This window comes from Streptomyces sp. NPDC057486, assembly GCF_042802415.1.
Lineage (GTDB): Bacteria > Actinomycetota > Actinomycetes > Streptomycetales > Streptomycetaceae > Streptomyces > Streptomyces yanii.
Genome location: NZ_JBHVEE010000026.1, coordinates 1 through 55,121, shown reverse-complemented (window position 1 = coordinate 55,121; position 55,121 = coordinate 1). Strand labels below are relative to the sequence as shown.

Here is a 55,121-nt window from a genome sequence, read left to right as displayed (position 1 = left end):
GTTTGCTCTTCACAGCACCCACGTCCGACTTCCTCCCGCCCCCACTGTCCTACTCCTCGGTAAGAGTACGGCGCGGCCCCCTGGCCCGTCGTACGAAGAGGACTTCCGCGGCCGCCGAGTGGCCGGTTATACCCCCGACGAAAGTAAGGTCTTCCGGAGCCCGGGATCACCCTGTGGTGGGACGGCGGTTCCCCCCTGCGCGCGATGTTCCGGCACGGCCGGATCCGTAGCGTCTTCACCATGATCAGTCCTCGCAGCCGGGCCACGGCCACGGCGATCGCCCTGGCCGTCCTGCTCGCCGCACCCTCGACCGCCTCAGCCGCCCCGGGTCCCGGAACCCGTCCCGATGCGACCCCCGCGGCACACGCCGCCACCGGATCTTCGCTGGAAGTTCCCCGGCCGACCGGGCCCTACGCGACAGGCCGGGACACCCTGCATCTGACCGACCGGAGCCGTCCGGACCCCTGGGTCCCCGCCGCGGGCGCCCGGCAGTTGATGGTGTCGGTCCACTACCCGGCCCTTCCCGGCAGCGGCACGACGACCGCGCCGTACATGACCACGGACGAAGCCCGGCTGATGCTGGCGTCCCGAGGTCTGGAGGACGTGATCCCCGCGACCACGGTCAGCTCCACCCTCACCCACGCCCGCCTGGCCGCCCGCCCGGCACACGGCCGATTCCCGCTGGTGGTGCTCTCCCCCGGCTTCGGCACTCCGCGGACGACACTCACCGGTCTGGCCGAGGACCTGGCCAGCCGTGGATACGTCGTCGCGACGGTCGACCACGCCTACGAGTCGACCGGCACCGCCTTCCCCGGCGGGCGCCTGCTCACCTGCGCCGCCTGCGAACAGACCGCGACGACGGGCATGGCAGCCGTGGCCACGGGGCGGGCCAAGGACCTCTCCTTCGTGCTGGACCGGCTGACCGGCCGTCACCCTGCCTGGCGTCATGCCCACATGATCGACCCGCACCGGATCGGCATGGCCGGTCATTCCATCGGCGGCAACGCGACCGCCTCGACCATGGCCGCCGACCACCGCGTGCGCGCCGGGGTCGACATGGACGGCACCTTCTTCGACCCGGTCCCTGCCGGCGGGCTCGACGGCAGACCGTTCCTGATGCTCGGCACCGCCTCCGACCACCACCCCGGCGGTGAGGACGGGAGCTGGGACGAGGGCTGGGCGCAGCTGGACGGCTGGAAGCGCTGGCTGACCGTCGCCGACTCCGGCCACTTCACCTTCACCGATGTCCCCGCGCTGGGAGGCCAGTTGGGCATAGTCGACCCCGAAGCGCCGCTCTCCGGCGAACGCTCGATACGGATCACCCGGGACTATGTCGCGGCCTTCTTCGATCTCCATCTGCGGGGCACGCCCCAACCGCTCCTGGACGGCCCGACACCGGACAACCCCGAGGTCGGGTTCCAGCAGCCCTGACCCGCCCCGGACGGGACACGTCACGTCGCACGCGCACGTGGCGCTCAGAGCCCGAGTGCCACGTGCGTGCGGTAGTGGGGGCACCGGGTGAAGTCGTCGTGCTCGCAGTCCAGCGCGCACTCGACCAGGTCCAGCGAGGCCTGTACGGCGGCGATACGGGTGCGCAGCCGCGCCGCCTCACCGACGAGCACCGCCCGACGCTCGGCGGGGTCCGCGGCGGAGACCAGAACCCGGATCGCGTCCAGGCCGAGACCCGCCCGCTTGGCCCGGACGACGACCGCGACCCGGGTGAGGTCCTCCGCACCGTAACGCCGTCTTCCCGCACCGTCCCGCGCGGGCGTCACGAGCCCCACCGCTTCCCAGTGCCGCAGCACATGTGTGGGCAGCCCGAAGCGCGCCGCCGCGTCCCCGATGCTCAGCAGAGTCCCCGCCTCGCTTGACTTCATGCCGACATTAAGTCGCAGCCTGGCGGCCATGGACAAGCCCCGGACCACACCCCCGGCCGCACCCGTGCCGGCCCCCCTGGCCACAGCTCCCACCACCGCGTCCGCCATGCCTCTCGTCGCGCTCCTCGATGCGGCCGAGCGGATCCCGGGCGCCGCCGCGCTCCGGCACCACAGCTACGAACTGCTCCGGGCAGGAGCGGACACCACCGTCGTCGACATCGGCTGCGGGACCGGAACCGCGGTCGCCGAGCTGTCCGCGCGCGGCGCCCGGGCCATCGGTGCGGACCTCGACGCGCGGATGGTCGCCGTCGCCCGGGAGCGGCTCCCCGGCGCGGACATCCGGAGGGCGGACGCGTACGCCCTCCCCTTCCCCGATCACTCCCTGCACGGCTACCGCGCCGACAAGGTGCTCCACGCCCTCACCGACCCCGCTGCCGCACTGCGCGAGGCGCGGCGCGTACTGATCCCCGGCGGGCGGGCCGTCCTCATCGGACAGGACTGGGACACGTTCGTCATCGACTCCGACGACCCCGCACTCACCCGTGCCGTCGTGCACGCGCGGGCCGGCACCGTACCGAGCCCCCGGGCCGCCCGCCGTCAGCGGAATCTGCTGCTGGACGCAGGGTTCGAGGACGTCGTGGCGGAGGTGCGTACGGCAGTCCTCACCGACGCCGCGGCGCTGCCGATGCTCACCGGACTGGCAGAGGCGGCCAGGGACACGGGCGCCCTCACCGCCGCGGAGGCCTCGGCCTGGACCGCGGACCAGCGCGCACGCGCCCGAACCGGGCGGCTGTTCCTCGCCCTCCCCCTCTTCGTCGCGGCGGGCACCGCTCCCTGAGGTGCCGGTCCACGCGCGCACAACGGCGAGCGCCCCCGGTCCGTCGACGGACGGACCGGGGGCGCTTCGCGGAATCTGTGGTCGTACTACGCGGCGACCGGCACGCTCACCTGCTGCTCCGCGTCGCGCACCTCGATGTCGTCGATCGGGGAGGACGAGGCCGAGTGGTACGCGTCGAGGTCGAGGATCTTCTCGCGGGCCGACACGATCACCGGCACCAGGGCCTGGCCGGCCACGTTGGTGGCCGTACGCATCATGTCCAGGATCGGGTCGATGGCCATCAGCAGACCCACACCCTCCAGCGGCAGACCCAGCGTCGACAGCGTGAGAGTCAGCATGACCGTCGCACCGGTGAGACCGGCGGTGGCCGCCGAGCCGATCACCGAGACGAACGCGATCAGGATGTAGTCACCGACACCCAGCTGCACGTCGAAGATCTGGGCGATGAAGATCGCCGCCAGCGCCGGGTAGATCGCGGCGCAGCCGTCCATCTTCGTGGTCGCCCCGAACGGGACGCTGAAGCTCGCGTACTCCTTCGGGACGCCGAGACGCTCGGTGACCTTCTGGGTGACCGGCATCGTGCCGACCGAGGAGCGGGAGACGAAGGCCAGCTGGATCGCGGGCCAGGCGCCCTTGAAGAACTGAACCGGGTTGACCTTGGCGACGGTGGCGAGCAGCAGCGGGTACACGCCGAACAGCACCAGGGCGCAGCCGATGTAGACATCGGCGGTGAACGTCGCGTACTTGCCGATCAGGTCCCAGCCGTAGTCGGCGATCGCATAGCCGATGAGGCCGATGGTGCCGATGGGAGCCAGGCGGATGACCCACCACAGGGCCTTCTGGAGGAGCTCCAGGATCGACTCGCTCAGCGTGAGGATCGGCTGGGCCTTCTCGCCGAGCTGGAGCGCGGCGATACCGGCGACGGCGGCCATGAAGACGATCTGCAGGACGTTCAGCTCGGTGAACGGGGTGATCACGTTCTCCGGGATGATGCCGGTCAGGAAGTCGAGCCAGGAGCCCGCACCCTCCGGCAGCTTGCCGTCCTTCGGGGTCAGACCGGTGCCCGAACCCGGGTTGGTGATCAGACCGATCGCAAGGCCGATGGCGACCGCGATCAGCGAGGTGATCATGAACCAGAGCAGCGTGCGGGTGGCCAGCCGGGCGGCGTTGTTGACCTTGCGCAGGTTGGTGATCGACACCAGGATCGCGAAGAAGACGAGGGGCGCGACGGCCAGCTTCAGCAGCTGGACGAAGATGTGGCCGACCTTGTCGAGCGTGGTGTAGAGCCAGTTGATGTCCTGGCTGCGGGCGAGCCACCCGAGCAGCACGCCGAGGACGAGACCGGCGATGATCTGGGCCCAGAACGGGACCTTGGGTATGCGGAAACCGGAGCCGGACGGCTTGCCGGTGCCGGCGGTGGCGGACGCGGGATTCGCGGACACGGACACACTCCTGACGTGACGCATCGGGGCGCACGGGAACGAGACGGGGGACGGGGATGCGGCGCCCGCGTCAGGGGCGGCGCCGCTGCATGGTGCCGGTTCGACGTAGCGGCTAACAGACCGCGGACATACAGCGGCAGAGATCGACATGCAGGCGCGCCACGAGCGGAATGCTCGTAGAACGGCGGGGGCGCACAGCTGTCTTCATGTCGAACACGTTAACACTTGAACTTTGAGAGCCTCAAAGGTCTTCTTTGGGGAAACCATGACCCGCCCGGCCCCGGGGAACGGCGAAACCCCAGTACATGAGCGGGAAGCTCGGTACTGGGGTTCCGAAGAAAATCTTTACAGGTGTGAGGAACCTTACGTATCCCTTACCTGGCCCTCACATCGCCCTCACGGGCTCCACGCGCCTCGCTATGCGACGCCGTCCTCCTGGTCCTGGTTCGCCGCCAGCCGCGCCTTGGCACGGTCGATCCTGGGGGCGATCTGCGCGGACATCTCGTCGCGCTGCTTGCGCAGCAGGACGTAGCTGAGGGGCGCGGAGAGAAGCAGGGCCAGCAGGATGATCCAGATGGCGTTGGACCCGCCGAGCCCGGAGGGCAGCAGACCGTAGGTGACAGCCACGGCAACGACGGCGAGGCAGCCGACGAAGATGCTGAGGCGCATCAAGGTGTACCGGATCGTTGCGCTCGGCTTGGCAGCGGACACGGCTGGCCTTCTCTCTGGGTACGACAATCCTGCCCGACCAGTGAAGCATGCCCCGAAATCGATCGCTTCGGCGGGCAGGAACAGCCGACGGATCCCTGTGGTCAGTCCAGCGGGAGCAGCATGATGATGTCGTCGCGGTCGTCCCCGTCGGCGACCCGGATCGCGCCCGGCACCCGTCCGACCTCCTTGTAACCGCACGACATGTAGAAACGGTCGGCGCCGGTGCCGCCCCGGCAGGTCAGCCGGATCGCCTCGATGCCCTCGAACCCGCGGGCCGCCTCCGCCACGGCGGACATCAGACCGCGACCGTAGCCCTTGCCCTGGTGCCGGGGGTGGACCATCACCGTGTAGATCCAGAGCCAGTGGGTCATCAGCCGGTGCGTGTTGTGGGTGAGGAAGGCGGTGGCGGCGACGGCACCCTCCTCGTCGTACCCGACCAGCAGCCGGGTGCGCCCCTCGGCCATCGAGACGAGATGCTTGACCAGTTCGGGCCGGATCTCCTCGGTGGTGACGGGCGGTATGAAGCCGACGGCTCCGCCCGCGTTGGAGACATCGACCCAGAGCGCGATGATGCCGTCCCGCAGCGTGCCGTCGAACTTGGGGTCGAGCTCAAAAGTAAGTGCCATGACGGCAGATTACCTATTACCGAATGGGTGGCCCAAGAACCGTCCAGTACGCGAGAAAGCCCCGGCCGGGGACGGCGGCCGGGGCTTTCGTACGGAGCGGTACGCAGGGACGTGCCGGGCGTCAGACGCGCATCGGCTGCGGCGCCTCGCGACGGTCCGCGTCCGGCCCCGGGTACTCGCGGATGATCTCGTACCGGGTGTTGCGCTCGACGGGGCGGAAGCCCGCGTCCCGGATCAGGTCCAGCAGGTCTTCACGGCCGAGCTTGTTCGGCGTGCCGTAGTTGTCCGCGTCGTGCGTGATCTTGTACTCGACGACCGAGCCGTCCATGTCGTCCGCGCCGTGCTGCAGCGCGAGCTGGGCGGTCTGCACGCCGTGCATCACCCAGAAGACCTTGACGTGCGGGACGTTGTCGAAGAGCAGACGCGAGACCGCGAAGGTCTTCAGTGCCTCGGCGCCGGTCGCCATCGTCGTCCGCGCCTGGAGCTTGTTGCGGACCTTGCCGTCCTTCATGTCCACGAAGTCGTGCTGGTAGCGGAGCGGGATGAAGACCTGGAAGCCACCGGTCTCGTCCTGCAGCTCGCGCAGTCGCAGCACATGGTCGACGCGGTGACGCGGCTCCTCGATGTGCCCGTACAGCATCGTCGCCGGGGTCTTCAGACCCTTCTCGTGCGCGAGGCGGTGGATGCGCGACCAGTCTTCCCAGTGGGTGTCGTGGTCCACGATGTGCTGGCGGACCTCCCAGTCGAAGATCTCCGCGCCGCCACCGGTCAGCGACTCCAGACCGGCCTCGATCAGCTCGTCGAGGATCTCGGAGGCGGAGAGCCCGGAGATCGTCTCGAAGTGGTGGATCTCGGTGGCGGTGAACGCCTTGAGGGAGACCTGCGGCAGGGCTTCCTTCAGCGCGCTGAGGGAGCGCGGGTAGTAGCGCCACGGGAGAGTGGGATGCAGCCCGTTGACGATGTGCAGCTCGGTGAGATTCTCGCCCTCCATCGCCTTCGCGAGGCGGACGGCCTCCTCGATGCGCATCGTGTACGCGTCCTTCTCGCCCGGCTTGCGCTGGAACGAGCAGTACGCGCACGAGGCGGTGCACACGTTCGTCATGTTGAGGTGCCGGTTGACGTTGAAGTGCACGACGTCACCGTTCTTGCGCGTGCGCACCTCGTGGGCAAGGCCGCCGAGCCAGGCCAGGTCGTCCGACTCGTAGAGGGCGATGCCGTCCTCACGGGTCAGCCGCTCCCCCGCGCGGACCTTCTCCTCCAGCTCGCGCTTGAGCCCAACATCCATGCGGCTGCCTCCCAGGTGTCTCTGACGTGCTGTGCGTTCCACCGGATTCCACCGTGACACCGGCAGAAACCCCCGGTCACCCGGGGGCTCCACCACGTTACGCCTACGACTCCTCGGGGAGTTCCCCGACCCGGTTCTCCCACTTGGTGGAGAGCACGATCGTCGTACGGGTCCGGGAGACGCCCTTCGTGCCGCTGAGCCGGCGGATGGTCCTTTCCAGGCCGTCGACATCACCGACCCGCACCTTGAGCATGAACGAGTCGTCGCCCGCGATGAACCAGCAGTCCTCGATCTCCGCGAGGTCCTTGAGCCGGCGCGCGACGTCCTCGTGGTCGGCAGCGTCGGAGAGCGAGATGCCGATCAGGGCCGTGACCCCGAGCCCGAGGGAGGCGGCGTCGACGGTGGCGCGGTACCCGGTGATGACACCGGCGGTTTCCAGCCGGTTGATGCGGTCGGTGACGCTGGGCCCGGAGAGCCCGACGAGCCGTCCCAGCTCGGCGTACGAGGCCCTGCCGTTCTCCCTCAGGGCCTGGATGAGCTGCCTGTCCACCGCGTCCATATGACTGAAACCTTCCATTGTTCAGCAGTACCGCGAGTCTACGTGTAGAATCTAAGGCATACAGAGCTCAGGCCCTGTAAATCTTTCAGATATTCCAAGAAGTGCTTTCGAATCCTCAGGAGTGACAACACCGTGTACACGATCGAGATGGCCTACGCCCGGATGCGCGAGCTGCAGGACCTGGCCAACCGCTCGCGTGCCCACCAGCCCGCCGCCGCGCACCGGATCGACAAGACCCGCACCCCGCGCGCCCCGAAGAAGCGCTGAGTCCCGCCGGGGCGAACCCGGCCTCAGTCGCGGGAGCCACCGAGCTTCCCCTCCCACCGGCGGTAGAGCTGGTGCGGCACCCCTGCCGCGTCCAGCACCCGCCCCGCGACGAAGTCCACCAGATCCTGGATGTGCGTCGCGCCCGCATAGAACGCCGGAGAGGCGGGCAGCACCACGGCGCCCGCCTCGTCCAGGGTCACCAGATGCTTCAGGGTCTGACCGTTCAGCGGAGTCTCGCGCACCGCGACGACCAGCTTCCGCCGCTCCTTGAGCGTCACGCTCGCGGCCCGCTGCAGCAGATCCTTCGAGAGCCCGAGCGCCACTCCGGCCACACAGGCCGTCGAGGCGGGAACGATCAGCATCCCCTTCGCCGGGTACGACCCCGAGGACGGCCCGGCCGCGAGATCGCCGGCCGCCCAGTGCTGTACGCCGTCGAGCTCCGCATCGCCCACCTCGAAGGTGTGCGGCTTCCCGTCCGCGCCGCGGGCCAGCCAGCTCCGCAGGTCCTCCTGCCAGCGTGCGTCGCGGAAGGCGATGCCGGTCTCGTCCAGCAGCGTCAGCCGCGAGGCCCGGCTCACCACCAGGTCGACGCTCTCGCCCGCGGCCAGCAGACCACGCAGCACGGCGGCGGCGAATGGTGTACCTGAAGCGCCTGAAACCCCGACAATCCAAGGCTGCCGCTGCTGCTGACTCACTGAAGTCCCGGATTCCACGCCCCCGAGCCTATCCGGCGCAGAAGTCGCGGAACCGAGCGAGGGGCTCCGTGCGTTCCGACAGATGAAGGACAGGCCGTCGACGGCCAAGGACAGGGGGCGGCCATGACCGGTACCCGTACAGGCACCTCCGCGCGGGCGATGACGGCCGGCGCGCTGATGCTGGGCTGGATCACACTGCTGTGGGTGCTCGAAGGCATCGACACGGCGACCGGCCAAGCGCTCGACACCTACGGCATCACTCCGCGCGAGCCGGCCGAACTCCTCGACATCGTGCCCGCCGCGTTCCTGCACAGCGGGTGGGACCATCTCGCCTCCAACACCGTCCCGCTGCTTGTCCTCGGCTTCATCGCCGCCCTCGGCGGGATACGCCGGTTCGCCGCCGTCGTCCTGACCGTGATCGTCGTCAGCGGCCTCGGCGTCTGGCTGACCGCGCCACCGCACACCGTCACGCTCGGCGCGTCCGGCGTGGTCTTCGGCCTCTTCGGCTATCTGCTGGTCCGCGGCTTCGTCGACCGGAGGCCGCTCGACATCGTGGTGGGCGTCGTGATCGCCGCGGTCTACGGCTCACTGCTGTGGGGGGTCCTGCCGACCGACTCCGGGATCAGCTGGCAGGGGCATCTGTTCGGGCTGGCCGGAGGGGTGGGCGCGGCGTTCGCGTTCCGCCGCCCACGCCGTACCACCCGCCCCGTACCCCCCGCCTTCACGGTGTGAGGCCGCGCACCAGCAGGTCCAGCAGGGCGCATGCGAACAGCGCGATCCCGATGAATCCGTTGACGGAGAAGAACGCCCGGTTCAGCCGGGACAGATCGTGCGGCCGCACCACGCGGTGCTCGTACACGAACGCCACGGCGACGATCACCATGCCGGCCCAGTAGAACAGCGCCGCATCCGTCGCCAGACCGAACCAGACCAGCAGCCCGGTCGTCACCGCATGGCAGACCCGTGCCCCCCACAGCGCGGCCGGGATCCCGAAGCGGGCCGGGACCGAGAACACACCGTGCGCGCGGTCCGCCTGGACGTCCTGGCAGGCGAAGATCAGATCGAAGCCACCGATCCAGACGCCGACCGCGAGACCGAGTATCACCGCGTCCCACGACCAGCTGCCGGTGACCGCCAGCCAGGCACCGATGGGCCCTATGGCCTGCGCGATGCCGAGGATGGCGTGCGGGTAGTGGGTGAACCGCTTGCCGTACGGATAGACGACCATCGGCACGACGGCGATCGGCGCGAGCGCCAGGCACAGCGGGTTCAGCAGCGCGGCGGCGCCGAGAAAGACGACGACCGCGACGAGCGCGCCGGTCCACGCCGACTTCACGGAGACGGCACCGGTGACCAGCTCACGGCCGGCGGTACGCGGATTACGGGCGTCGATCTCGCGGTCGATGATCCGGTTCGCGGCCATGGCGAATGTCCGCAGCCCGACCATCGCGACGGTGACGAGCAGCAGGCGCACCCAGTGGATGTTCTCGTCGAGGTGGAACATCGCGGTCAGCGAGGCGATGTAGGCGAAGGGCAGCGCGAAGACCGAGTGCTCGATCATCACGAGCCGCAAGAACGCCTTGACCCTGCCGGTCGGTTGCGCGGGCCCGGGGCCCAGCGTCGCTTCGGCCGCACTCACAGCCCGTACTCCTTCCACCGGCGGTCGACCTTCGCCGCCGTCTCCGGGTCGGACTCGACCATGTCCGGCCAGCCCCCGTCCCGGGTGTAGCCCTCCTCGGGCCACTTCTTCGTCGCGTCGATGCCCGCCTTGCCGCCCCAGAACTGCTGGTAGGAGGCGTGGTCGAGATGATCGACCGGGCCTTCGGTGACGGTGAGGTCCCGGGCGTAGTCGGTGTTGCCGAGCGCCCGCCAGGCGACCTCGTGCAGATCGTGGACGTCGCAGTCGGAGTCCACGACGACGATCAGTTTGGTCAGCGACATCATGTGCGCGCCCCAGATGGCACTCATCACCTTCTGGGCGTGCTTCGGATACTTCTTGTCGATCGAGACGATCGCACAGTTGTGGAAGCCGCCCGCCTCCGGGAGGTGGTAGTCCACGATGTCCGGCACGATGATCTTGAGCAGGGGCAGGAAGAACCGCTCGGTGGCCCGCCCCAGCGGCCCGTCCTCGGTCGGCGGCCGGCCCACCACGATCGACTGGAGCAGCGGACGCTTCCGCATGGTCACGCAGTCGATGGTCAGCGCGGGGAACGGTTCCTGCGGCGTGTAGAACCCGGTGTGGTCGCCGAACGGCCCCTCGGGAAGCATCTTCCCGGGCTCCAGCCACCCCTCGATGACGACCTCCGCCTGCGCCGGGACCTGCAACGGCACGGTCCTGCAGTCGACCATCTCGATCCGCTTGCCCTGGATGAACCCGGCGAACAGGTACTCGTCGATGTCCCCGGGCAGCGGGGCGGTGGACGCGTACGTCACCGCGGGCGGCGCCCCGAAGGCGATCGCGACGGGCAGCCGCTCCCCGCGCTTGGCGGCGACCTGGTAGTGGTTGCGGCTGTCCTTGTGGATCTGCCAGTGCATCCCGATGGTGCGCCGGTCGTGGCGCTGGAGCCGGTAGAGCCCCAGGTTCCGTACGCCGGTCTCCGGGTGCTTGGTGTGGGTGAGCCCCAGGTTGAAGAAGGAGCCGCCGTCCTCGGGCCAGGTGAAGAGTGCGGGCAGCCGGTCCAGGTCCACGTCGTCGCCGGTGAGGACGACCTCCTGCACGGGGGCGCTGTCCGACTTCACCTTCTTCGGCGGCACGTGCACCATCGAGCCGAGCTTGCCGAACGCCTCGCGCACTCCGACGAAGCCGTGCGGCAGCTCCGGCTTCAGCAGGCCGCCGATCTTGTCGCTGATATCGGCGTACGACTTCAGCCCGAGCGCCTTCAGCAGCCGCCGGTCGGTCCCGAAGACATTCATGGCCAGGGGCATCGAGGAGCCCTTGACGTTCTCGAAGAGCAGCGCGGGCCCGCCCGCCTTGTTCACCCGGTCGACGATCTCGCCGACCTCCAGGTAGGGGTCGACCTCGGCCTTGATGCGCTTGAGCTCGCCCTCGCGCTCCAGCGCCCGGAGGAGGGAACGAAGATCGTCGTAAGCCATGCGGTCCAGTATCGGCCACGGGCTACCCTGGGCCCGTCACCGGGGCGGGACAGTGCCCCGCCATCTCTCCGTGGGGGGACCCTTCCACCATGTTCCGGGCCTTGATCTATCTCCTGCCTCTGGCGCTGACGATCTACGCGTTCATCGACTGTCTGAACACCCCGGAGGACGAGGCCAAGCACCTGCCGAAGATCGCCTGGGTCTTCATCATCCTGCTCTTCTGGATCGTCGGCCCGATCGTGTGGCTGGCCGCCGGCAAGCTGCGCCAGGTGCCCGCCGGAGGCCGTACACCCTCCGAATGGCACCGCAATCACCGCCACGAGTGGGTGGCGCCGGACGACAATCCGGATTTCCTGAAGGCGCTGAAGGAAGAGAACAAGAAGGACGAGTCGCTCCTCAAGGACTGGGAGGCCGATCTGCGCCGCCGCGAGGAGGAGCTCAAGCGCCGGGAGAGCGGAGCCGGTCCCGAGGAGTCCGCTCCGCCCGCCTCGTAGCGCAAAGGCTCACGGATGCAACAGCCGGCCCGGCAGGGGCAGCCGGGCCGGCCGCTCCTGCGGGGCCGGGCGCTTCGAGGGCCGCGTGCACCACGCGGATGAGCGGCGGTCCGGGAACAGCGGCCATCCGGGGGCGCCGCCCCCGCGCACCGACCACCAGGACAGGACGCGCATGAACGACCGGACCATGCTCGCCACCGCCCTCGCGGAGGCCCGCGCCGGCCTCGCCGAGGGCGGCATCCCCATCGGCGCGGCCCTCTACGCCGCGGACGGCACGCTCCTCGGCCGGGGCCACAACCGCCGTGTGCAGGACGGAGATCCGTCCACGCACGCGGAGACCGCCGCCTTCCGCGCTGCCGGCCGGCAGCGTTCGTACCGCGGCACGACCATGGTCACCACGCTCTCGCCCTGCTGGTACTGCAGCGGCCTGGTCCGCCAGTTCGGCATCTCCCGGGTGGTCATCGGCGAGGCCGCAACCTTCCACGGCGGCCACGACTGGCTGGCCGAGCACGGCGTCCAGGTCGTGCTGCTCGACGACCCCGAATGCATCACCCTGATGCGGGAGTTCATCCGCGACCATCCCGACCTCTGGAACGAGGACATCGGTACCGAATAGCGTTCGAAAATCCTCGCCCCCCTCCAACACCAGCCCGATATCCTGAAGTTGACGGTGTGGCAGTTCGGTCAGGCGTCGGCACTGGGGGTGCTGTGGACAGAGAACTGTACGGACGCGAAGCGATCTTCGGCAACGACGGACTTGCGGCGCGTCTGACAGGTCTCACCCCCTACGGTTCCGCCAGGGCCGCGTACGAGCACCGCGACGATCCACCCGTCGTCGTGCTGACCGGCGGGCGCGGCATGGGCAAGACCGCGGTGCTCAAACAGTTACGACATGTGTACCGGGAGATCACGCCGGTCGCCCTGGCCGACTGCGAGGCCGTCACCCCGCCCGAGGATCCCGGTCCCGGCTGGACGCCCGTCATCGGTGCGCTGCCCGATCTCGTCGCCCAGTTCGCGGCCCGGGTGCGGGCCGCACCCTCGGTGCAGTTCCCGCGGCTGAGCCTCGGTCTGGTCGCGGTCGCCTCCATCTCGTGGACCCGGGAGGACGAGAGCCGGGCGCAGCGCGATCTCCAGTCGCTCGGCCCGGTGCTGGCCACCGTGCACTCCAAGGGGGAGGCGGCGACCGGCTGGGTCACCAAGGTGCTGACGAAGCTGGCCGCCACCACGCTCGACTCCATGGTCCCCATGGCCGGGCTGCTGGCGGAGGCGACCGTGGAGACGGTGCTGGAGGAGACGTTCAGCCGCATCCAGCGGCGTTCGGCCGACTGGTACGGGACCTATCCGCAGGCGGGCGGCAACGGCCGGATCGGGCTGCGGCAGCTGGCCGTGGACTTCGAGCGCGGTGGCGATCTGCGTCGCCGCGCCGAGGACCATCTGGTGCTGGCGCTGGTCGAGGACCTGGTCCGGGCTTACCGGGGTACGGCGCGGGGCACCCGCCGGGGACGCCCGGTGCTGCTGCTCGACAATGCGCACACGGTGCTGGGACGGCAGCTGGTCGAGCCGGTGCTGCGGCGGCGCGCCGCCGGGGGCCGCGATCAGATCGCCGTGTTCGCCTCGTCCCGGGTCCGGGACCACGAGGGGCTGAGCCATGCGGTGCGGCGCCGGCTGCCGGAGGTGGCGCACGGCAGCCACTGGGCACGGTCCACGGAGGTGACGTCCGGGATCCTCGCGGTGGGCCTCACCCCGCTGAATACCTCGCATGTGCAGGCGGCGTTCGATCGGTTCGACCCGGCGGGCCGCACCCCGGCCGGGCTGGCCCGCGGGGTGCACCGGCTGACGGGGGGGCGGCCGCTGGGGGTGGCGCTGTTCGCGCAGGCGGCGGGCGAGGCACGCGAACCGGCGACGTTGGTGCCGGGCGCCCTGCTCGACTGCACGGTGGAGCTGCGCGAGGACCGGCCGCCGGTGCGGGTGGCGGACGAACTGCTGAGGCAGCTGCTGCCGGGGCAGCGTCCGGACGTACTGAGTGTGCTGGCGGCCGCGCACGGCGAGGAGTCGGCGCGGCTGCTGGCCAGGACCCGGCTGCGCGGCGTCCCGATGGACGGCGACGTGGCGTTGCTCGTACGGGATCTGCTGCGGGCGGAGGACTGGCAGGTCGGCCCCGACCATTTCGTCGCCGATCCGCTGCTGCGTTCGCTGCTGCTGCACCGGCTGCGGTTCCAGGACGGCGACCATCCGCATTACGCAGTGTGGCGGGCGGTGCACGAGTCGCTGCGCGGGGCGTATGTGCCCGGCGGCAGCTTCCCGAGCGTCCCGCACCGGCTGCACCAGGAGCTGGTGCTGGGCGGGGCGGGGGCGTGCGTGACACATCTGCGGGTGCAGTTCGAGCTGGGGGACGTGGCGCGCTGGTTGGATGCGCTGCGGTTCATCGCCTCGGCGCCGTATCCGCGCCCCCCGGGCGGCGGCGGTCCCGATCCGCGGCGGGCGGTCGCCCTGGGCCGGGAGGCGGCGGGCTTGCTGCCGGACGAGGAAACGGGGCTTGCCGGGCTCGACGAGCAGGCGGCCCGGCTGCAGTTGCAGCTTCGCCGGCTGCTCCATGCGGTGTGGCTGCTCTCCGATCCGCTGGCGCTGCCGGACGACGAGGTGACCGAGAAGATGGCGTTCGAGCTGCGGCAACTGTCCGGAAGGCACCCGACGGGCAACAGCGTGCTGTGGGACGCGGCGACGCACTGGCCGCAGGACATCAGGGCGTGGCGGCCGCTGTCCATGCCGCCGGGGCCGCCGGCGCCCGTGCACGGACCAGGACGGACCCAGGGGGACGGTGGCTCGTATGCGTAATCCGTTGCGTTATCGCGTCTGGTACACGGCCCGGCAGAAGACCGTCACGACGGTGGTGACCGGGGCGCTGGTGATCACGTCCGGGTGGTACGGCATCAGCCGGCTGACCGCCCCGGAGAACCGGCAGTGCGTGCCGGGTGTGGAGCGCCCGCAGGGCAGTGACGAGTGCATCGGTGTCTCCGGCTCCGGTTACGACTTCGGGAGGGCGAAGCTGACCGAAGTCGCGGCGGCGATCGGGCGGGAGAACGCCGGGCTGAAGCCGGGCAAGTACGTGACGGTCGCGCTGCTGCTGCCGCTGACGGCGACGGACGACTCGACGAGTACGAAGATGCGGCGGGAGTTGCAGGGCGCCTTCGCCGCGCAGTACCGGGCCAATCGTCTGTCGAACGACCAGGTGCCGAAGATCCGCCTGGTGCTCGCCAATACCGGGAAGAACAACCTGTTCTGGCGCCCGGCGGTGGACCGTCTGAAGACGATGACGGGTGCCCCGGAGCGACTGCGGGCCGTCTCGGGGGTCGCCACCAGCAGTGCGGAGGTGAAGTCGGCGGTCAAGGAGTTGACCGCGGCGCACATCGCGGTCGTCGGCACCACGATCACCGCGGACGACATCGCGAACGGCCCGAAGGGCGACCCGTTCCCCGGGCTTGCCCGGGTCTCCCCCACCAACCGGGACGAGGCGCGCGCGCTGGCCCGGTTCGGCAAGGTGGAGGCCGACAGGGCGCTGCTGGTGCAGGACACCCGTACCGGCGACAACTACACCGACACACTGAGGGCCGCATTCGCCACACTGGTGAGGGGCACCCGGTACGAGCCGCAGCTGTTCACCTCGCCGAAGGACCCGACCGACGAGGGGACCACGGCCAACACGTTCCAGCAGATCACGCATCTGATCTGCGACACGGACGCGGAGACGGTGTTCTTCGCCGGGCGCCACACCCAGCTGCGGCAGTTCATCAACGCGCTCGGGGACCGCGGCTGCCAGAACCGGGCGTTCACCGTGCTCACCGGCGACGAGGGTTCGTATCTCGGCGGCGACAGGAAACTCGACCGGACTGCACTGCGCCGCAAGGTGACGGTGCGGTACGCGTCGCTCGCGCACCCGGACGCCTGGGCGGCGGGGAAGGGCGGGTCGACGGTGCGGACGGGCGGCTCCGCGGAGGACTACCGGAGCTTCCTGGAGCTGCTGGAGCTGGTCGGGAAGAAACCGGTGGGTCCGATCGGCCCGACCGGCTACGCCGATCTGACCGACGGCCAGGTGATCACCGCGCACGACGCGATGGCGACGGCCGTGCACGCCATCCGGCAGGCCACTCCGGACCGCGAACGGCTGCCGCAGCCGGCGGACGTGGGTGAACAGTGGCCGCGGGTGAAGGCGTCGCTGCGGGTGTCGGGGGCCGGCGGCTGGATCTGTCTGGACAACCACGGCAACCCGTACAACAAGGCGGTGCCGGTGGTGGAACTGGTCCCCTCCGGACAGGCGACCGTCTCCCAGCGGTTCGTGGCGATCGCCTGGCCGGAGGGGAAGCCCCCGGCTCAGAACTGCTTGCCGCCGTCCTCCGCACCGTAGCTCTCACGCAGCTCCCGCCACCGGGCCGGCGTCCACCGTGACCAGTCGGCCCGATGCCCGTCCAGGGCGTCCACCAGGTACTCGAAGTGGTTGTGCCAGCCCGCCAGACAGTCCAGCCGCAGCGCGTCGTCGCCATGGAACTCGTTACTGAAGCGCAGGAGCACGTGTTCGCCGCGCGGCGGCTCCAGGTGGAAGCGGATCCGGCCGTGCACCCCTTCGAGGGTGTATTCGGCGACGCGCTCGACGTCCCAGGCGGTGACGGTGCCGGAGGCGACCGTGGCGTTCCCCTCCGCGTCGGTATTCAGCCAGCGCAGTGTGATCGCCCCGCCGATGCGCGGTTCGAACGGGTCGGCGGCGGCGAGCCAGCCCCGCAGCCCCTCGGAACTGGCAACGGCTGCCCACACCCGTGGGACGGGGTGGGGCAGCCGGAGCGTGAACCGCATGAGGTGGCGGTCACCGTGGGTCTCGGCGGTACCACGTTCGATCACGGGGAGTGCATCGGTCATGGTTCCAGCGTGGCCCGGTGGGGCGCGTTCCGCACCCGTACGCGGGAACGGTTCAGACGCCGGCGTACGAGTGCTTGCCGGTGACGAAGATGTTCACGCCGTAGTAGTTGAAGAGCCAGCAGCCGAACGCGATCAGCGCCAGGTAGGCGGCCTTGCGGCCCTTCCAGCCTGCGGTGGCGCGGGCGTGCAGGTAGCAGGCGTACGCGACCCAGGTGATGAAGGACCAGACCTCCTTGGGGTCCCAGCCCCAGTAGCGGCCCCAGGCGTCGCCCGCCCAGATCGCGCCGGCGATGATCGTGAACGTCCAGAGCGGGAAGACGGCGGCGTTGATGCGGTACGAGAACTTGTCGAGGGTCGCCGCGGCGGGCAGCCGGGACAGCACGGACTGGGCGAAGGAGCCGGGCTCGGTGCCGTTCGCCAGCTTGTTCTCGTAGCTGTCGCGGAACAGGTAGAGCAGCGTGGCGACCGCGCCGATGTAGAAGACGGCACCGCAGATGATGGCGGTGGAGACGTGGATCCACAGCCAGTACGAGTGCAGGGCGGGCACCAGCTGGTCGCTGGAGGTGTACAGCACCGTGGTCGCGATGCCGAGATCCAGCAGGACGGTGGTGACCAGCAGCAGGCCCATCCAGCGGACGTTCTTCTTCAGCGCCATCAGGATCAGGTACGCGGCGACGGCCACCGTGGAGAAGGTGATCGAGAACTCGTACATGTTGCCCCAGGGGGCACGCTGCACGGACATCGCGCGGGCGACGACACCGCCGGCCTGGACGAGGAAGGCGACGACGGTCATGGAGACCGCGATCCGCCCGTACAGGTCGCCCTTGAACGTGCCACCGGCGGCGCCGGGGCCGTCCGGGACGTCCCGCGAGCCGGCGGCGGACCTCGTGATGATCTTCGGCCGGTCCAGTACGGCGGTGGCGCCACCCTTCTGCGCGACCTGGACCTTGATCTTTGCCGAGGAGGCGGCGGCCCCGTCCCCGGTCAGCGCTGCGGCGGTGCGGCCGACCTTGCTGCGGCTGCCGAACACCCACTCCGCAATGTGCGCGAAGAAGGCCAGGGTGTAGACGGCCATCGACGAATAGATCAGCACATTGCTGGTGTGTGCCAGATTCTCGTTGGTTGCGGCGGCGAGATTCACTTCTCAGCCCCTTCGGCAGGTTCTTCGGAAAGTGCTTCGGCAGATGCGTCGTCGGGCGCGGTGGGCGCCATGTCATGGAGTGCGACCGCGAGGTCGGCCAGCTCCTCGGGAAGCTTCGCGGACTCGCTGCGGCCCAGCCCCGCCATCTCCACGACGGTGACGCCGTCCGCTCCCCGTACGGCCCGGACCCAGACCCGGCGCCGCTGGATGAACAGCGAACCGGCCAGACCGGCGATGGCCGCGATGGCTCCGGTGAGCGCCCAGCCGCTGGCGGGCTGCTGCGAGATCTGGAAGCTGGCCCACTGCTCGATGCCTTCGAAGGTGATCGAGCCGGCGCCGTCCGGCAGCTTCATCGTCTCGCCGGGCAGCAGCCGCTGCTTCAGCTTGTCGCCCTTGCTGTCCTTGAACGCCTTCATCTTCGAGGTGTTCAGCTGGTACACGTTCTGCGGCAGTCCGGAGTCGACACCGAGGCTGCCGTGGTACCCGTTGAGGGCCAGTACCGGGAAGTCCGCGGCCGGGAACTGGGAGAACATCGTCCCCTTGCCGTTGCCCGCGAACGTCGGCACGAAGAACGCCTGGAAGCCCAGCTGGTCCCTCTTGCCGTTCCCGTCCTTGTAGCCGTCCATCACCTTGATCGCACCAGTCGAGGTGACATTCGAGTCGATCGGCAGCAGCGGCACGGCGGCCTTGTAGACCTCCTTGCCCCTGCCGTCCTTGACGGAGACGACCGGGGCGTAGCCGTGCCCGATCAGATAGACCTTGGAGCCGTCGACCACCAGCGGCTCGTTGACCTTGATGACCGCCTTCTTCGGCTTGCCGTACGCACCCTCGGCGTACGTGATGTGGGCCTCGTACTTGCGGGGCGTACCGATCTGCGGGCCCTTGCGCTCGTACGTGCCGACGAATTTGTCGAGGGTGAAGCTGAACGGGGCGAGCGAGTCGGTGTCGTACAGCGAACCGGACTTGAAGTCGTCGTACTGCGTCAGCGTGTTGGAGAAGCCGTCGCCCTGGACGATCAGCTTGCCGCCCTCGGACTTGAAGAGCTGCCCGGTGGCGAAGGCCACCAGCATGACGATCAGGGCGATGTGGAACACCAGGTTCCCGGCCTCGCGCAGATAGCCCTTCTCCGCAGCGACCGCATCGCCGTCCACGTGTGCCCGGAAACGCCGCTTGCGCATCATCGCGAGCGCGGTCTCGCGGACCTGCTCGGGTTCGGCTTCGGTGCGCCACGTCGTGTAGGCGGGCAGTCGGGTCAGCCTCTTGGGGGCGCCCGGCGGCCGGCTGCGCAGCTGGCCGCCGAACTGGCCGGTGCGCGGCACGATGCAGCCGATGAGGGAGACGAACAGCAGGATGTAGATCGCGGAGAACCACACCGAGCTGTAGACGTCGAAGAACTGGAGCTTCTCGTAGATCGGCGTGACGGTGGTGTGGGCTTCCTTGAAGGTCTGCACCTTCAGCTCGTCCACGCTGTTCTGCGGGATCAGCGAGCCGGGGATGGCCCCGAGCGAGAGCAGGAAGAGCAGGATCAGCGCGACCCGCATCGAGGTGAGCTGGCGCCAGAACCAGCGCGCCCAGCCGATGAGGCCCATGGCGGGCAGCGTGGCCAGGGCCTCTTCGCGCGGGGCAGTGGAGAGCTGCGAGCCGGCCGCGCCGAGCTCGGCCGCGTTCTCCCGCTCCTGCCGGCTCTCGCGCTCACGCTCGTTCGCGCGCTCGTCGGCCGCGTTGGTCTTGGTGTTGCTCATGGAACTCAGATCCCCACCGTGAAGCCGTCGGACCAGCCCTGCAATTCCTGCATCATGCTGCTCCACACACCGGTCAGCAGGAGCAGCCCGGTCACGATCATCATGACGCCGCCGATCCGCATGACCCATGCGTAGTGGCGCTTGACCCAGCCGAACGCGCCGAGCGCCTTGCGGAAGGCGACCGCGGCGAGCACGAAGGGCACACCGAGCCCGAGGCAGTAGGCGACGGTCAGTATCGCCCCGCGTCCGGCGGTGCCCTGGTCCATCGCGAGGATGCTCACCGAGCTGAGCGTCGGGCCGAGGCACGGGGTCCAGCCGATCCCGAAGAGGGCGCCCAGCAGCGGTGCGCCCGCCAGCCCGGTCACCGGCCTCCTGTGGATACGGAATTCGCGCTGGGTCATCCACGGCATCAGGCCCATGAAGAAGATCCCCATCAGGATCATCAGCACACCGAGGACCCTGGAGAGCGTGGTGCTGTGCTCCTGGAGCGTCTGGCCGAAGAAGCCGAAGAGCGCGCCGCCGGAGACGAACACGGCGGTGAAGCCGAGTACGAAGAGCGAGGCTCCCGCGACCATGCGCCCCCGCCTGGCCTGCGCCAGATCGGTGCCGCTGACGCCGGTGACGTACGAGAGATAGCCGGGCACGAGAGGCAGGACGCACGGCGAGAAGAACGAGACGAGCCCGCCGAGTACGGCAATGGGCAGGGCGACGAACAGTGCCCCGTTCATCACGGTCTCGTTCTGCCCCGGAAGTGCGGCAAGGGTGAGCACGGAATCACTTCTCCGCGATCAACGGGTCGATCATCTTGTGGAGCTTGACGTCGTCCAGGGCGACGAGGGTGCGGGCCGCGATCTTCCCGTCCCGGTCGATGACCACGGTCGAAGGAATGGCCTGCGGGTTCAGCGTGCCCTTGGGGAAGCGCAGGATGAGCTTCCCGATCGGGTCGAAGAAGCTCGGGTAGGTGATGCTGTTGTCCTTCTCGAAGTTCACCGCCGGGCCCTTCTCGGCGTCCCGGGTGTTGATCCCGATGAACTGGACACCCTGGCTCGCGGTCTCCTTCGACACCTTCGCGAAGTGCTTGGCCTCCAGCCGGCAGGGGCCGCACCACGAGCCCCATACGTTCAGCACGACGACCTTGCCCTTGTAGTCGGCGATGTCGAGGGGCTTGCCGTCCAGTGTCGTTCCGTCGAGCTTCGGCGCTTCCTGGCGGTCCGCCCTGGCCACGGTGGAGATTCCGCCACTGCCCGTGACGAAGTGCGAATTGCCGCCACCACCGGCCTTGTTGCCGTCGCCGCCGCAGGCGGTCAGGGTCAGCGCCAGTGCGGCGGCCGCTGCGGGGGCGGCGAGCAGGGTGAAGCGGCGTCGGGGTGCGCGGCCAGAGCTCATGTGAAAAGTTTCGCATGGCTGTATCGGGGATCTTGCGCACCCCCCTCGGTGCCCGTAAAGCCCGTTGTCAGGCCCGTTTAAAGAAGGAGTTCCAGCCACCGTCGGGCGACTGGCCGACCTCCAGCGTACGGAGCTTCGCGAGCACGGCCGGATCCTGGACGTCGAGCCAGTCGACGAACTGCCGGAAGGAGACGAGCCGCACATCCGGCTTCCCCGCGATCCTTTTGAGGGTCTCCTCGACCGCATCCATATAGATGCCGCCGTTCCACTCCTCGAAGTGGTTGCCGATGAAGAAGGGTGCGCGATTCGACCTGTACGCACGGTTGAATGCGGCGAGGTACGACTGAGTGGCCTGGGTGCGCCATTCCGGATAGCGCGACGGCATTCCCCGGGTGGTGTTCTGCGACTGGTTCGCGAGGATGTTGTAGTCCATCGACAGCACTTCGAAGGTGTGCCCGGGGAACGGCATGCCCTGCAGCGGAAGATCCCATATGCCCTGGCGCTTCGTGGGCCAGATCTGGGTGCCACCGGGCGAGCTCGCGTCGTAGCGCCAGCCCAGTCGGCGCGCGGTGGGCAGCAGATTGTTCTGGCCGAGCAGACAGGGGGTGCGGCCGCCGACGAGTTCCTTGCGGTAGTCGAAGGGCAGCGGGTCGAGATCGGTCCAGCCGGTGTTGGTGCGCCATTCGGTGACGAAGGAGACGGCCTGATCGATTTCGCTCCGCCACTGATCGGCCGTCCAGTTGGCGACCGATCCGGACCCGGCACAGAAGTGCCCGTTGAAGTGCGTGCCGATCTCATGGCCTTCGAGCCAGGCCCGACGGACGTTCTTGAGCGTCTCCCTTATGTGACCGTCGGTGAGATAGCCGATGTCGGAGGCGCCGATTTCGTTGTTCGGCGGCCGGTACCGGAATTTCTTCGACTCGGGCAGCAGATAGAGCCCGGAGAGGAAGAAGGTCATCGACGCGTCGTGCTCCTTGGCGAGTTCGAGAAAACGCGGAAACAGCCCTGTGCCGAGCTCGCCCGCCCCGTCCCAGGAAAAGATCACGAACTGCGGCGGGGTCTGTCCGGGTTCGAGCGGGACCGGCGCGGAAGGCTGGTGCGGCTGCTTTCCGGTGTCCGCGGTGGAACCGTCACCTATCTCCCTGACGCGCTTCTCCCCGCCTCCGGCTTTCCCGTCCGCCCTCGCGTCCTCCCTGCCGGGGCCTGGCCGCCCCGTTGTGGAGCGGTCCGACGAGTTGCAGCCCGCCACCCCGATTGCAGCCGCAGCCGCAAGTCCCGCTCCGAGCAAACTCCTTCGGCTGATGTCGCGCATGGCGTCCCCATCTGCGGTCGTTTCCGCTCAAGTCCATACAAACTGGCGAAGGCTTAGATGGACGAACCAACGCGACGGTTCCGCCGATTATCATAAATTTCTTTACGTGACCAGACCCCGCTCTTGACCCGACCTTGCCCCTGACCCGAACGCACCACGGGCCCCGGCCGGCACATCGGCAGGGGCCCGTGCGGGTCGAGAAGTCCCGGCTACGCGCCGAACGCCTTGGACTTCCCCTTCACCGGCTTCGCACCGGCCAGCAGGTGCGCGGGAACCAGATCGCGGGCCGGCTCGGTGTAGCCGACCGAGACGATCTTGTCACCCTGGTACGTGAAGCTGGTCAGCGAGGCCAGCGTGCACTGCCGCTTGCGCGGGTCGTGCCAGAGCCGCCGTCGCTCGACGAAGCTCCGGACGATCCAGATCGGCAGCTGGTGGCTGACGCAGACCGCCTCGTGCCCGCGGGCCGCGTCGCGCGCGGCGTCGAGGGCGCCCATCATCCGTACGACCTGCTCGATGTACGGCTCGCCCCAGGACGGGCGGAAGGGGTTGGTGAGGTGCTTCCAGTTGTCCGGCTTGCGCAGCGCACCGTCGCCGACCCCGAAGGTCTTGCCCTCGAAGACATTGGCCGCCTCGATCAGCCGCTCGTCGGTGGCCAGGTCCACGCCGTGCGACTTGGCGATCGGCGTCGCCGTCTCCTGGGCGCGCTCCAGGGGGGAGGCGACGACATGGGTGATGTCGCGCTTCTCCAGGTGCTCGGCCACCCGGTCGGCCATCTGCCGGCCGAGCTCGGAGAGGTGGTAGCCGGGGCGGCGTCCGTAGAGCACGCCCTCGGGGTTGTGCACCTCCCCGTGCCGCATCAGATGGACGACCGTGATGTCCTTGCGCGCAGTGTCTGCGGAGCTGGTACTGCTGGTCTCGCTCATTCGGTGGCCTCCGAGGCGGCGCGGGCAGCGGCGGGCAGGGCGGCGGCGATCCGCTCGACGGCCTGCGTGTCGTGGGCGGTGGAGACGAACCAGGACTCGAACGCGGACGGGGGCAGATAGACGCCCTGCGACAGCATCGAGTGGAAGAAGGCGGTGAAGCGGAAAGCTTCCTGCTTCTTGGCGTCCTCGTAGTTGCGCACCGGCTGGTCCGTGAAGAACACGGAGAACATGTTGCTCGCCGCGGACACCGTGTGCGCGACGCCCTCCTTGGTGAACGCCTCGCTCACCAGGGACCGGATCTCCGCGGAGACCGCGTCGACCTTCGCGTACGCCGCGTCGTCGAGCAGCCGCAGCTGGGCGAGACCGGCGGCGGTGGCGATCGGGTTTCCGGAGAGGGTGCCCGCCTGGTAGACGGGGCCGACCGGGGCGAGATGCGCCATCACATCGGCGCGCCCGCCGAAGGCCGCGGCCGGGAAGCCCCCGCCCATGACCTTGCCGAAGGTCATCAGGTCGGGTCGCACGCCGTCGATGCCGAACCAGCCGGCCCTCGAGGTACGGAATCCGGTCATGACCTCGTCGGAGATGTACAGCGCACCGCCCTCGGCGCAGAGCTCCTTGAGCCCGGCGTTGAAACCGTCCAGCGGCGGCACCACGCCCATGTTGCCGGGCGAGGCCTCGGTGATCACACAGGCGATCTCACCGGGGTGCGCGGCGAACGCGGCCCGCACGGCCTCCAGGTCGTTGTACGGCAGCACGATCGTGTCGCCTGCCTGCGCACCGGTGACGCCCGGAGTGTCCGGCAGACCGAAGGTCGCGACCCCGGACCCGGCGGCGGCAAGCAGCGCGTCGACGTGCCCGTGGTAGCAGCCGGCGAACTTCACGACCTTCGCCCGGCCGGTGAACCCGCGGGCCAGCCGGATCGCGGACATGGTCGCCTCGGTGCCGGAGGACACCAGCCGCACCTGCTCCACGGGCTCGATCCGGGCCACGATCTCCTCGGCGAGCGCGACCTCGCCCTCACCGGGCGTACCGAACGAGGTGCCGCGGGCGACAGCCTCCTGGACTGCGGCGATGACCTCGGGGTGGGAGTGGCCGAGGATCATCGGCCCCCACGAGCACACGAGGTCGACGTACTCACGGCCGTCGGCATCGGTGAGGTACGGACCGGTACCGGACACCATGAAGCGGGGCGTACCGCCCACGGCCCGGAAGGCACGTACGGGAGAGTTCACGCCACCGGGCGTCACGAGGGACGCGCGGTCGAAAAGCGTCTGCGAAACTGGGGCTTCGTATGAATACGGCACTTTGGTCCTGATCTGCGATTCGGAAGGTCGGGGGGCCGGGCCGGAAATCCGGCCGCCAATGAGCAGGAAGCGTGATCTCCTCGTATGACGAAAGGACGTCAGCCCTCTCTCGTCTGCAAAACTGGGGCGTCATAGGGAAAGCTCACACAAGCCATGGTGTCAGAGCCTCCGGCGGTCTTGCGGACAGGTGTTTCACACCACGCCCGTGGGGGAGGTCACTGGCACGATGATCGGGTTGCGCGGCGGGGGCTGTGTCTCCTAAGTAGTAGTCGGATGGATGAGATATGCATCGCGGTGGCGAAGTGGGCGAAGGGACCGGCGACCTGGGGCCCGAGCCTGCCCGCCGAGGCCGGCACCGGCGTGAGGCCGAGCGTCGGCAGGGCATTCAGGCCGGCAGTGCGCAGTCCGGAAGCGGGAGTGGTGGCCGGGTGGGGGTGACCTACAAATATTTCGGGGCCCCCGACGGGGCCACGGCCGCGCGGGTGCCCATTTCCATGCGCCCCGAGGAGCTCGGCGGCGACGAGCTGGGCATGGGCGGCATGTTCACCAAGATCAAACCGGAGACGGTGGCGGCCATGGTCCTCACCGGCATCCAGGGCATACCCCTGCACAGGGTCCCCCCGCTGGAACTGGTCGTTCTGCATCCGGACTACGCCGTGGTCAAACTCCCCATGACGGTCGTCGACCCGCTGCGCGGCGTCGGCGAGGAGTCGGTCGGCGCCGCGGCCTTCATCTGGTCCACGGTCCCGGACCGCGGTGGCCCGCGCGACGCGTTCAACGTCTACCAACTGCTGCACGAGTGGCAGGATTTCAGCCATCGCCTGCATGACGCGGGGCATCAGGCGTACTGCCTGGTCTGGCCCTGACCTCAGGTTTCGATGATTTCGGGCGGAGTTTCCGGACTCCGCCCTCGTGGCTGGCCGAGGGCCGGCCGAGGGACCGCAGCTCGCGTCGGCCGAGGTGCCGGGCGATGCGGTTGCGGACGGTCACCTCATGGCGGAGCGCGGTCGTCGGGCCGACGGAGTTCGCGTCGAGCCGCTTCTGCGCGTAGGCGCCGAGCGTCTGCTCCGTCCCCGCAGGGACGGCGCAGGAGCCGCGCCGGAGTTCGACATCCACCTCGGCAGCGCGATTGCCGGCCTCTGCTTCCGTGTGGCCGGCGTGTCGTGAAAGTGCTCCGGCGCCGCCGGAGGTGGCCGCAAGGCGGCGCCACACGCCTGCGAGCTGCGTCTCCTGCCGGATCCCCGGCCATCTGACACACACCCCGCGCTGCCGCACCAGCATGGCAGGCTTGACGTATTCCCATATCGGCATACGATGCTGCCATGGCACGGGCCTCGACGACAGCAGACGCGTTCAACGCGGTGGCGGAACCGCAGCGCCGGCGGATCCTCGACGTCCTGGCCGGCGGTGAACACACCGTCACCGCCCTGGTCGAGGAGCTCGGGCTGACGCAGCCGCAGGTCTCCAAGCACCTGCGCGTCCTGCGGGACGTCGGTGCCGTGGACGTCCGGGAGGACGGCCGACACCGGCTCTACCGGCTCAACGCCGAGGCGCTGAAGCCGATCCACGACTGGGTCGGGAGATACGAGCGGTTCTGGTCGGCGCGGTTCGACCGGCTGGACGCCGTCATCGAGGACCTCAAGCGACAAGAGCACCACGACGAGAGAACGGAGAACAGACCATGACCAGCAACTGCACCGCGACCCTCACCCTGCCTGCGGACGACCAGATCCTCATCACCCGGGACTTCGACGCGCCCCGCCGGCTGGTCTACCGGGCGTGGACCACGCCCGAACTGGTCAAGCGCTGGTGGTGCGGCGAGCGCGGCACCATGGACACGGTCGAGATGGACTTCCGTGTCGGCGGCAAGTGGCGGTACGTCATGACGGCCGACGGCGGATTCGAGGTCGCCTTCCACGGCGAGTACCGCGAGATCGTTCCCGAGGAGCGGATCGTCTGGACCGAGGTATTCGAGGGTGCGCCGGGAATGACCCCGGAGGAGGCGGAGAAGAACGCCGCGGTGAACACCGCCGTCTTCACCGAGAAGGACGGGCGCACGTCACTGTGGATGCTCACGGAGGTGCCCGACCGCACCATCCGCGACGCGATCATCCAGTCCGGCATGGAGACCGGCATGCAGGAGCAGATGGCGGCGCTGGAGAAGCTGGCGACCTCGCTGGCCGACTAGCGGGTGCATTGAATGCGCCGGTCACAGCCACTCGTTGCCGACCACCACGAGGACGTCCCCTGGTAGCGGACCGCCGACTTGTCGTACCTCGTGGCCACGGCCCGATGCCTCTTGAGGCGGTTGACACCGCATTCCACCGCGCGCCGCTCGCGGTGGTCGACCGGGGCGGACTTCGGCGGCCGACCACCCCGGAAGCCACGTTTCGTGCGGAGGATTTCAGCCATCTTCTGCATGACGTGGGGCATCGGGCGTCCCGCCTGGTCCGTCCCTGAGCCGGGGTTCCCGCACGTCCCGACCGCCCCGAGCCGGTCCCGACCCCACCCCGTAGCCCGGCTGTCACCCATGGGCTCTACGGTGCTCCCCTGTTCTGGTGCACGCCGCAGGCTGCACGTTCGGGAGGGGAACCATGATCACCAGCGCCGTAACCGCGCGTCTTGTCGCCACATTCACCGCGCCCCTGGACCGGGAGCGAGATGCCGCGTACGCCCCGTCCGTTCTGCGGTGGCCGGACCGGCGGCTGCTGATACAGCGGGGAGATGCCGAGGCGGTCGCCGTCGGGCTGGACGACGGGGCCGTACCGCGGACCCGCTTCCCGGCGCCGTGGCCGCGCCGTTTCGGTACGTTCACGGTGGCGCCGGCCGGGGATCTCGCGGTCTTCTCGGGAGTGCACGCGGTGCGCGCCGTCGATCCGGCGGGCGTGGTGCGCTGGGAGGTGCGGCACGGCTGCTGGGAGGGCGGCTGCCGCGTCCTGCACGAGTCGTACGAGGAGTACGCGGACGACAGGACGCACCTGTACGCGGACAGCGGCTCCGCAGTGTTCTCGGCGGACGGGTCGCTCGTGTGGGCCCATGTCCGCGGCCCCGTCGCCTCGGCCGGCCCGGATCCGGAGGCGCTCGACGAGTGGCTGGTCATCGATGCCGCCGACGGGCGAGTGCTGGGCCGGGCGGACGCGGAGACCGTGGCCGCGGGCTCGGAGCACGTACCGCACCCGGATCCGGCACAGATGGGGCTGAGCGTCGGCGAGGGCCAGGACGGGGCACCGCTGCTGTGGGGGCGGTGGGACGGGGTGGAGCTCTCCGTGGAGCAGTTCGGCGAGCAGGAGCGGATCCTGACGTCGGTGAGCCCCACCGGTGAGTACTTCCTGACCGTGGCCCACGACCTGGACTCGCTCGCCCTGCACCGGGTCGCGGACGGCGAGGTGGTGGCCGAACTGCATGCGGAGGACGCCGTGCCCCGTCATCCCGACGCGGATCCGGACGACTGTGAGGCCGACGAGGTGATGTGGGACTACGAGTGCGGCTTCCTGGACCGGGAGACGGCGATCACCAGTACGGACCAGGAGGAGGAGTTCGGCCCGGTCCGGCACTGGCTGCTGGAGACGGCGGGAATGCGGCCTGCCGGCCAGATCGCGTACCCTTTCCCGGTCTGCGGCACGCCCACGGCGCTCGGCGACGGCACCTGGTACACGGTGTCCAGGGACGGGGACGCCCTGCACGTGTGGACTCCGGACAACCCGAGGGTGTCCGATTGACGCCCACATCCGGCCATTCATTGGCCGAAGAGCAATCTTCAGCGCGTATGCCGGACATGCCGATGCAACCCATACTGCCCACGTGGGCGTATACGGGGCATCGACATCGAGGAGGCCTGCCATGGGTGACACACTGCTGGCCCTGTCCATCCCCCTGCTGGTCTTCGCCGGGGGGATCTACGCAGGGTGCGAGAACTGGTGGCGGCACCGGCACCCGGCGCCGCCTTCGCCGTACACCCATCAGGCGGCCCGCCTCACCGAGCGCGAGATGGCCGGGGCGGCGCAGGAGATCGTCGACGAGGCGTACGCGACGCTCGGTGCGTTCTACGGCGCCGCGGAAGCGCCGGAACCGGCCGCACAGAGGCCGACGCCGGCGGAAACCATCGGCACCGCGAGCGCCCCGGGTGTCCCCGGGGTCACGCCCGGGGCGGCTGCCAGGCCGGGTCGCGGCCGGTCATACCCAGCATCCGCTCAAAGGGGCTAGCGCTGTCCGGCACGGGAAAGGGTTCGCCGTACACCTTCGCCTTCCGTGCGTTCGGCGCCATGTCGGCGATACCGGGCCCCAGTTCGCGCACCACGGCCTCGTCCGGAACGAATTCCTGCCCGGTGGCGCGCGCCAGGTCCCATGCATGCACGGTCAGATCGCCCAGCACCATCTGCGCGACGGTTCTGGCGGGGAACCCCATGGAACCCGCGGTCCCCTCGTCCGCACCCGGCGCGCCCCACGCCGCCACCAACTCGGCCGTCTCCTCGCCGAAGCGGCTGCGCCAGTCGCCGGTGACCGCGGTCGGCCTCGCGCCGAAGTCCGGCTCCTCCCTGGCCGCCAGGGCCTGGAAGTTGACGACCACCTGGAAGAGATGATCGACCAGGGCCCGTACGTCGTACTCCGTGCACGGCGTGGGATCGCCCAGTTGGCCGTCGTCGATCCCGCGCACCACAGGAATCGCCCGCTGTGCGGCCACGTCCAGCAAATCACTGATCTTCTTCATGCTTCAACCGTGCATCCGGCGATCGCCCGCTTCCCGAAGAAACGCGGCACAGATGACTCGAACTTTTGTGCGGCATAGGATCGCCGCCATGTCAGGTCCTCGACGCGACTACCGCGGCATCGTCGACGCCCACGAACTCCTCTCGCACGTGCACTTCCGCCGACGCGAGCCCGACCCCGGGCTGCGGACGCAGGTGGCGAACTACTGGCTGATCGACTGGGACCTGCCGGAGCCGTACGTCTCGCACGTGGTGCCGCACCCTTCGGTGAACCTGGTCTTCCAGCGCTACGAGAGCGCCGGCGAACCCCCCTTCGCGGAGGTCGCGGGCATCGGGCTCCAGCTGTTCAGCCAGAAACTGGAGGGCCGGGGACGGGTCTGCGGGGTGAAGTTCCGGCCGGGCGGCTTCCGGCCCTTCGCACCGGACCACCCGGTGTCGCGGTGGTCGGGCCGCCGGCTCATGGCGGACGAGGTCCTCGCCGTACCCGCGCCCGTGGCGGCCGTGCTGGACCCGGCCGAGGAGGACGCACGGGTCGCGGCGCTGGACGCGTACCTGCTGGCGCTCGTCCCGGAACCCGACCCGCAGGCCGAGCGCGTGATGGCGCTGGTCGAGCGCGTCCGCACCGACCGTACGATCCGCCGTGTCGACGAACTCGCCCGCACCGAAGGGCTGTCGGCGAGGTCGCTGCAGCGGCTCTTCGCCACCTATGTGGGCGTCGGCCCCAAATGGGTCATCCTGCGCTACCGCATCCACGAGGCGCTGGAACGCGCCGAGACCGACCCCGAGGTGGACTGGGCCACGCTCGCGGCGGAACTCGGTTACAGCGACCAGGCGCACCTGGTCAGGGACTTCACGACGACGCTCGGAGTGGCGCCGGCGGCTCTCGCCGGGCGCTGATTGTCAGTGCCGCGTCCTACTGTTGGCGCATGGAGCACACTCCCCCGTCATCCGCTTCTCCCGTACGGATCGAGCCCTGGTCGGACGGCGACCTGGAGCTCCTGCGCCGGGTCAACGCGCCGGAACTGATGGATCATCTGGGCGGCCCGGAGTCGGAGGAGCAGCTCATGGTGCGCCACGGCCGCTATGTGGAGATGAGCGCGGACCGCACGGGCCGGGGCAGGATGTTCCGGATCACCCTGGCCGACGGAGGCGGGGGCGAGGCCGTGGGGACGATCGGATTCTGGGAGCGCACCTGGCAGGGCCAGGAGGTGTACGAGACGGGATGGGCCGTCCTCACCGGCCACCAGGGGCGGGGCATCGCCACGGCCGCGACCAGGGCCGTCGTCGAGCAGGCGCGGGCCGAGCGCAAGCACCGCTACCTGCACGCCTACCCGTCCGTCGACAACGGCGCGTCGAACGCGGTGTGCCGCAGGGTGGGCTTCGTCCTGATCGGCGAGTGCGACTTCGAGTACCCGCCCGGCCATGCGCTGCTGACGAACGACTGGCGGCTGGACCTCACTCCGGAGCTCGGTTCCGGGCCAGGCCCCGGGCTCAGTCCGAGTTCCGGGCCAGAGGCTTGTTGAAGCTGAACGCGACGATGTTCAGCCGCTCGCGCAGATAGAAGCGGTGGGCATCGGTGCGATGGGTGCCCGAGTCCAGACTCAGGTCCAGGCAGCCGGCCTCCCGGGCGCGCTGCTCCAGATACCCCAGCAGCCGGCGGCCGACACCGGTGGACCGGGCGTGCTCGGCGGTGACCAGATCGTCGACGTACAGCTTGCGGATCTGGCTGGTGTTGTCGACGATCCGCCATCCGGCCGCACCCACGCATGCGCCGTCGCCGTCGTGGACGGCGGTGAAGCGGAGCCCCTGCGGGTACCCCTTGTCGTACACCTCGCGGAAGAGGTCCTCCGTCAGATGCGGACGGAGCTCGCGCAGCACGGGAAGAAGGTCCGTGGCCAGTCGGGGGTCGCCGGGTTCGAGGTCGGTGATCTTCATGCGGGAACTGTAGGCGCAGCCCCGGGGGCTTGCGAGGGGGATCCGGCAGCCATTCTCATGGTCGTTGGCCCATCACCACGAGCACCGCTTCACCGAGCGACGGGGGACCCGATGCTGCTGGCACACATCAGCGATCTGCATCTCGACGGAACGGCCCGCGCCACGGACCGCGCGAGCAGGGTGGTGAACTACCTCAACTCCCTGGTCCGGCAGCCGGACGCGGTCCTGGTCACCGGCGACATCGCGGACCACGGCGCACCCGAGGAGTACGCCGAGGCAGCCCGCCTGCTGGCCGCGCTGACCGCGCCCGCCCTCCCGTGCCCCGGCAATCATGACGACCGGTCCGCGTACCGCAAGGTCCTGCTGGCCGACTAAGCGGGAGAGGGGACGGGCGACGGCACCGCGCCCATCAACCGGCTGCACCACGTGGCCGGTTACGCCCTGCTGCTCTGCGACTCGACGATCCCGGGTGAGGACCCGGGCCGGTTCGACGACGAGACCCTGGAGTGGCTCGCGCGCACGCTCGACGAGCTGGGCGACACCCCGGCCATTCCTGCGTTCCACCACCCCCCGGCCGCCGTCCACCACCCGTACCTGGACTCGACGAACCTGACCAACGCGGCACGGTTCGCCCAACTCCTCGCCGAGCGCCCCGTCGACAACGTCCCGGCGATCCTGACCGGCCACGCCCACACCCCGATGGCATCGACCTTCGCCGGGCGGCCTCTGCTCGTGGCACCCGGAGTCGTATCGACGCTGCGGCTGCCGTGGGAAGGCGGCGACGGGCTGATCGACCCGGAGGCCCCGCCCGGGGTCGCCTTCCATGTTCTGGACGAGGGCGACCCGGGCGCGGGTGGCCGCATCACCACGCACTACCGCGTCGTGCCGTAACCGGCAGCGCTCAGCCCGGCGTCACCCGCGGGCCCGCCCAGAACGTTTGACGGGCGGGCCTCCCTCATGGATATTTATCTGCGTTGCGCAGCTTATGCGTTACGCACAAAATAACTGAAGGAGCTCCCCGTCATGCTCACTCTCGTCACCGGAAGCCGCGGCCGCGTCGGTTCCGCACTCGTTTCGCTCCTGCACCGCGGCGGCCACGCCGTGCGCGCCGCCTCCCGTGACCCCGCCCGGCTCGACCTGCCCGCCGGAGTGCCGGCCGTGGCGTGCGATCTCACCGATCCCGCCACCTTCGCCCCCGCGCTGGACGGCGTCGGCTCCGTCTTCCTGTACGCCGAACCGGCCGGGATCGACTCGTTCCTCACCCGGGCGGAGGCAGCCGGAGTCCGGCACATCGTGCTGCTCTCCTCCAGCTCGGTACTCGGCCCGGACGCGCAGGAGAACCCGATCGCCCGCCCCCACCACGCGGTCGAGCAGGCGCTCGCCGCCTCGCCGCTCACCACGACCGTCCTGCGCCCGGGCGCCTTCGCGACCAACGCGTACCAGTGGTCCGCGGCGGTACGGAGTCACGGCGCCGTGGACCTGCCCTACCCGTGCAGCCACACCAGCCCGATCCATGAGGCGGACATCGCCGAGGCCGCCCTCGCGGTCCTCACCGAGCAACGGCTGCAGGGCGCGGCGTACCACCTGACCGGTCCCGAATCGCTCACAGCCGCCGACCAGATCGGCCTGCTGGCGGCGGCCTCGGGGCAGCCCGTCACGGTCAACGCCGTGAGCCGGGAGGCCTGGAAGGAATCCGTGGTCCCGCACATCCCCGAGGAGGTCGCCGAGGGACTGCTCGGTTACTGGGCATCCACGGACGGTTCACCGGCCGAGGTGACCGGCGAGACCGAGAAGCTGACCGGCCACCCGGCCCGTACGTTCGCCACCTGGGCCGAGGAGCATGCGGACGCGTTCCGCGCCTGAGCCTGCCCGCCCCGCCTGCTGCCCCACGCCCATGTATTCCCTGGCTCACACAGACCGCCCGGTGGCATGCTGACGACGTGAACGGACCGGAGATCCACCTCGAAGTCGCCCCTGAACTGTGGCTCTTCGTTGCCCATGAACGCCGCAACGGACGCACGTCAGTGACCACCGACGGAGCCTCGACGCTCGGCCATGTCGTGGAATCGCTCGGCGTCCCGCTCACCGAGGCCGGCCAACTACTCGTGGACGGCCGCCCCGTCCCCGTCTCGCACATCCCGGGCGCGGGCGAACTGGTGGAGGTGCGCGCGGTGGCGCGACCCCAGCGCGTCGAGGGCGCGCCACTGCGCTTCCTGCTCGACGTCCACCTCGGCACGCTCGCCCGGCGGCTGCGGCTGCTGGGCGTCGACGCCGCATACGAGAGCGAGGACCTCGGCGACCCGGCGCTGGCCTCCCTGTCGGCGAAGGAGCAGCGGGTGCTTCTCTCCCGGGACCGGGGACTCCTGAGGCGGCGGGAGATCTGGGCGGGGGCGTACATCTACAGCGATCGCCCGGACGATCAGCTGCGGGACGTGCTGGAGCGGTTCACACCGGAGCTGGCCCCGTGGACCCGGTGCACGGCCTGCAACGGACCACTGGCCGACGCGGACAAGGAATCCGTCCGGGAGCAGCTGGAGCACGGCACACAGCAGTCGTACGACGTCTTCGCGCAGTGCACGGAGTGCGGCCGGGTGTACTGGCGCGGCGCCCACCACTCCCACCTGGAGACGATCGTCGCCGACGCGGTGCACGAGTTCGGCACCCGGGATCAGACCGGCCCGGTCCCGTAGAGCCGTAAGGCGGGGCGCGGCCGGACACGATCCGCACGACACCCCTGACGGATCGCCTATGCCCCGCCCTGTGCCGCATCGAACTCCCCGCTCCGCAGCCGCGCGATCTGGCCCGCACCGAGCTCGACCGTCCGCCGCATATGAGCGATGAGAAGTGCCACCTCGGCGTCGTCGTACGTCTCGAACATCGCCGCCCAGTCCCGACTCAACCTCTCCCAGACGGCGCCGAACTCCGCCATCCGCTCCGGCACGGTCGCGACGAGCACCCGCCGCCGGTCCGCCGCGTCGCGCTCGCGCGTCACATAACCGGCCCGTTCCAGCCGGTCGACGAGCCGGGTCGCCGACCCGGTGGTGAGCCCGGTCAGCTCCGCGATACGTCCCGTGGTGACCGGTTCCGCTTCGAGGCTGAGCAGGTTGAGGCACTGCAGATCGGTGGGGTGGATCCGCAGATGGTCGGCGACGGCCTGATTGAAGAGGGCGTACGCGGCCATGTAGCGGCGCGACTCGGTGGACAGCTCGGCCAGCAGAGCACTGCGCCGGACCGGGGACTTCTGCGGCATGCAGAGAGTGTACGAAGCAGACACTGCCCCTGCGTCATCCCCGCGGGCCCGGACCACCGCACTCACTACGGCTGCTCGGCGGTCAGATAGCGCTGGACGGTGGGCGCGAGCCAGGCGATCACCTCATCACGAGGCATCGAGACAGCGGGCGCGACGCGCAGGACGTAGCGGGCGAGCGCCATCCCGAGGATCTGGGACGCGACGAGCGCCGCGCGGCGCGGGGCCTCGGCGGGGACCGGGCAGACACCGGCAGCTATCGGACCGAGCTGCTCCGCGAAGACGGCCCGCATCCGCTCGGCCCCCGCGTCATTGGTGACGCCGACCCTGAGCAGAGCCGTCAGCACGTCGTCCTGCTCCCAGCGGTCCAGGAAGTGCGCGACCAGCACGGCTCCGATGTGCTTCCCGGGCAGCGCCCCGAGCTCCGGCACCCGCAGGTCGATCACGGACGCGGCCGCGAACAGCCCTTCCTTGTTGCCGTAATAGCGCATCACCATCGACGGGTCGATGTTCGCGTCGCGCGCGATGGCCCGGATGGTGGCGCGCTCATAGCCATCGGCGGCGAACCGCTCACGGGCGGCTTCGAGGATCGCGGCCTTCGTCGCGTCCGAGCGGCGGGGGGCTTTCGTCGTCATGCCAACAATCGTAGGCCAACAGGTGTTGACGTGCCAGTGGCGCCGGTTCTACATTTACCAACAAGCGTTGACCCACATCCGTTGGCAAACAACTGTTGATATCGGATGACCGTTGGCACACGGCTTCAGGAGGCCGCCATGACCAGCAAGCCCAGCACCCGCACGAACACGGACTCCACCCCCGACGCCCCCGACACCGTCGATGTACTCGTCGTGGGTGCAGGACCCACCGGAATGCTGCTCGCCGGCGACCTCGCCGCACGCGGCCTGTCGGTCACCGTCGTCGAGCGCCGCCCGCGGAGCACCAGCAACATGACGCGCGCCTTCGCCGTCCACGCCCGCACTCTCGAAGCGCTCGACACCCGCGGCCTCGCCGACGAACTGGTCAAGACGGGCTCCGTCCTCACCGGGATGCGGCTCTTCGGCCGCCTCTCGCTCGACCTGTCCCGGCTCGCGTCCCGCTTCCCCTTCCTCCTGATCACCCCGCAGTACGAGGTCGAGAGCCTGCTGGAGCGCCGCGCGCTGTCCGCGGGCGTGGACTTCCGGTACGGCACGAGGCTGACGGCCCTGCACCAGTCCGCCGACGCGGTCACCGCCGAGGTGGAGAGCGCCGACGGGACGCGGAGCACACTCTCGGCCCGCTACGCCGTGGGCACCGACGGAGTGCGCAGCGCCGTGCGCGAGGCGCTCGGGCTCCCGTTCCCCGGCAAGTCCGTGATCCGCTCCATCGTCCTCGCCGATGTCCGGCTCACCGAAGCGCCCACCGGCCTCCTCACGGTCAACGGCGTGGGGGATGCCTTCGCCTTCATCGCCCCCTTCGGCGACGGCTGGTACCGGGTCATGGGCTGGGACCGCAGGCGCCAGGCCGCCGACAGCGACCCCGTGGAGCTGGACGAACTGCGCGAGATCGCCCGGCTGGCCCTCGGCAGCGACCACGGCATGCACGACGCCCGCTGGATCTCGCGATTCCACAGCGATGAGCGCCAGGTGCCCGCCTACCGCGTGGGCCGGGTCTTCCTCGCCGGAGACGCCGCCCACGTCCACTCCCCCGCGGGCGGGCAGGGCATGAACACCGGGCTGCAGGACGCCGCCAACCTCTCCTGGAAGCTCGCCGCCGTCCTGCGGGGAGAGTCACGGGCCCCGGAGGCGCTCCTCGACAGCTACCACGCCGAGCGGCACCCGGTCGGCACCAGGGTGCTGCACAGCAGCGGTGCGCTGGTCCGTCTCGCCATGGCCCGCACCCTGCCGCAGCGAGCGGTTCGCGCGACCGCCGCCGGCCTCCTGGCCAGAGTCCGGCCGGCCGGGGACAAGGCCATGGACCTGATCTCCGGCATAGGCATCGCATACCCGGCGCCGCGCGGCTCCCATCCCCTCACCGGCAAGCGGGCCCCGGACCTGGGACTGGCGGAGGGCCGCCTCCAGGAGCTGCTGCGCGACGGTGCGTTCGTCCTCGTGACTCCCGCCGACGCCCCCACACCGACGTCCCGGACCCCGCTGGTCCACGCCCACTGGACGAGCGACCGCGCGACCACGCTGCTCGTCCGCCCCGACGGCTACGTCGCCTGGGCGAGCGACCGGCCCGACCCGGCGGCGCTGCAGGCCGCTCTCACCCGATGACCACCGTTCGACCCGGGCACCGTGCAGGTCGCGCGGCCACGGTGCCCGCCGCCACCGCACCGGCCCCTCGCGCCACCAGGGGTCAGAAGACGTACTCGTCACCGGTGGCGGGCACCAGCACCTCATGCCGGTTGTTGTCGGGGTTCCGGTCGGTCGCCCCACCGTTCCAGACGGTGTCGATCCGCACGACCACCTCGTTCGGCCGCCTCGCCAGCTGCAGCTCGAGCGCGAGCTGGCGGCCCGCCCACTCGTCCGCCCGTAGCGGACCCGTCCGGCACAGCACGGTTCGGGCGCTCGCCTGCAGACACTCGACCGGCATCTCCTGCCGGCCGCTGAGGGGCACCGAGAAGCGGAACCGTACGGTCACGCTCACCGGACTCGACGGACCGTGGTTCTGGCTGTGCAGCCAGACCCCGAGCCCCCTGCCCCACAGCGAGACATGCCCGTGGTGCGAGACGTCCGCCTCCCGCGCCACCCGCCGGTCCGCCGGCACGGGCACGGGCCCCGTCGCGACCGCCTGTCCAGCCCCCCATGCCCCTGTCGACACCGTTGCCGCCATCGCCGCCGCGGCGGAAACCGCCAGCCGAGCCCTACGCGTGACTACCATGCCCCGAAGATAGCGATCACCCCGAATTATCCGTATTTACACACCGATTCTCCGCTCCACTCCACCCGCTTGCCCCACCCATCCGAACCCACCCGACCGGCATGAAACGCTGCTCCCATGGTCGTCGCCCGCTCTGTCGCACTCTTCGCCGTTGCCGCGCTCTTCGAGATCGGCGGTGCCTGGCTCGTCTGGCAGGGCGTGCGGGAACACCGGGGCTGGATCTGGATCGGCGCCGGAGTCATCGCCCTGGGGGCGTACGGCTTCGTCGCCACGCTGCAGCCGGACGGTGAGTTCGGCCGCATCCTCGCCGCGTACGGCGGCGTCTTCGTCGCGGGCTCGCTCGCCTGGGGCATGGCCGCCGACGGCTACCGCCCCGACCGCTGGGACGTCATCGGCGCGCTGATCTGCCTGGCCGGCATGGCCGTGATCATGTACGCCCCCCGCAACCACTGAGAATCAGCACCCCACCGCCCACGTCGCCGACACCCATCACCGACCGTCCGCCGACCACGCCGATACCCCCACCGCTCGGGCGCCGAGCGCCGGCCCCGCCGACACCCGCCGGACTCCGGCGGCGCCGCTCTCCCCGCCCCGGCCGCCTCGGGAAATGCGACCGCCGAACGGAACCTCGCGCCGCCTGCCTATCCTGACCCCGTACCGATCAGCTGTCCGAGGAGTCGAGTCCGCATGGCCGCCACCCCCATCGCCGTCATCACCGGAGCGAGCAGCGGCATCGGTGCCGCGACCGCCCGGCAGTTGGCCGCCGCCGGCTACCGCGTCGTCCTGACCGCCCGCCGCAAGGACCGCATCGAGGCGCTCGCCGCCGAGATCAACGAGGCGGGCCACGAGGCCACGGCGTACGCCCTGGACGTCACGGACCGCGAGGCGGTCGACGCTTTCGCCACCGCCTTCCGCTCCCTCGCCGTCCTCGTCAACAACGCGGGCGGCGCGCTCGGAGCGGACCCCGTCGCCACCGGCGACCCGGCCGACTGGCGCCAGATGTACGAGACGAACGTCATCGGCACGCTCAACGTCACCCAGGCCCTGCTCCCCGCCCTCACTGCGGGCGGGGACGGCACGATCGTGATCCTCTCCTCGACGGCGGGCCTGTCCACGTACGAGGGCGGCGGTGGCTACGTGGCCGCCAAGCACGGCGAACACGTCCTCGCCGAGACCCTCCGCCTGGAGATCGTCGGCACCCCGGTCCGCGTCATCGAGGTCGCCCCCGGCATGGTCAAGACGGAGGAATTCGCCACCACCCGCTTCCGCGGCGACACCGAGAAGGCCGCCAAGGTCTACGCCGGCGTCGATGCCCCCCTCACCGCCGACGACGTGGCCGACACGATCACCTGGGCCGTCACCCGCCCCAGCCATGTCAACATCGACCTCCTGGTGGTCCGCCCCCGCGCCCAGGCGTCCAACTCCAAGGTCCACCGCACGCTCTGAAGCCATCGGCCCGCGCGGAAGAGCCCCGGACCACCACCACAGGGTCCGGGGCTCGCCTTCGTAGCGGCGCCAAGGGCGATCAGCCCTTCACACACACCACCTGCTTCAGCTTCGCGACGACCTCCACCAGGTCCCGCTGCCGCTCGATGACCTGCTCGATCGGCTTGTAGGCACCCGGGATCTCGTCCACGACACCGGAGTCCTTACGGCACTCCACGCCTCGCGTCTGCTCCTCCAGGTCCCGCGTCGAGAAGCGCCGCTTGGCCGCGTTGCGGCTCATCTTCCGGCCGGCGCCGTGCGAGGCCGAGTTGAACGACTTCGCGTTCCCGAGCCCCTTCACGATGTACGAGCCGGTACCCATCGACCCCGGGATGATGCCGAAGTCGCCCGAACCGGCACGGATCGCCCCCTTGCGGGTGACCAGCAGGTCCATGCCCTCGTACCGCTCCTCCGACACATAGTTGTGGTGGCAGGAGATGACCGGTTCGAAGGTGACCCGGGCCTTCTTGAACTCCTTGCGGACGACGTCCTGGAAGAGCCCCATCATGATCGCGCGGTTGTGCTTCGCGTACTCCTGGGCCCAGAACAGGTCGTTGCGGTACGCCGCCATCTGCGGGGTGTCCGCGATGAAGACCGCCAGGTCACGGTCGATCAGGCCCTGGTTGTGCGTCAGTTTCTGTGCCACCCCGATGTGGTACTCGGCGAGTTCCTTGCCGATGTTCCGGGACCCGGAGTGCAGCATCAGCCACACCGAACCCGCCTCGTCGAGGCAGAACTCGATGAAGTGGTTTCCGGATCCAAGCGTTCCCATCTGCTTGGTGGCACGTTCATGACGAAACTTGACCGCATCCGCAATGCCGTCGAACCGCCCCCAGAAGTCGTCCCAGCCCGCGGTCGGGAAGCCGTGCAGCCGGCCGGGGTCCACGACGTCGCCATGCATGCCGCGGCCCACCGGAATGGCCTGCTCGATCTTCGACCGAAGCCGCGACAGGTCGCCCGGAAGGTCATTGGCCGTCAGGGAGGTCTTCACCGCGGACATGCCGCACCCGATGTCCACTCCCACCGCCGCCGGACAGACCGCACCACTCATCGCGATCACCGAACCGACGGTCGCGCCCTTGCCGTAATGCACGTCGGGCATGACGGCCAGCCCCTTGATCCAGGGCAGCGTGGCAACGTTCTGCAGCTGCTGCATCGCGCCGTCCTCGACCGAGGCCGGGTCGGCCCACATGCGGATGGGAACCTTCGCCCCAGGCACCTCTACGTACGACATAGCCCCTCGATTCCCCCGAAAAGTCTGAAAGCGCAAAACCGGTGCCAAGATCGGCAAAAGAGTCGGCCGACCGGCAATCACAGCGGCGCGTGCGATACACATTGTGTCCACCGGCCGCCATCGAGCGGCAACTTCTTTTCGCTCGAAGGGAGCCCGGACCGTGCGACGAATGGCGTACGTACCCGGCGTCGCACTCCTCGCAGTGCTGACGGCCGGCTGCACCGGTGGCACCGGCACCGAAGGCCCCGCCGCCGACAGCAAACCCGGCAGCCCGAGCATCGCCGCCGCCCCGTCGGGCAAGTACCGCACGCTTCCCGAGCCCTGTCGCTCCATCGCGCTGTCCACGCTGAAGGACCTGCTTCCGGGCATCGCCGAACTGCCGGAGAACCAGCAGGAGAAGGCGTACAGGGGCACGGCCGCCGTCACCTACGACACCGACCGCAGGGTCGGCTGCCAGTGGAAGTCGGAGGCCGCGGCCTCGTCCCGCTCCGTCGTGCTCGACTTCGAGCGCGTCGTCTCGTACGACACCTCGGTGAGCGACGAGGACCGCGCCCGCGAGGTGTACGGGAAGAAGGAGACCGCGGCCCACCTGCCGTCCGCCACCTTCACCCCCGCCGACGCGGAGAAGATGACGGCCTCGCCGTCGGACTCCCCGTCGGACTCCCCCTCCGGCTCTGCACAGGGTGCCGGCGGCGACGCGGGCGCGGGCCCCGAGGACCTCCGTCCGCGCGCGCTCGACGACCTGGGAGATGCCGCATTTCTGGACGATCTACTCACTCGGGCAGGATCCAGCGCACAACACCGCACGGTGAGCGTGGTATTCCGCACATCGAACGTCATCGTGACCGTCCGGTACTCCGAGCAGCCCGCCCTCGCGAGCCAGGTCCCGGACAGCAAGGAACTGCAGGAGAAGGCCCAGGCGCTGGCCCGGAAGCTGGTCGACAAGTTCAGCGAATAGCCCGCCGCGGGGCGCCGGCGAACCGCACCCGCGCCGGTCGGCGGAGGCGGCATCCGGCCGCCGTCCGTCGTACCGTGGCCCTCCGGAACACCCGCCCGAGCACCATGCCACCCGCCCGTCGCGCCACCCGAGTGAAGGAACCATGCACCGAACAGCCCCGCGACTCACCCGCATACTCGCCTGCGCCGCCGTCCCGGTGATGCTCGTCGTCGCCGGCTGCTCGTCGGACTCCGACAGCAAGAAGGAGTCGGGCTCGTCCTCGGCGTCCGCTCCGAGCGCGAAGAAGACGGAGGCGACGGTCGAGCCGGCGAAGTTCGCCGAGCTGCCCGACCCGTGCGACGCGATCTCCGCAAAGACGATCACCTCGCTGGTGCCCAAGGCCAAGAACAAGGCCGGTACGCCGGCCCGGTCCAGCGACACCGCGGCACGCGCCGGCTGTTCCTGGAACGGCCTCGACGACAACGGCGTCAAGGGTTCGCAGTACCGCTGGCTCGACGTCGGCTTCACCCGCTTCGAATCGGACCAGGCGCTCGGCAGCGGCGCCAAGCGCGCCCAGGAGGACCTCGAGAACCAGATCGCCAAGAGCAAGGCGACCGAGGGCGCCAAGAAGGTCGTCGAAGCCCCCGTCAGCGGTATCGGCGACCAGGCCACCACGGTCACGTACGACCTCACCAAGACGAAAGAGGACTTCAAGTACGCCACGGTCGTGGCCCGTACGGGGAACGTCGTCGTCACCCTGACCTACAACGGCGCGGGTTACGCGGGCGCGAAGACGCCGTCCGGCGACGACATCCTGAAGGGCGCCGAGAAGGCCGCCAAGGAGGCCGTCGCGGAGGTCACCGATGTCAACGCGAAGAAGTCGACCCCGTCCGCGGGCACATCGAAGTCTCCGACAGCGACGAAGTCCGCGTCGCCCACGTCGTAAGACCGCACCACCGCCCGCCGGGCATTCCCGCAAGGCCCACGGCGGGTACCCGAACAACCCTGTGCAGAAGCAGTCCTACGAAGCCCGGCCCTCCCCCGAGAGCCGGGCTTCGCCCCTCCCCGAGCACCGCATCCCACGCGCATGTGCCAGGCTGTGCCCGCCAGAAGTCGAAGTCGGGAACGCAGGGAGGGGATCGCGGGTGGCCGCGATGCAGCTGACACGCACGCACCGGATACTCATCGGGATCGTCGTCGCGGGCGCGGCGGTCATTGCCGCGATCGGCTTCGCGGGCTCGTACGCGGCGGTGCGCGAGCTCGCCGAGCAGAAGGGCTTCGGGAACTTCTCCCTGGTCTTCCCGATCGGTATCGACGCGGGCATCTGTGTGCTGCTGGCGCTGGATCTGCTGCTGACCTGGATGCGGATCCCGTTCCCGCTGCTGCGCCAGACGGCCTGGCTGCTGACCGCCGCGACGATCGCCTTCAACGGCGCCGCGGCCTGGCCGGATCCACTGGGCGTCGGCATGCACGCGGTGATCCCGGTGCTGTTCGTGGTCGCCGTCGAGGCCGCCCGGCACGCGGTCGGCCGGATCGCCGACCTCACGGCCGACAAGCACATGGAGGGTGTCCGCCTCACCCGCTGGCTGCTCTCCCCGGTCCCCACGTTCAAGCTGTGGCGCCGGATGAAACTGTGGGAGCTGCGTTCGTACGAGCAGGTCATCAAGCTCGAACAGGACCGGCTGATCTACCAGGCGAGGCTCCAGGCCCGCTTCGGCCGCAACTGGCGCCGCAAGGCACCGGTCGAGTCCCTGATGCCGCTGCGGCTGGCGAAGTTCGGTGTCCCGCTGGCCGACACCGGCCCGGCCGGCCTGGCCGCAGCCGGCATCGAACCCGCCCTGCTGCCCCCGGCCCCGGCCGCCGCCGAAACGGTGCACCACCACGCCGAGCTGCCGTACGCCGCCCAACAGCAGCAGCATCACGCCGAGCCCCGGCAGCACCCGCAACAGACCCAACAGCAGTACACCCATCCCTCCGACCCGGCCGCCGAGGAGTGGCCCCCTGAGGGCCCCGGCGCCCACGAGAGCCCCTGGTTCGCGGCGCCGCAGGCCCCGAACGGCGCGTACGAGGGCGCGTACAACCCCACCGATGTCGAGGGCCTGGAGCCCACCCCGGTCATGATCCCGTCGGGCCCGGGCGGCCGCACCCGTCCCCTGGGCAACGTGGGCACGATCGGCGCGGTCCCTCACCCCCGCAGCGAGGAACCCCTGCCGGAGCAGCCGGACCAGCCGCAGGGTCCGCCCCAGGAGGAGCCGCAGCCCCCGCAGGAAGCTGATCCGGCGGAGTGGGCCGAGGCGGAGATCGAGTTCGGCAACATCGCGTACGAGGTGTTCTCCGACCTCACGCACCAGCACCAGGTCCACCCGAGCGCCGAGGTCCTCGACATAACGCTCTCGGACGCCCACGGCGTCAGTCACCCGCGCAGCACGGCCCTGCTCCGGCGCCTGCTCCCGGGCTTCAAGCAGCGCTTCGACAACGAGATGGCCGAGAACCACATCGCATAGCCGCCCCCGGGTCCGTCCGCCGCACGAGAACGGACCGGAACCGACAGAACGGAGGGCCGTCACCCGCATCCCCGGGTGACGGCCCTCCGTACGACCGACTCCTACGCGCCCAGCAGCTTCCGCACCCGGTCCGCGCCGACGGCCAGCAGCAGCGTGGGCAGCCGCGGACCGGTGTCACGGCCGACCAGGAGCTGGTACAGCAGCACGAAGAACGACCGCTGCGCGGCCTTCAGCTCGGGCGTCGGCTTGGCGTCCGGCTCCAGCCCCGCCAGGATCTTCGGCACCCCGTAGACGAGCGTCGTGAGGCCGTCCAGCGACCAGTGCGTGTCCAGCCCGTCCAGGAGCAGTCGCAGCGACCGGCGCCCCTGGTCGTCCAGCGAGCCGAGCAGTTCCTTGTCCGGCTCGTCGCGGACGATGGTGCGGGCGTCGGCGGGGACCTGGTTGGTGATCCAGCTCTCCGCGCGGTCGAGCCGCGGCCGCGCCTCGTCGAGCGAGCCGATCGGGTTCTCCGGGTCCAGCTCGCTCAGGATGCGCAGCGTCTGCTCGTCGTGGCCGGCGGTGATGTCGACGACGGACGCGAGGGTGCGGTACGGCAGCGGGCGCGGCGTGCTCGGCAGCTCACCGGCGGCCGTGCCGATGGCGCGTGCGTACGCGGCGACGTCGGCGGGCAGCGCGGAACCGTCGGCGACCTTGCGCGCCAGCGAGTCCCACTCGTCGTACAGCCGCTGGATCTCCTGGTCGAAGGCGATCTTGAAGGACTGGTTGGGCTTGCGGCGCGCGTACAGCCAGCGCAGCAGCGGCGCCTCCATGATCTTCAGCGCATCGGCCGGGGTCGGTACGCCGCCCTTGCTGGAGGACATCTTCGCCATGCCGGAGATGCCGACGAAGGCGTACATCGGGCCGATCGGCTGCACACCGTCGAAGACCTCGCGGACGATCTGGCCGCCGACGACGAACGACGAACCGGGCGAGGAGTGGTCCACGCCGCTGGGCTCGAAGATCACTCCTTCGTATGCCCAGCGCATCGGCCAGTCGACCTTCCAGACCAGCTTGCCGCGGTTGAACTCGTTGAGCCGGACGGTCTCGGCGAAGCCGCAGGCGGTGCACGTGTAGTTCAGCTCGGTCGTCTCGTCGTCGTACGACGTGACGGTCGTGAGGTCCTTCTCGCAGTTGCCGCAGTAGGGCTTGTACGGGAAGTAGCCGGCGGAGCCACCGCTGCCGTCGTCCTCGCTCGCCGCGCCGGAGCCCGCCTCGGCCTCCAGCTCGGCCTCGTCGACCTTCTTCTGCTGCTGCGGCTTCTTGCCCTTGCCCGCGGCCGCCGGGTCCTTCTTCGTGCGGTACCGATCGAGGACGGCGTCGATGTCGGCGCGGTGCCTCATGGCGTGCAGGATCTGCTCGCGATACGCCCCCATCGTGTACTGCTCGGTCTGGCTGATGCCGTCGTACTCGACACCCAGCTCGTCCAGCGCGGCCGTCATGGCGGCCTTGAAGTGCTCCGCCCAGTTCGGGTGGGCGGACCCGGCCGGGGCGGGCACGGACGTCAGCGGCTTGCCGATGTGCTCGGCCCACGACTCGTCGACACCGGGGACGCCCGCCGGGACCTTCCGGTAGCGGTCGTAGTCGTCCCACGAGATGAGGTGCCGGACCTGGTGCCCGCGGCGGCGGATCTCGTCCGCGACCAGGTGCGGGGTCATGACCTCGCGGAGGTTGCCGAGGTGGATCGGGCCCGACGGCGAAAGACCGGACGCGACGACGACCGGTTTGCCAGGCGCACGACGCTCCGATTCGGCGATGACATCGTCCGCGAAACGGGAGACCCAGTCGGCCTCGGTGCTGCTCTGACTCTGAGCCACGGTCGGCACGTCCTTCTCTCTGGTAGGGCTCGTAGGGGCACCGTCCATTCTCCCAGGTCCCACCGGCAGCGCGAAAACGGCTTTACAGTGCGTGGGATACTGGGCGTGATCCCTTGTACCCCTACGGAAACGGCAGCCATCCCATGGCCTCGGTCAATTCCCTCGCTTCCACGCTCCAGCAGCAGCTCGCGGACACCCTGACGGCAGCACTGCCGGATGCCGGCACCGCGGACCCGCTGCTGCGCCGAAGCGACCGGGCCGACTTCCAGGCCAACGGAATCCTGGCCCTCGCCAAGAAGCTGAAGGGCAACCCGCGCGAGCTGGCGTCCCAGGTGACGGCCGCGATCCCGGCGGGCGACCTGATCAAGGAGATCGAGGTCTCCGGCCCCGGCTTCCTGAACATCACGCTCAGCGACAAGGCCATCATCGAGACCCTCGCCGCGCGCGCCGCGGACGACGCGGGCCGGCTCGGCGTGCCGTACGCGCAGAACGCGGGCACGACGGTGGTCGACTACGCGCAGCCGAACGTGGCCAAGGAGATGCACGTCGGGCACCTCCGCTCCGCGGTGATCGGTGCCGCGATGGTGGAGGTCCTGGAGTTCACGGGTGAGAGCGTGGTCCGGCGCCACCACATCGGCGACTGGGGCACCCAGTTCGGCATGCTCATCCAGTACCTGATCGAGCACCCGCAGGAGCTCGACCACCGGGGCGGCGAGGAGCAGGACGGCGAGGCCGCCATGTCCTCGCTGAACCGGCTCTACAAGGCGTCGCGGGCGCTCTTCGACTCCGACGAGGAGTTCAAGGCCCGCTCCCGGGACCGGGTGGTGGCGCTCCAGGCCGGTGACGAGGAGACGGTCACGCTCTGGCAGCGGTTCGTCGACGAGTCGAAGATCTACTTCTACTCGGTCTTCAACAAGCTCGACATGGAGATCCGCGACCCCGACATCGTCGGCGAGTCCGGCTACAACGACATGCTCGAGGAGACCTGCCGGATCCTGGAGGAGACGGGCGTCGCCGTCCGCTCCGAAGGTGCGCTGTGCGTCTTCTTCGACGACGTGAAGGGTCCGGACGGCAATCCGGTCCCGCTGATCGTCAAGAAGACGAACGGCGGCTACGGCTACGCGGCGACCGACCTCTCCGCGATCCGTGACCGGGTCCAGAACCTCAAGGCGAGCACCCTGCTGTACGTCGTGGACGCGCGGCAGTCGCTCCACTTCAAGATGGTCTTCGAGACGGCCCGCCGGGCAGGCTGGCTGAACGAGGACGTGAAGGCGCACCAGTTGGCGTTCGGCACGGTCCTCGGCAAGGACGGCAAGCCGTTCAAGACCCGTGAGGGCGAGACGGTCCGGCTGGTCGACCTGCTCGACGAGGCGATCGAGCGGGCGACGGCCGTCGTGCGCGAGAAGGCCGAGAAGGTCGGCCTGACCGAGCAGGAGATCGTCGAGAACGGCGAGTACGTCGGTATCGGCGCGGTGAAGTACGCCGACCTCTCCACGTCCGCCGTCCGGGACTACAAGTTCGATCTGGACCAGATGGTGTCGCTGAACGGCGACACGTCCGTGTACCTCCAGTACGCGTACGCCCGGATCAAGTCCATCCTCCGCAAGGCGGGCGAGACCCGGCCGGTCGCACACCCGGAACTGCAGCTGGCCCCGGCCGAGCGGGCGCTGGGTCTGCACCTGGACCAGTTCGGCGAGAACCTGGCCGAGGTGGCGTCGACGTACGAGCCGCACAAGCTGGCCGCGTACCTCTACCAGCTGGCCTCGCTCTACACGACGTTCTACGACCAGTGCCATGTGCTGAGCGACGACAACCCCGCCGAGGTGGTCGAGAACCGGCTCTTCCTGTGCGACCTGACCGCCCGCACCCTGCACCGGGGCATGGCGCTGCTCGGCATCCGCACCCCCGAGCGTCTCTGACCGCCGGAGTGTGGTCGGACGCCCAGGACCGGTCCTACCCGCACTGCACAGCATCCCCTCCGGCCGTCTTCCGGGGAGCACAGCTGCTCCACGGAAGACGGCCGGAACCGCCATCAGCGATGCGCTGACCATCGAATGGGACTCCGAGGTCGGGGAGCCGTTCACCTACGTCCACGGGACGCCGGGCCGAGCACAGCCCGACGCCATGGTGTTCGGCGCGATCGGCGACTTCCACGACACCTCGCCCGATGTCGTCGAGTTCTTCGAGAAGGGGCTGCGGGGCACCTCCTCGATGGCCGGCACCGCCTGGAACACCGGCCCGGGCGACGGCGGCGGATGGCTGCGCTGTCTGGCGTACACGCCCGTCGTCGACAGCAGGGCGCTCCAGGTGGCGTGCAGTTGGGCCGACAAGGGCAGCCTGGGCACGGTCGTCGTCAACGAGGAGGGGCTGGACGACTTCGACGATGCCCAGGCCGTCTTCCGGATCCTCGACGACAGCCGTCCGCCGGCCGTGGTGACGCTCGCCCCGGGCCGGTCCGCGTACGCCGCCATCGGCCTGACCGGCGACACCGAGGTGAAGGACCGGCACAAGGGCACCCGTCTCACGGTGCACTTCTCCGCGAAGGACCCGTCGGGATCCACGGGCACCGTTCCGGACGAGCCGGCGCTCCCTGCCGACACCTACTGGGACGAGAAGGGCTTCGTCACTTACTGGCAGAGCGACATGGCCGACGCCCTCACCTACTGAGTCCGCACCCACCGAACCGCCAACTCGCCGCCTTCCAAAGGGAGTAGACCGTAGGATCGAAGATCGAAACCTGAAGGAGGCAGCGTGCGGGCACAAGGTGGCGGCAGACCGACAACGTCGAACACAAGGACACCGGCAGCCATCGCAGCCGCAGTCGCATCGCTGGCGCTGGTCACCGGCTGCGGCCAGGCGGCGGGATACCGCGCGTCGGACAACGCGTCGAGCACCTCCTCGCCGACCCCGAGCGTGAACCCGTCCTACGGCGCGAAATTCCTGGCCATCAACGAGTGCGCCGCCCCCGAACCCGGCCGGAAGGACGTCTACCGCGAGGTCCCGTGCGACGACCCCGAGGCCGTCGCACGGGTGACCAACCGGATGAACACCGGCCACGCCGAGCCGTTGTCGGGCACCAGCTGCCTGGACTACACGGACTTCGCGATCGATGTGCCGGCCAGTCTCGCCGTCCTGGAGGGCACACGGGCGACGGGTGAGGGCTACGCCTGCATGCGCAACCTGAAGCCTCCGCACCCCGGCGAGCCCGGCGGGGGCGGCGGCCTGCGGATCGAGGTCGGCGACTGCGTGAGCGGCGGGTCGAAGGACGGGGACGTGATCACGGAGGCCGCCTGTCGGACCAAGGGCAAGAAGGGCGGCGCGACCCACAAGATCATGAAGATCGTCGAGGGCGGGTTCGTGGGCGGCCTGAACGACCCGTGCGACTACGAAGCCGACGCCGTGTTCACCGAGAACCCGATCTTCGACTCCGACCCGGCGAGGAACGACCGCGTCCTGTGCGGCAAGAAGCTCTGACCCGCACGACCGGGAGAGCAGCCCCGCCCCCTCCTCCCCCGGATCCCCCTCCTCCCCCGGATCCCCCACATCCTCCGGATCAGTCCCGGTAGTCCGGCGCCACCCGGTCCAGCAAACGCAGCATCGCCGCCCAGGCCAGGTCGTACGCCCCGTCGTCCTGGAAGTCCGCGTCCGCCTCGCCCGCGAGCTGACGGGCGGTGTACTCGCAGGTCTCGGGAGAGGGGACGATCAGCGGTCCGCCGCCGGCCTGGGCGGTGACCTGGATCTCGCAGGCCCTCTCCAGGTAGTACATGCGCAGGAAGGCCTGGGCGGCGCTCTCTCCCACCGTCAGCAGACCGTGGTTGCGCAGGATCAGCGCCGGGTGGGTGCCGATGTCGTCGACCAGGCGCTTCTGCTCGTCGAGGTTGAGGGCGACGCCCTCGTAGTCGTGGTAGCCGACGCGGTTGTAGAACTCCATCGACATCTGGTTGAGCGGCAGCAGCCCGTCGCGCTGTGCGGCCACGGCGCAGCCGGCCCTGGTGTGGGTGTGCAGCACGCAGTGGGCGTCCTCGCGCGCGGCGTGGATCGCGCTGTGGATGACGAAGCCCGCGGGGTTGACCGGATACGGGGTGGGCTCGACCGGGTTGCCCGCCAAATCGATCTTGACCAGGTTGGAGGCGGTGATCTCCTCGAAGAGGAGACCGTAGGGGTTGATGAGGAAGTGGTGATCGGGCCCCGGAAGCCGCAGCGAGATGTGCGTGAAGATCAGGTCGGTCATCCGGAAGTGCGCCACGAGCCGGTACACGGCGGCGAGTTCGCGCCGCAGTCGTGTCTCCTCATCGACTGTTGAGTCGGCGGTCTGCACGTCGGTCATGAGGGGGCTCCTTCGAGGGTCGGGTCGACCACGGGGGTGAGGGGTCGCCCGGTGCGGTGCCAGGCGATGACGTTCTCGGCGGGTGCGCACACGTAAGCCCGCTGCGACGCGTCGGACAGATAGGCGCTGTGCGGGGACAGCTGGATGCGCGGGTGGCTGCGCAACGGATCGTCGAGCGGCGGGGGTTCGACCGGGAACACGTCCAGTGCCGCCGCCCCGAGCCGTCCGCTGTCCAGGGCGGCCAGCAGGGCCGCTGTGTCGACGAGTTCACCGCGGGCCACGTTCACGAGGAAGGCGCCGGGCCGCATCCGGGCGAGCAGCGCCGTGTCGACCATGCCGCGGGTCTGCGGAGTCAGCGGTGCGTGCAGGGAGAGCACGTCGGAACCGGTGACCAGTTCGTCCAGGCCGAGCCGCTCGACGCCGTCGGGCCACCCGGCCGCGTCGGCGTGCGGGTCGTACGCGACGACGCGGCCGAAGACGGGGGCCGCGATCCGGGCCAGGACCCGCGCGATGCGTCCGAATCCCCACAGTCCGAGTGTCAACTCCCCCGCCCTGCGCGGCAGTGCGGCGAATTCGGTGTTCCAGCCGCCACCGCGCACGGTGGCGTCCGCCTGGGGCAGCGCGCGCACCAGGCTGAGCGCACTGGCGAGCGCATGCACCGCGACGTCCTCGGTCGCGGCGTGCGGAAGGTTGCTCACCCACAGCCCGCGGCGCCGCGCCTGCGCCGTGTCGATCATGTCGTACCCGGCGGACATGGTGGCCAGCATCCCGACACCGGGGAGGCGGTCGAGCAGCGCGGCGCCCACGGGCGCGTAGCCGACGATCAGCGCGACCGCGTCACGCGCGGCGGCGGCGATGGCGTCCGGGTCGCGGCTGCCGACGACGCGTGTGTCGAATCCCGCGTCGGTCAGCAGTCGTACACCCGGACCGACGTCGAGTTCCTCGGGGTCCGTGAACACCACCAGGGGCCGGCTCATCCCATCCTCCTCAAGTTCCTCAGAGCGTCACGCAATGATGATTCGTTCGCCACACTCGCGCAGAACCTACGTTTCATCCGAGAGAATTGTCCAGTGACGGTGATGCGATCGTCAGCGATGCACGCCGTCCGGGTCCGGACCTCGAACCCCGGTGTTCGAGAATGGACCCCCGCCCCGGGCGCACCCGCCCCGGGCTGTCGAGCCGAGGGGAACCGCTCAGGTGGATCTGGACCACACCGATCTGGCCGTCGTCCGCGAACTGCAGACGGACGGCCGCCTGACGTACGAGACGCTGGCGCAGCGCGTCGGTCTCTCCCGTCCCGCCACCCGCGCCCGGGTGCAGCGACTGCTCGCGGGTGGCGGTGTGCGGGTGGTGGCCGTCGTGCATCCCGCCGTACGGGAGCTGACCGCATCGGCCCACCTGTCGATCGGCGCGACCGGCCCGGCCGAGCCGGTGGCCCGCACGATCGCCGCCATGCCGCAGGCGCCGTTCGTCACGCTCACCGCGGGCAGCCGCGCCATCATGGCGGAACTGCGCACCGAGGGACTGGCCGAACTGGACCGGGCCGTGGAGTCCATCCGCTCCCTGAAGGGTGTGGACGTGGTGGATCCACTGATCTCCCTGGAGCACCTCAAGGATCCGTATCTGCTGGCGAGCCGGCCCGAGATGCCGGAGCTGGACGAGACGGACCGGCTGATCCTGGACGAGCTGGAGCGCGACGGGCGGCTGCCCTTCGCGGAACTCGCCGAGCGCGTGGGCCTCTCACCCGGCGCCGCCCGCGCCCGCACGCTGCGCCTCCTCGACGGCGGTGTCGCCAAGGTGCTCGCACTGGTGCGCCCGGAGCTGCTGGGGCTGGGCTTCCTGTGCGGGTTCGCCGTACGGCTGGACGGCGAACGGGACGCGGTCGCACGACACATCGCGGCCTGGGACCGGGTCTCGTTCCTCTCCGCCTGCATGGGGCGCGCGGAGCTCGTCGGAACGATCAGCGCGGAGTCCCTCGCGGCGGTGCGCGACACGCTGGAGGACATGCGGGCCTGCGCGGGCGTGCGCGCGGTGGAGAGCTGGATCCATCTGGAATTGATCAAGGAGCGCTACGACCTCACCACTCACCCGTCCTGACGAGAAACCCCTCCCCCTGCGACCACGCGTCGAACGATACGTAAGTAGAACCTGCCATCACATTCCGAAAAATTTGTGAGCGAAGGGTCTAGGCAAGGCATCGTCTGCTGCATATCGTCCATGCGAACGAATCAGCCGTTGCGGACTCTCCGCGCGTACGGCTCCTCATGGACGTCTCCCGGTCGAAAGCAGGCCCTTCATGCACCACCCCCTCGACGACGCCGACCGCACGCTCCTGGTGACCGGCGCGGCCGTCGCCGCGCCCGGCACCTCCGTACGCGCCGAGGCACTGGCCGTCCGCGGCGGTCGGGTCGTCCACGTCGGCACCGCCGAAGACGCCCGCGCCGCGCTCGACGGCCGCGCCGACGACGTCCTCGACCTCGACGGCGGCCTCGTCCACCCCGGATTCGTCGACGCCCACTGCCACCCGGTCATGTACGGGCAGGCGCTCGCCTGGGTCGACTGCCGCCCCGAACGCGTACCCGACATCGAGACGCTCGTCGCCGTTCTCACCGACGCCGCCCGCGAACTGCCCGCCGGAGTGCCCGTGCGCGGCTTCGGCTACGAGCACCGCCGGCTCGCCGAGCGCCGCCACCCCACCTGCCACGACCTGGACCGCGTCGCCACCGACCGCGAGGTGTACGTGATGAACGCCTCCGGCCACGGCGGCGTCGTCAACTCCCACACCCTGCGCACCTGCGGCGTCACCGCGGGCACCCCCGACCCCGAGGGCGGCAGCATCGGCCGCTTCACCTCCGGCGAGCCCGACGGCCAGCTCTGGGACGCCGCCTGCGACCTGCTCACCGGCCCCGGCGGCGTGAAGATCGGCAACCACGGCCCGAACTTCCACCTCTCCGAGCCCGACGCCATCATGGCCGACCACCTCCAGCGCGCCCAGGACGTCTTCCTCGCCGCCGGAGTCACCACCGTCGGCGACGCCCAGGCCTCCCGCCGCGAGATGGAGACGTATCTGCGCGCCCGCGCCGACGGCTCCCTGCGCATGCGCGTCTCCGCCTACCTCACCTCCGCCCTCCTCGACACCGCACTCGACCTGGGCGTGGTGAACGGCTTCGGCGACGACCTGTTCCGCGTCCAGGGCGTCAAGTTCTACGCCGACGGGACACTCGGCGGCTGGACCGCGTACTTCCCCGAGGGATACGCCGCCGACTGCTGCCACCACGGGCAGCTGTACCACTCGGCGGAGGAGTACGCCGAGATCGTCGCCCGCGCCCACCGGGCCGGCCTCCAGACCGCCACGCACGCCCAGTCCCCGTACGCCATCGGCATGGTCCTCGACGCCATCGAGAAGGCACAGGCCGGCCGGGAGCGTCCCGACATGCGCCACCGGATCGAGCACTCCGGCCTGCCCACCGACGAACAGATCGCCCGCATGGGCCGGTTGGGCGTCATCCCGGTCATGCAGCCCCAGCACCACCTGCGCACCGGCGACGGCACACTGACCGCGGTCGGCGACCTCGGCCACCGCTACAACCCGGCAGGCACCTGCCTCGCCGCCGGCGTCCCCGTCGTCTTCAGCTCGGACGCCCCCGTCGCCCCGCCCGCCCCACTGGAGGCCGTCTCCGCCGCCGCGACCAGGCGCACCGTCCTCGGCACCGTCCTCGGCGACGCCTCGCTGCGGATGCCCGTGGCGGACGGTCTGCGCGCACACACCGAGTCGGCCGCCCGGGCCCTGCACCGCGAACACGCCGTGGGCGCCCTGGCCCCGGGCATGCTCGCCGACTTCGTCGTCCTGGACAGCGACCCGCTCACCGCGGACCCGGCCGGACTCGCCTCCATCGGCGTACGCGAGACCTGGATCGGCGGCACCCGCGCCTGGTCCGCCCCCGGTCGCTGACCCGCCCCTTCCGCTCCTCCCTCCGCTCGCCCCACCCCTTCCCCGCCGCCCCTCCCGCCCCCGGAGGCCCCATGTCCCCGCAGCCCAGAACCGATAAGAGCCCGTACAGAGCCGCCGTCGCGGCACTGGCCGGGACCTCCATCGAGTGGTACGACTTCTACGCGTTCGCCACCGCGGCGGCGATCGTCTTCAACGACGTGTTCTTCCCGCCGGACATGTCGCCGTACCTCAGGACCCTGTCCGCCTTCGCGACCTTCGCCATCGGCTTCCTGCTGCGCCCGCTCGGCGGCATCGTCTTCGGACACATCGGTGACCGCGTCGGGCGCAAGAAGACCCTGGTCATCACGCTGATGATGATGGGCGTCGCATCCTTCGCCATCGGCCTGCTGCCCACGTACGCCCAGGTCGGCGCCCTCGCCCCGATCCTGCTGATCGTGCTGCGCCTGGTCCAGGGCATCGCGATCGGCGGGGAGTGGGGCGGCGCGGTACTGATCGCCGTGGAGAACGCCCCGCGCGGCAAGGCCGCCTTCTTCGGATCGTTCGCCCAACTCGGATCATCCGTCGGCGCATTGCTCTCCACGGGCGCCTTCAGCCTGATGAACCTCTTCGGCGACGACGCGTTCATGAGCTGGGGCTGGCGCGTGCCCTTCCTGGCTTCCGCCGTGCTGGTGATCGTGGGCCTGATCGTCCGGGTCAAGCTGGAGGAGTCCCCGGTCATGGAGGAGGTGCGCAAGGAACAGGAGGCGAAGGAGGACGGAGCGGCCAAGCTGCCCGTCGTGGAGGTCTTCCAGAAGGCCTGGCGGACGGTCCTCATCGGCGTCTTCGCACTGGCCACCGCGACCGGCGGCTACTACGTCGTCACCAGCTTCCTGCTCTCGTACGGCACCGGAGACCTCCACCTGTCGGAGTCCATGCTGCTGAACGGCCTCACCCTGGCGGCCTTCCTGGAACTCCTCGTCACACCCTGGCTGTCCTGGCTCGCCGACCGGGTCGGACCGCACAAGGTCGTGATCGCCGGCCTCGCGGGCGTCGTCGTCCTCGCCGTGCCGCAGTTCATGGTGCTGGGCACCGGCAGCGTCTTCCTCATCTGGCTGATGATGCTGGCCATGCGCCTGGTGATGTCCGCGCTGTACGGGCCCATCGCATCGATCCTCGTCGAAGGCTTCGCCCCGCACGTCCGCTACACCGGCATCTCCCTCTCCTACCAGATCTGCAACATGATCTTCGGTGGCCTCGCACCGCTGGCCGCGGTCTCCCTCGCGGCGGCCGCGGGCGGCCACTACTGGCCGCCGGCCGTGATGCTGATGGTGATCTCGGCGATCGGCATCGCCTGCACGGCGCGCCTGCACCGACTCGGCACGCCGCCGTCCGACGACCGTACGCCGGAACCGGCCCGGCAGGCGGTGCAGACCGCCTCGTAGGACCTGCGGCCACGCCATGTCCTCGATCGCCGGACGGCCTTGAATTTCAAGCCCGTCC

At 69.9% G+C, this 55,121-nt stretch carries 56 protein-coding genes and 1 pseudogene; 31 read left to right on the top strand and 26 right to left on the bottom strand.

The annotated features are described in order from the left end of the window. Positions 1–240: 240 nt before the first annotated feature. Positions 241–1,431, top strand: coding sequence for an alpha/beta hydrolase family protein (locus ACFU6I_RS15140; RefSeq protein WP_384365842.1), 1,191 nt, complete (start codon positions 241–243; stop codon positions 1,429–1,431). A gap of 44 nt (positions 1,432–1,475) precedes the next feature. On the opposite strand, the gene ACFU6I_RS15135 is transcribed toward ACFU6I_RS15140, so the two are convergent. Further along, on the bottom strand, positions 1,476–1,877 hold the full coding sequence (locus ACFU6I_RS15135) for a MerR family transcriptional regulator (protein WP_384365839.1): 402 nt from the start codon (positions 1,875–1,877) through the stop codon (positions 1,476–1,478). Between the two features lie 28 nt (positions 1,878–1,905). Between ACFU6I_RS15135 and ACFU6I_RS15130 the strand changes: the two genes are divergently transcribed. Further along, positions 1,906–2,715, top strand: coding sequence for a methyltransferase domain-containing protein (locus ACFU6I_RS15130; protein ID WP_384365836.1), 810 nt, complete (start codon positions 1,906–1,908; stop codon positions 2,713–2,715). Between the two features lie 86 nt (positions 2,716–2,801). On the opposite strand, the gene ACFU6I_RS15125 is transcribed toward ACFU6I_RS15130, so the two are convergent. The 5 genes from ACFU6I_RS15125 to ACFU6I_RS15105 all read right to left on the bottom strand — a co-directional run bounded on the left by ACFU6I_RS15125 (position 2,802) and on the right by ACFU6I_RS15105 (position 7,338). Beyond that, positions 2,802–4,157, bottom strand: coding sequence for a dicarboxylate/amino acid:cation symporter (locus tag ACFU6I_RS15125; protein WP_384365833.1), 1,356 nt, complete (start codon positions 4,155–4,157; stop codon positions 2,802–2,804). Positions 4,158–4,574: 417 nt separating this feature from the next. After that, on the bottom strand, positions 4,575–4,868 hold the full coding sequence (locus ACFU6I_RS15120) for a DUF4229 domain-containing protein (protein ID WP_384365830.1): 294 nt from the start codon (positions 4,866–4,868) through the stop codon (positions 4,575–4,577). Between the two features lie 101 nt (positions 4,869–4,969). Then, complete coding sequence (locus tag ACFU6I_RS15115) at positions 4,970–5,494, bottom strand: GNAT family N-acetyltransferase (protein WP_345517587.1); 525 nt, start codon at positions 5,492–5,494, stop codon at positions 4,970–4,972. Positions 5,495–5,615: 121 nt separating this feature from the next. Then, positions 5,616–6,779: an aminofutalosine synthase MqnE gene (gene mqnE / locus ACFU6I_RS15110; RefSeq protein WP_384365827.1), complete on the bottom strand. Its 1,164-nt coding sequence runs from the start codon at positions 6,777–6,779 to the stop codon at positions 5,616–5,618. Between the two features lie 103 nt (positions 6,780–6,882). Further along, a complete protein-coding gene (locus ACFU6I_RS15105; protein ID WP_037697429.1) occupies positions 6,883–7,338 on the bottom strand; it encodes an Lrp/AsnC family transcriptional regulator in 456 nt (151 codons plus the stop codon). Positions 7,339–7,470: 132 nt separating this feature from the next. Between ACFU6I_RS15105 and ACFU6I_RS15100 the strand changes: the two genes are divergently transcribed. Continuing rightward, the gene (locus tag ACFU6I_RS15100; protein ID WP_266984549.1) at positions 7,471–7,605 is read left to right on the top strand and encodes a hypothetical protein; all 135 of its coding nucleotides are present in this window, start codon (positions 7,471–7,473) and stop codon (positions 7,603–7,605) included. A 23-nt stretch (positions 7,606–7,628) separates the two neighbouring features. On the opposite strand, the gene ACFU6I_RS15095 is transcribed toward ACFU6I_RS15100, so the two are convergent. Beyond that, positions 7,629–8,300 carry a UbiX family flavin prenyltransferase gene (locus ACFU6I_RS15095; RefSeq protein WP_345518421.1) on the bottom strand — a complete coding sequence of 224 codons (672 nt, stop codon included), beginning with the start codon at positions 8,298–8,300 and terminating at the stop codon, positions 7,629–7,631. 123 nt (positions 8,301–8,423) lie between these two features. Between ACFU6I_RS15095 and ACFU6I_RS15090 the strand changes: the two genes are divergently transcribed. Next, entirely contained in the window at positions 8,424–9,032 is a 609-nt protein-coding gene (locus ACFU6I_RS15090; RefSeq protein WP_384365824.1) for a rhomboid family intramembrane serine protease, read from the top strand. Here ACFU6I_RS15090 and mqnP read toward each other — a convergent pair. Next, positions 9,022–9,939: a menaquinone biosynthesis prenyltransferase MqnP gene (gene mqnP, locus ACFU6I_RS15085; protein ID WP_384365821.1), complete on the bottom strand. Its 918-nt coding sequence runs from the start codon at positions 9,937–9,939 to the stop codon at positions 9,022–9,024. The genes ACFU6I_RS15090 and mqnP overlap by 11 nt on opposite strands. Then, positions 9,936–11,393 carry a menaquinone biosynthesis decarboxylase gene (locus ACFU6I_RS15080; protein ID WP_384365818.1) on the bottom strand — a complete coding sequence of 486 codons (1,458 nt, stop codon included), beginning with the start codon at positions 11,391–11,393 and terminating at the stop codon, positions 9,936–9,938. The genes mqnP and ACFU6I_RS15080 overlap by 4 nt, the downstream gene beginning before the upstream one ends. A gap of 89 nt (positions 11,394–11,482) precedes the next feature. On the opposite strand from ACFU6I_RS15080, the gene ACFU6I_RS15075 reads away from it, so the two are divergent. The 4 genes from ACFU6I_RS15075 (at position 11,483) to ACFU6I_RS15060 (ending at position 16,289) form a co-directional block, all read left to right on the top strand. Beyond that, on the top strand, positions 11,483–11,887 hold the full coding sequence (locus ACFU6I_RS15075; protein WP_266984542.1) for a PLD nuclease N-terminal domain-containing protein: 405 nt from the start codon (positions 11,483–11,485) through the stop codon (positions 11,885–11,887). A gap of 172 nt (positions 11,888–12,059) precedes the next feature. Next, positions 12,060–12,503, top strand: a complete 444-nt coding sequence (locus ACFU6I_RS15070; RefSeq protein WP_345517582.1) for a nucleoside deaminase — start codon at positions 12,060–12,062, stop codon at positions 12,501–12,503. 92 nt (positions 12,504–12,595) lie between these two features. Continuing rightward, positions 12,596–14,722 carry a hypothetical protein gene (locus ACFU6I_RS15065; protein ID WP_384365815.1) on the top strand — a complete coding sequence of 709 codons (2,127 nt, stop codon included), beginning with the start codon at positions 12,596–12,598 and terminating at the stop codon, positions 14,720–14,722. Next, entirely contained in the window at positions 14,715–16,289 is a 1,575-nt protein-coding gene (locus ACFU6I_RS15060; protein WP_384365812.1) for a hypothetical protein, read from the top strand. Before ACFU6I_RS15065 ends, ACFU6I_RS15060 begins: the two co-directional genes overlap by 8 nt. On the opposite strand, the gene ACFU6I_RS15055 is transcribed toward ACFU6I_RS15060, so the two are convergent. From ACFU6I_RS15055 to hemL, 8 genes are all read right to left on the bottom strand, one after another. Beyond that, on the bottom strand, positions 16,256–16,795 hold the full coding sequence (locus ACFU6I_RS15055; protein WP_384365809.1) for an SRPBCC domain-containing protein: 540 nt from the start codon (positions 16,793–16,795) through the stop codon (positions 16,256–16,258). The genes ACFU6I_RS15060 and ACFU6I_RS15055 overlap by 34 nt on opposite strands. A 52-nt stretch (positions 16,796–16,847) precedes the next feature. Then, the gene (ccsB, locus tag ACFU6I_RS15050; RefSeq protein WP_384365806.1) at positions 16,848–17,936 is read right to left on the bottom strand and encodes a c-type cytochrome biogenesis protein CcsB; all 1,089 of its coding nucleotides are present in this window, start codon (positions 17,934–17,936) and stop codon (positions 16,848–16,850) included. Continuing rightward, positions 17,933–19,678, bottom strand: coding sequence for a cytochrome c biogenesis protein ResB (locus ACFU6I_RS15045; RefSeq protein WP_384365803.1), 1,746 nt, complete (start codon positions 19,676–19,678; stop codon positions 17,933–17,935). The genes ccsB and ACFU6I_RS15045 overlap by 4 nt, the downstream gene beginning before the upstream one ends. A gap of 5 nt (positions 19,679–19,683) precedes the next feature. After that, entirely contained in the window at positions 19,684–20,406 is a 723-nt protein-coding gene (locus tag ACFU6I_RS15040; protein WP_384365897.1) for a cytochrome c biogenesis CcdA family protein, read from the bottom strand. 46 nt (positions 20,407–20,452) lie between these two features. Continuing rightward, positions 20,453–21,064: a TlpA family protein disulfide reductase gene (locus tag ACFU6I_RS15035; RefSeq protein WP_384365800.1), complete on the bottom strand. Its 612-nt coding sequence runs from the start codon at positions 21,062–21,064 to the stop codon at positions 20,453–20,455. Positions 21,065–21,131: 67 nt separating this feature from the next. Further along, on the bottom strand, positions 21,132–22,376 hold the full coding sequence (locus tag ACFU6I_RS15030) for a hypothetical protein (RefSeq protein ID WP_384365797.1): 1,245 nt from the start codon (positions 22,374–22,376) through the stop codon (positions 21,132–21,134). 209 nt (positions 22,377–22,585) lie between these two features. Beyond that, entirely contained in the window at positions 22,586–23,299 is a 714-nt protein-coding gene (locus tag ACFU6I_RS15025) for a histidine phosphatase family protein (RefSeq protein ID WP_384365794.1), read from the bottom strand. Further along, positions 23,296–24,603: a glutamate-1-semialdehyde 2,1-aminomutase gene (hemL, locus tag ACFU6I_RS15020; protein WP_384365791.1), complete on the bottom strand. Its 1,308-nt coding sequence runs from the start codon at positions 24,601–24,603 to the stop codon at positions 23,296–23,298. The genes ACFU6I_RS15025 and hemL overlap by 4 nt, the downstream gene beginning before the upstream one ends. A 284-nt stretch (positions 24,604–24,887) precedes the next feature. Between hemL and ACFU6I_RS15015 the strand changes: the two genes are divergently transcribed. The 6 genes from ACFU6I_RS15015 to ACFU6I_RS14990 all read left to right on the top strand — a co-directional run bounded on the left by ACFU6I_RS15015 (position 24,888) and on the right by ACFU6I_RS14990 (position 28,806). Continuing rightward, a complete protein-coding gene (locus ACFU6I_RS15015; RefSeq protein ID WP_358858371.1) occupies positions 24,888–25,469 on the top strand; it encodes a hypothetical protein in 582 nt (193 codons plus the stop codon). A gap of 127 nt (positions 25,470–25,596) precedes the next feature. After that, positions 25,597–25,770, top strand: a complete 174-nt coding sequence (locus ACFU6I_RS15010) for a hypothetical protein (protein WP_384365788.1) — start codon at positions 25,597–25,599, stop codon at positions 25,768–25,770. Positions 25,771–25,925: 155 nt separating this feature from the next. After that, positions 25,926–26,288, top strand: a complete 363-nt coding sequence (locus tag ACFU6I_RS15005) for a metalloregulator ArsR/SmtB family transcription factor (protein WP_345517573.1) — start codon at positions 25,926–25,928, stop codon at positions 26,286–26,288. After that, positions 26,285–26,791: an SRPBCC family protein gene (locus ACFU6I_RS15000; RefSeq protein WP_384365783.1), complete on the top strand. Its 507-nt coding sequence runs from the start codon at positions 26,285–26,287 to the stop codon at positions 26,789–26,791. The genes ACFU6I_RS15005 and ACFU6I_RS15000 overlap by 4 nt, the downstream gene beginning before the upstream one ends. A gap of 406 nt (positions 26,792–27,197) precedes the next feature. Continuing rightward, entirely contained in the window at positions 27,198–28,322 is a 1,125-nt protein-coding gene (locus ACFU6I_RS14995; RefSeq protein WP_384365780.1) for a hypothetical protein, read from the top strand. Between the two features lie 121 nt (positions 28,323–28,443). Further along, positions 28,444–28,806, top strand: coding sequence for a hypothetical protein (locus tag ACFU6I_RS14990; RefSeq protein ID WP_384365777.1), 363 nt, complete (start codon positions 28,444–28,446; stop codon positions 28,804–28,806). On the opposite strand, the gene ACFU6I_RS14985 is transcribed toward ACFU6I_RS14990, so the two are convergent. Continuing rightward, complete coding sequence (locus ACFU6I_RS14985; protein ID WP_384045316.1) at positions 28,739–29,311, bottom strand: TIGR03086 family metal-binding protein; 573 nt, start codon at positions 29,309–29,311, stop codon at positions 28,739–28,741. The genes ACFU6I_RS14990 and ACFU6I_RS14985 overlap by 68 nt on opposite strands. Positions 29,312–29,399: 88 nt before the next feature. Here ACFU6I_RS14985 and ACFU6I_RS14980 point away from each other — a divergent pair, with 88 nt between their 5' ends. Then, on the top strand, positions 29,400–30,206 hold the full coding sequence (locus ACFU6I_RS14980; RefSeq protein WP_384365774.1) for a DUF6597 domain-containing transcriptional factor: 807 nt from the start codon (positions 29,400–29,402) through the stop codon (positions 30,204–30,206). Between the two features lie 29 nt (positions 30,207–30,235). Beyond that, positions 30,236–30,832 carry a GNAT family N-acetyltransferase gene (locus tag ACFU6I_RS14975; protein ID WP_384365771.1) on the top strand — a complete coding sequence of 199 codons (597 nt, stop codon included), beginning with the start codon at positions 30,236–30,238 and terminating at the stop codon, positions 30,830–30,832. Here ACFU6I_RS14975 and ACFU6I_RS14970 read toward each other — a convergent pair. Then, positions 30,801–31,244, bottom strand: coding sequence for a GNAT family N-acetyltransferase (locus ACFU6I_RS14970; protein ID WP_384365768.1), 444 nt, complete (start codon positions 31,242–31,244; stop codon positions 30,801–30,803). The genes ACFU6I_RS14975 and ACFU6I_RS14970 overlap by 32 nt on opposite strands. 111 nt (positions 31,245–31,355) lie before the next feature. Between ACFU6I_RS14970 and ACFU6I_RS14965 the strand changes: the two are divergent. The 3 genes and pseudogenes from ACFU6I_RS14965 to ACFU6I_RS14955 all read left to right on the top strand — a co-directional run bounded on the left by ACFU6I_RS14965 (position 31,356) and on the right by ACFU6I_RS14955 (position 33,934). Then, a pseudogene (locus tag ACFU6I_RS14965) lies at positions 31,356–32,135 on the top strand (metallophosphoesterase). A 132-nt stretch (positions 32,136–32,267) separates the two neighbouring features. After that, the gene (locus ACFU6I_RS14960; RefSeq protein WP_384365765.1) at positions 32,268–33,107 is read left to right on the top strand and encodes an SDR family oxidoreductase; all 840 of its coding nucleotides are present in this window, start codon (positions 32,268–32,270) and stop codon (positions 33,105–33,107) included. 77 nt (positions 33,108–33,184) lie between these two features. Then, positions 33,185–33,934, top strand: a complete 750-nt coding sequence (locus tag ACFU6I_RS14955; RefSeq protein ID WP_384365762.1) for a Mut7-C RNAse domain-containing protein — start codon at positions 33,185–33,187, stop codon at positions 33,932–33,934. A 56-nt stretch (positions 33,935–33,990) separates the two neighbouring features. On the opposite strand, the gene ACFU6I_RS14950 is transcribed toward ACFU6I_RS14955, so the two are convergent. After that, entirely contained in the window at positions 33,991–34,494 is a 504-nt protein-coding gene (locus ACFU6I_RS14950) for a MarR family winged helix-turn-helix transcriptional regulator (protein ID WP_384365759.1), read from the bottom strand. Between the two features lie 65 nt (positions 34,495–34,559). After that, positions 34,560–35,126, bottom strand: a complete 567-nt coding sequence (locus ACFU6I_RS14945) for a TetR family transcriptional regulator (RefSeq protein WP_384365756.1) — start codon at positions 35,124–35,126, stop codon at positions 34,560–34,562. Positions 35,127–35,264: 138 nt separating this feature from the next. On the opposite strand from ACFU6I_RS14945, the gene ACFU6I_RS14940 reads away from it, so the two are divergent. Then, positions 35,265–36,743: an FAD-dependent oxidoreductase gene (locus ACFU6I_RS14940; RefSeq protein WP_384365753.1), complete on the top strand. Its 1,479-nt coding sequence runs from the start codon at positions 35,265–35,267 to the stop codon at positions 36,741–36,743. Between the two features lie 82 nt (positions 36,744–36,825). Here ACFU6I_RS14940 and ACFU6I_RS14935 read toward each other — a convergent pair whose 3' ends face one another. Beyond that, positions 36,826–37,350, bottom strand: coding sequence for a hypothetical protein (locus tag ACFU6I_RS14935; protein ID WP_384365750.1), 525 nt, complete (start codon positions 37,348–37,350; stop codon positions 36,826–36,828). A 117-nt stretch (positions 37,351–37,467) separates the two neighbouring features. Here ACFU6I_RS14935 and ACFU6I_RS14930 point away from each other — a divergent pair, with 117 nt between their 5' ends. Together ACFU6I_RS14930 and ACFU6I_RS14925 are read left to right on the top strand one after the other, a co-directional pair. After that, positions 37,468–37,803: a YnfA family protein gene (locus tag ACFU6I_RS14930; protein ID WP_384365748.1), complete on the top strand. Its 336-nt coding sequence runs from the start codon at positions 37,468–37,470 to the stop codon at positions 37,801–37,803. A 234-nt stretch (positions 37,804–38,037) separates the two neighbouring features. Beyond that, complete coding sequence (locus ACFU6I_RS14925) at positions 38,038–38,796, top strand: SDR family NAD(P)-dependent oxidoreductase (protein ID WP_376338732.1); 759 nt, start codon at positions 38,038–38,040, stop codon at positions 38,794–38,796. 79 nt (positions 38,797–38,875) lie between these two features. On the opposite strand, the gene ACFU6I_RS14920 is transcribed toward ACFU6I_RS14925, so the two are convergent. After that, the gene (locus ACFU6I_RS14920) at positions 38,876–40,069 is read right to left on the bottom strand and encodes an RtcB family protein (RefSeq protein ID WP_384365745.1); all 1,194 of its coding nucleotides are present in this window, start codon (positions 40,067–40,069) and stop codon (positions 38,876–38,878) included. Positions 40,070–40,238: 169 nt separating this feature from the next. Between ACFU6I_RS14920 and ACFU6I_RS14915 the strand changes: the two genes are divergently transcribed. The 3 genes from ACFU6I_RS14915 (at position 40,239) to ACFU6I_RS14905 (ending at position 43,510) form a co-directional block, all read left to right on the top strand. Continuing rightward, positions 40,239–41,027 carry a DUF3558 domain-containing protein gene (locus tag ACFU6I_RS14915; protein ID WP_384365742.1) on the top strand — a complete coding sequence of 263 codons (789 nt, stop codon included), beginning with the start codon at positions 40,239–40,241 and terminating at the stop codon, positions 41,025–41,027. Between the two features lie 142 nt (positions 41,028–41,169). Next, on the top strand, positions 41,170–41,952 hold the full coding sequence (locus ACFU6I_RS14910; RefSeq protein ID WP_384365739.1) for a DUF3558 family protein: 783 nt from the start codon (positions 41,170–41,172) through the stop codon (positions 41,950–41,952). A 199-nt stretch (positions 41,953–42,151) separates the two neighbouring features. After that, the gene (locus ACFU6I_RS14905; RefSeq protein WP_384365736.1) at positions 42,152–43,510 is read left to right on the top strand and encodes a DUF2637 domain-containing protein; all 1,359 of its coding nucleotides are present in this window, start codon (positions 42,152–42,154) and stop codon (positions 43,508–43,510) included. A gap of 101 nt (positions 43,511–43,611) precedes the next feature. Here the strand turns inward: ACFU6I_RS14905 and lysS are convergent, their stop codons facing one another. Then, positions 43,612–45,372 carry a lysine--tRNA ligase gene (gene lysS / locus ACFU6I_RS14900; protein ID WP_384365733.1) on the bottom strand — a complete coding sequence of 587 codons (1,761 nt, stop codon included), beginning with the start codon at positions 45,370–45,372 and terminating at the stop codon, positions 43,612–43,614. A 134-nt stretch (positions 45,373–45,506) separates the two neighbouring features. Here lysS and argS point away from each other — a divergent pair, with 134 nt between their 5' ends. The 3 genes from argS to ACFU6I_RS14885 all read left to right on the top strand — a co-directional run bounded on the left by argS (position 45,507) and on the right by ACFU6I_RS14885 (position 48,837). Then, positions 45,507–47,282 (top strand): arginine--tRNA ligase, encoded by a 1,776-nt coding sequence (gene argS, locus ACFU6I_RS14895; RefSeq protein WP_384365730.1) that lies wholly within the window; start codon positions 45,507–45,509, stop codon positions 47,280–47,282. Positions 47,283–47,292: 10 nt separating this feature from the next. Beyond that, positions 47,293–48,030 (top strand): hypothetical protein, encoded by a 738-nt coding sequence (locus ACFU6I_RS14890; RefSeq protein WP_384365727.1) that lies wholly within the window; start codon positions 47,293–47,295, stop codon positions 48,028–48,030. An 84-nt stretch (positions 48,031–48,114) separates the two neighbouring features. Then, positions 48,115–48,837: a hypothetical protein gene (locus tag ACFU6I_RS14885; protein ID WP_384365724.1), complete on the top strand. Its 723-nt coding sequence runs from the start codon at positions 48,115–48,117 to the stop codon at positions 48,835–48,837. Between the two features lie 79 nt (positions 48,838–48,916). Here ACFU6I_RS14885 and ACFU6I_RS14880 read toward each other — a convergent pair whose 3' ends face one another. Together ACFU6I_RS14880 and ACFU6I_RS14875 are read right to left on the bottom strand one after the other, a co-directional pair. Then, positions 48,917–49,690: a class II aldolase/adducin family protein gene (locus ACFU6I_RS14880; protein WP_384365721.1), complete on the bottom strand. Its 774-nt coding sequence runs from the start codon at positions 49,688–49,690 to the stop codon at positions 48,917–48,919. Beyond that, positions 49,687–50,667, bottom strand: a complete 981-nt coding sequence (locus ACFU6I_RS14875; RefSeq protein WP_384365718.1) for a C-terminal binding protein — start codon at positions 50,665–50,667, stop codon at positions 49,687–49,689. The genes ACFU6I_RS14880 and ACFU6I_RS14875 overlap by 4 nt, the downstream gene beginning before the upstream one ends. Positions 50,668–50,887: 220 nt before the next feature. On the opposite strand from ACFU6I_RS14875, the gene ACFU6I_RS14870 reads away from it, so the two are divergent. The 3 genes from ACFU6I_RS14870 to ACFU6I_RS14860 all read left to right on the top strand — a co-directional run bounded on the left by ACFU6I_RS14870 (position 50,888) and on the right by ACFU6I_RS14860 (position 55,063). Next, on the top strand, positions 50,888–51,787 hold the full coding sequence (locus ACFU6I_RS14870; RefSeq protein WP_384365715.1) for an Lrp/AsnC family transcriptional regulator: 900 nt from the start codon (positions 50,888–50,890) through the stop codon (positions 51,785–51,787). A gap of 199 nt (positions 51,788–51,986) precedes the next feature. Continuing rightward, the gene (locus ACFU6I_RS14865) at positions 51,987–53,642 is read left to right on the top strand and encodes an amidohydrolase (protein WP_384365712.1); all 1,656 of its coding nucleotides are present in this window, start codon (positions 51,987–51,989) and stop codon (positions 53,640–53,642) included. 71 nt (positions 53,643–53,713) lie between these two features. Beyond that, a complete protein-coding gene (locus ACFU6I_RS14860; protein ID WP_384365709.1) occupies positions 53,714–55,063 on the top strand; it encodes an MFS transporter in 1,350 nt (449 codons plus the stop codon). The last annotated feature ends 58 nt before the right edge of the window (positions 55,064–55,121 follow it).

Excerpts from the sequence above, each read along its gene's own strand:
- ACFU6I_RS15140 (WP_384365842.1), top strand. The coding sequence starts at position 241 with ATGATCAGTCCTCGCAGCCGGGCCACGGCCACGGCGATCGCCCTGGCC.
- ACFU6I_RS15135 (WP_384365839.1), bottom strand. The coding sequence starts at position 1,877 with ATGAAGTCAAGCGAGGCGGGGACTCTGCTGAGCATCGGGGACGCGGCG.
- ACFU6I_RS15130 (WP_384365836.1), top strand. The coding sequence starts at position 1,906 with ATGGACAAGCCCCGGACCACACCCCCGGCCGCACCCGTGCCGGCCCCC.
- ACFU6I_RS15115 (WP_345517587.1), bottom strand. The coding sequence starts at position 5,494 with ATGGCACTTACTTTTGAGCTCGACCCCAAGTTCGACGGCACGCTGCGG.
- mqnE (WP_384365827.1), bottom strand. The coding sequence starts at position 6,779 with ATGGATGTTGGGCTCAAGCGCGAGCTGGAGGAGAAGGTCCGCGCGGGG.
- ACFU6I_RS15105 (WP_037697429.1), bottom strand. The coding sequence starts at position 7,338 with ATGGACGCGGTGGACAGGCAGCTCATCCAGGCCCTGAGGGAGAACGGC.
- ACFU6I_RS15090 (WP_384365824.1), top strand. The coding sequence starts at position 8,424 with ATGACCGGTACCCGTACAGGCACCTCCGCGCGGGCGATGACGGCCGGC.
- ACFU6I_RS15080 (WP_384365818.1), bottom strand. The coding sequence starts at position 11,393 with ATGGCTTACGACGATCTTCGTTCCCTCCTCCGGGCGCTGGAGCGCGAG.
- ACFU6I_RS15075 (WP_266984542.1), top strand. The coding sequence starts at position 11,483 with ATGTTCCGGGCCTTGATCTATCTCCTGCCTCTGGCGCTGACGATCTAC.
- ACFU6I_RS15070 (WP_345517582.1), top strand. The coding sequence starts at position 12,060 with ATGAACGACCGGACCATGCTCGCCACCGCCCTCGCGGAGGCCCGCGCC.
- ACFU6I_RS15060 (WP_384365812.1), top strand. The coding sequence starts at position 14,715 with ATGCGTAATCCGTTGCGTTATCGCGTCTGGTACACGGCCCGGCAGAAG.
- ACFU6I_RS15055 (WP_384365809.1), bottom strand. The coding sequence starts at position 16,795 with ATGACCGATGCACTCCCCGTGATCGAACGTGGTACCGCCGAGACCCAC.
- ACFU6I_RS15045 (WP_384365803.1), bottom strand. The coding sequence starts at position 19,678 with ATGAGCAACACCAAGACCAACGCGGCCGACGAGCGCGCGAACGAGCGT.
- ACFU6I_RS15040 (WP_384365897.1), bottom strand. The coding sequence starts at position 20,406 with ATGAACGGGGCACTGTTCGTCGCCCTGCCCATTGCCGTACTCGGCGGG.
- ACFU6I_RS15035 (WP_384365800.1), bottom strand. The coding sequence starts at position 21,064 with ATGAGCTCTGGCCGCGCACCCCGACGCCGCTTCACCCTGCTCGCCGCC.
- ACFU6I_RS15030 (WP_384365797.1), bottom strand. The coding sequence starts at position 22,376 with ATGCGCGACATCAGCCGAAGGAGTTTGCTCGGAGCGGGACTTGCGGCT.
- ACFU6I_RS15025 (WP_384365794.1), bottom strand. The coding sequence starts at position 23,299 with ATGAGCGAGACCAGCAGTACCAGCTCCGCAGACACTGCGCGCAAGGAC.
- ACFU6I_RS15015 (WP_358858371.1), top strand. The coding sequence starts at position 24,888 with ATGCATCGCGGTGGCGAAGTGGGCGAAGGGACCGGCGACCTGGGGCCC.
- ACFU6I_RS15010 (WP_384365788.1), top strand. The coding sequence starts at position 25,597 with ATGGCGGAGCGCGGTCGTCGGGCCGACGGAGTTCGCGTCGAGCCGCTT.
- ACFU6I_RS15005 (WP_345517573.1), top strand. The coding sequence starts at position 25,926 with ATGGCACGGGCCTCGACGACAGCAGACGCGTTCAACGCGGTGGCGGAA.
- ACFU6I_RS15000 (WP_384365783.1), top strand. The coding sequence starts at position 26,285 with ATGACCAGCAACTGCACCGCGACCCTCACCCTGCCTGCGGACGACCAG.
- ACFU6I_RS14995 (WP_384365780.1), top strand. The coding sequence starts at position 27,198 with ATGATCACCAGCGCCGTAACCGCGCGTCTTGTCGCCACATTCACCGCG.
- ACFU6I_RS14990 (WP_384365777.1), top strand. The coding sequence starts at position 28,444 with ATGGGTGACACACTGCTGGCCCTGTCCATCCCCCTGCTGGTCTTCGCC.
- ACFU6I_RS14985 (WP_384045316.1), bottom strand. The coding sequence starts at position 29,311 with ATGAAGAAGATCAGTGATTTGCTGGACGTGGCCGCACAGCGGGCGATT.
- ACFU6I_RS14980 (WP_384365774.1), top strand. The coding sequence starts at position 29,400 with ATGTCAGGTCCTCGACGCGACTACCGCGGCATCGTCGACGCCCACGAA.
- ACFU6I_RS14975 (WP_384365771.1), top strand. The coding sequence starts at position 30,236 with ATGGAGCACACTCCCCCGTCATCCGCTTCTCCCGTACGGATCGAGCCC.
- ACFU6I_RS14970 (WP_384365768.1), bottom strand. The coding sequence starts at position 31,244 with ATGAAGATCACCGACCTCGAACCCGGCGACCCCCGACTGGCCACGGAC.
- ACFU6I_RS14960 (WP_384365765.1), top strand. The coding sequence starts at position 32,268 with ATGCTCACTCTCGTCACCGGAAGCCGCGGCCGCGTCGGTTCCGCACTC.
- ACFU6I_RS14950 (WP_384365759.1), bottom strand. The coding sequence starts at position 34,494 with ATGCCGCAGAAGTCCCCGGTCCGGCGCAGTGCTCTGCTGGCCGAGCTG.
- ACFU6I_RS14945 (WP_384365756.1), bottom strand. The coding sequence starts at position 35,126 with ATGACGACGAAAGCCCCCCGCCGCTCGGACGCGACGAAGGCCGCGATC.
- ACFU6I_RS14940 (WP_384365753.1), top strand. The coding sequence starts at position 35,265 with ATGACCAGCAAGCCCAGCACCCGCACGAACACGGACTCCACCCCCGAC.
- ACFU6I_RS14935 (WP_384365750.1), bottom strand. The coding sequence starts at position 37,350 with ATGGTAGTCACGCGTAGGGCTCGGCTGGCGGTTTCCGCCGCGGCGGCG.
- ACFU6I_RS14930 (WP_384365748.1), top strand. The coding sequence starts at position 37,468 with ATGGTCGTCGCCCGCTCTGTCGCACTCTTCGCCGTTGCCGCGCTCTTC.
- ACFU6I_RS14925 (WP_376338732.1), top strand. The coding sequence starts at position 38,038 with ATGGCCGCCACCCCCATCGCCGTCATCACCGGAGCGAGCAGCGGCATC.
- ACFU6I_RS14920 (WP_384365745.1), bottom strand. The coding sequence starts at position 40,069 with ATGTCGTACGTAGAGGTGCCTGGGGCGAAGGTTCCCATCCGCATGTGG.
- ACFU6I_RS14915 (WP_384365742.1), top strand. The coding sequence starts at position 40,239 with ATGGCGTACGTACCCGGCGTCGCACTCCTCGCAGTGCTGACGGCCGGC.
- ACFU6I_RS14910 (WP_384365739.1), top strand. The coding sequence starts at position 41,170 with ATGCACCGAACAGCCCCGCGACTCACCCGCATACTCGCCTGCGCCGCC.
- argS (WP_384365730.1), top strand. The coding sequence starts at position 45,507 with ATGGCCTCGGTCAATTCCCTCGCTTCCACGCTCCAGCAGCAGCTCGCG.
- ACFU6I_RS14880 (WP_384365721.1), bottom strand. The coding sequence starts at position 49,690 with ATGACCGACGTGCAGACCGCCGACTCAACAGTCGATGAGGAGACACGA.
- ACFU6I_RS14875 (WP_384365718.1), bottom strand. The coding sequence starts at position 50,667 with ATGAGCCGGCCCCTGGTGGTGTTCACGGACCCCGAGGAACTCGACGTC.
- ACFU6I_RS14865 (WP_384365712.1), top strand. The coding sequence starts at position 51,987 with ATGCACCACCCCCTCGACGACGCCGACCGCACGCTCCTGGTGACCGGC.
- ACFU6I_RS14860 (WP_384365709.1), top strand. The coding sequence starts at position 53,714 with ATGTCCCCGCAGCCCAGAACCGATAAGAGCCCGTACAGAGCCGCCGTC.